The organism is Drancourtella massiliensis, from assembly GCF_016900655.1.
Taxonomy (GTDB): domain Bacteria; phylum Bacillota; class Clostridia; order Lachnospirales; family Lachnospiraceae; genus Sellimonas; species Sellimonas catena.
Genome location: NZ_JACJKH010000007.1, coordinates 1 through 57,671, shown reverse-complemented (window position 1 = coordinate 57,671; position 57,671 = coordinate 1). Strand labels below are relative to the sequence as shown.

The following is a 57,671-nucleotide window of genomic DNA, read 5'->3' as shown; positions in this document are numbered from 1 at the left end:
ATCCTGGAATACGTCACTTCTTTTGTCTTTAACAGGTCGCAGAACTGGTCAAAATTCTGAAAGTCATTCAGATGTTTCATGATCCGGTTGGCAAGCTCTTCGGAAATATCGGCATAGCGGGTCAGGGTTCCGCGGCTTTCCTGCATCAGCTGGTATTTGACGAGCAATGAAAAATCATTGCTGTATACCGGATAGCGGATCAGGTGGGTCCGCTCAAGCAGGGAGACACATTCCGGCGGCACATGGTCTTCCAGTCTTGTCAGAACAGAGGAAAGCTTTGGCTCATCGTAAGGAGTATCCATGTCTGTCCGAAGGGAACTGCCGGAGAACAAAAGAAGTTTCCGAATAGCGGTAGCGGAGCTGAAACCGCCGTCCGTCTCCAGTGTGTCCGCATGATACCGGGAATCTTTCCGAAGAATCGTATAGGGCCGTATGGAACTTTTTAGACGGATCAAAGCCTTGATGTACTCCACCCCAAGCGTATTATTCGGACTGGAAAGAATCCGGGAAAGGGATCTGTCCTTCAGATAATCCGACAGAGCCCTTTCTCTGGCCCTGGGAAAGGCAATCCCTTCTTTTAAGTAGGAACGCAGAATCATGCGGTAATCTTCGGGTTCATCCGCAAGCACTTGCGCAATCCGGGTTAAAGAATCAATCTCTCCGCATTCGCTTCCAAAACAAAGGGAATCAACACAGCCCAGACTGTCCAGAAGCGCAACGGCACCCTGTGCAAAATACTCGGCGCTCCCGGTGGAAAAGCAGACCGGAAGCTCCAGAACAAGGGATGCCCCGGATTTCAGAGCCACTTTAGCCCTGAGATGTTTGGGCATGATGGCAGGAGCTCCTCTTTGTACAAAATTTCCGCTCATGACGACGATCACAGCGTCTGCTCCGGTCACTTCTTTTGACTTCTGTATATGATATTCGTGCCCATTGTGAAATGGATTGTATTCTGTAATTAAACCAACTATTTTCATAATTTTCTTGTAATATCCTCCTTGTTGTGATTATACTATAAAAGGAATCCGCTTGCAAAATAATATGGCGGCAGGAAAGGAGGATACACATGAACGAAACAAATCTGCTGGAGCTTTTGGATGAACGAAAATTTAAAGAACTGAAAGAAGAACTTGGGAATATGTATCCTGTCGATATTGCCGCACTGCTGGAGGAGGTAGATGAAAGGCAGATTGTTCTGATTTTCCGTCTCCTCGGCAAGGAAGAAGCGGCAGAGACCTTTACCTATATGAGCAGCGAGACAAGAGAATTCCTGATTAATGCGCTGACGGATTCCGAGCTGGAAGAAGTCATGGATGAGATGTACCTTGATGATACAGTCGACGTCCTGGAAGAAATGCCTGCCAATGTGGTAGACAGGCTTCTGATGGCGACTGATGAAGAGACGAGAAAGCAGATCAACGCGCTTTTGCAGTATCCGGAGGACAGTGCCGGAAGTGTCATGAATATCGACTACGTCAGTTTCCGGAAAGAAATGACGGTAGAAGAGGCGATTTTGAAGATCCGCCAGGTCGGTATTAACCGGGAGACGATTTATACCTGTTACGTGACAGAAAAGAAGAAGCTGATCGGATGGGTGGATATCAAAGATCTTCTGACATCCAGTGAAAGTAAGACGATTGAAGAGATTATGGATACGAACGTCCTTTACGCGCATACCCATGATGATCAGGAAGACGTAGCCAGTATGATCCGGAAGTACGGTCTTGTGGCAATCCCGATTGTGGATAACGAGATGTGCATGGTCGGTATCGTTACCGTTGACGACGCGATGATTGTCCTGCAGGAAGAAGCAACGGAAGATATCAGTATGATGGCCGGTGTCAGTCCGAACGATGACTCGTACTTCGGAACGAGCGTCTGGCGCCACGCCCTTTCCCGTATCCCGTGGCTGCTGTTTTTAATGCTTTCTGCGACGGCAAGCGGACTTTTGCTTGCCTACTATGAAAATGCCATGTCAGCCATGCCGATTCTGATTACGCTGATTCCGATGCTGATGGGAACGGGCGGAAACTGCGGCTCTCAGAGCTCCACATTGATGATCCGCGGACTTGCGGTCGGGGAAATCCGTTTTAAAGATATTTTCCGGGTGATTTTCAAAGAACTCCGGATTGCATTGATTGTCGGCGCGGTCCTTTCTGTCGCGAATGGAATCAGGATTTATATTATGTATAATGATATCAAGCTTGGTATCGTGATCGGTGTGACGATCATAGCCATTGTCTGTATGGCAAAAGTGGTGGGATGTACCCTGCCGCTGATCGCAAAGAGAATCGGACTGGATCCGGCTCTCATGGCGACACCTTTGATCTCCACGCTTCTTGACACAGGGACAATCCTTGTTTATTTTGCGATTGTCACAATGATGTTTGAATTATAAACGCTTAAAAAGGGAAATTGTACTAAAAAAGAGACAGATTATCTCTTGTATACAATTTCCCTTTACGTTATAATAGTGATATCTGAGAATATATGGAAAGGAGTCATTAAATCATGGGATTTATTGATGAAATCAAGGCAAAGGCCAAAGCAGATCTCAAGACAATTGTACTTCCGGAGACAGAAGATGCCCGGACCTATGAGGCTGCCGAGGCAATTTTAAAAGAGGGGACAGCCAGACTGGTTCTGATCGGAAGTGAAGAAGAAATCGCGAAGAATAAGGGAAGCTTCGATATCAGCGGTGCACAGATTGTAGATCCGGCAAAGAGTGAAAAGACAGAGAGCTATATTGCAAAGCTGGTGGAATTAAGACAGAAAAAAGGTATGACTGAGGAACAGGCAAGAGAGCTTCTTCTGACCAACTATCCATATTACGGAGTAATGATGGTAAAGATGGGCGACGCAGACGGAATGGTTTCCGGAGCATGCCATTCTACAGCTGACACACTTCGTCCGTGTCTGCAGATTCTCAAGACGAAACCTGGAACAAAGCTTGTATCCGCATTCTTTATCATGGTAGTACCGGACTGTGATATGGGAGAAAACGGAACATTTGTATTCGGTGACTGCGGTCTGAATCAGAATCCGACACCGGAAGAGCTTGCAGCAATCGCAATTTCCTCCGCAGAGAGCTTCAAACAGCTTGTAGGAGCAGAGCCGAGAGTGGCAATGCTTTCTCATTCCTCAAAGGGAAGTGCAAAGCATGATGATGTCACAAAAGTAGTAGAGGCGGTTAAGATCGCGAAAGAACAGGCTCCGGATCTGATGCTGGATGGAGAACTTCAGTTAGACGCGGCGATCGTTCCTTCCGTAGGAGCTTCAAAAGCTCCGGACAGCCCGGTTGCAGGAAAGGCAAATGTCCTGATCTTCCCTGACCTGGATGCAGGAAATATCGGTTATAAGTTAGTGCAGAGACTGGCAAAGGCAGAAGCATACGGACCAATGACTCAGGGAATCGCGGCTCCTGTAAATGACCTTTCCAGAGGATGCAGCGCCAAAGATATCGAAGGTGTTGTTGCAATTACAGCAGTGCAGTGCCAGTCAAAATAGAAAGGAAGAAAAGAAAAATGAAAATTTTAGTTATTAACTGCGGAAGCTCTTCATTAAAATACCAGCTCATCGATATGGAAAATGAGAGTGTTCTTGCAAAAGGACTTTGCGAGAGAATCGGGATCGACGGATCCAAACTGACACACAAACCGACAGGAAAAGAAAACTACAGTGTAGAGACTCCGATGGAAGACCACAAAGTGGCTGTACAGCTTGTGCTGGACGCTCTGATGGACAAAGAACACGGTGTTATCGAAAGCACAGATGATATCACAGCAATCGGACACCGCGTACTGCATGCCGGAACGATCTACAGCGACGCAACTTTGATCAACGATGATGTTAAGAAAGTTATCCGTGACTGCTTTGACCTTGGACCGCTCCACAATCCGGCAAACCTGATCGGAATCGAAGCATGTGAAGCAGCAATGCCGGGCAAACCGAACGTTGCAGTATTCGATACCGCTTTCGGTATGAAGATCCCGGAAAAAGCGGCAATGTACGCAATTCCATATGAATATTATGAGAAATACAGCATCAGAAGATACGGTTTCCATGGTACAAGCCATATGTTCGTATCCGGCGAGACACTGAAATGCCTCGGAAAAGACGATGCAAAAGTAATCGTATGCCACCTTGGAAACGGAGCCAGCATCTCAGCTTCCATCGGCGGAAAATGCGTTGATACAAGTATGGGTCTGACACCCCTTGAAGGACTGATCATGGGAACAAGAAGCGGTGACCTTGATCCGGCTGTCCTGCAGTTTATCTGCAACCATGAGAATATCGATATCAACGAAATGCTCAACATCCTGAACAAGAAATCCGGTGTTCTCGGAATGAGCGGTGTATCTTCCGATTTCCGTGATGTAAGAGCAGCAGCAGACGAAGGAAATGAACGTGCGATCATGGCACTTGACGCTTACAGATACCGTGTGGCAAAATATATCGGTTCCTACACAGCTGCAATGAACGGTGTAGATGCAATCACATTTACTGCAGGTGTAGGCGAAAACGATACTCAGATGAGAGAAGAAATCTGTGAATACCTTGGATACCTTGGTGTGAAGATTGATAAAGAAAAGAACGCTCAGGCGCGCGGAGTGGCATCCGAGATTTCTACGGAAGACTCCAAAGTCAAAGTATATGTCATCCCGACAAACGAAGAGCTTGCGATTGCACGTGAGACAAAAGCACTGGTTTAATCTCCTCAGACAGTAAAAAAACTGTTGACAAAATGAAATGACATGATATAATAGTCAAGGTATGAATAGGAGCAATGAATATGCTGTTAAACCTATCCGATGTACTGTCCGAACAGCACAAACCGATTGATGCCGTCCTTCCGCTTGAGATGGAGGCGATGAAACTGCCAGGCGGTCCTTTCCCTCTTGTGGAGAAGAGCAGCGTGCAGATTCATATTGAGCATGTAAAAGGAAAAGAGATTTCTGTCTCCGGTTCCTGCAGTCTGACTGCAGTGATTCCGTGCGACCGTTGTCTCAGTCCGGTGAAAGTTCCGATGGAGATTTCTTTTGAGAGACATGCCGTTGTCGGTGGAGAGACTGCAGAGACAGACGAAGAATCAGATTATATTGACGGATATCATCTTGACGTCGACAAATTACTCTATTATGAGATTTTGATAGGATGGCCGACAAAAACCCTGTGCAGGGAAGACTGCAAAGGACTTTGCAGTGTATGTGGTCAGAACCTAAACGAGGGTACCTGCGATTGTGAAGATCCGGGTCTTGATCCAAGAATGTCAGTTATCCGCGATCTGTTTAAGAATTTTAAGGAGGTGTAACCGATGTCAATTTGTCCAAAGAATAAAACTTCTAAAGCAAGACGCGACAAGAGAAGAGCAAACTGGAAAATGAGCGCTCCGAATCTTGTAAAATGCAGCAAATGCGGCGCACTTATGATGCCTCACAGAGTTTGCAAAGCTTGCGGAAGCTATAACAAGAAAGAAATCATTTCCGTAGAAGACTAATGGAAATACCGAAAAACGGGGATTTGCAAATATGCAGATCCCTTTTTTCATGCCGGTTTACCACATAATTACCACAAATTTGCCGTAATTTATGGTGAAAAAAGAGCAACTATGTTAAGATAAAAAGAAACCAACCGGAAAAGAGGCTGATATACGATGTGGAATATGGAAAAAGTAACTTTGGTGACAAACAACGATAGAGTGTACCGAAAATATAAAGATGACATGGAAGTCATTCTTCTGGACTCTTACAGAGACGTACTGATCAAGGTAAGAGACCTTGTGTATGACCGGCATATCCTTCTGACCCACCCTCAGGCGTCCAGCCTGAAGCCGAACCAGACGCCGTTCCGTTCGGTTATGGTATACCCGAAAGGGGAGGAAGATAATACGAAAGATATCATGCTGATTGAAAAATGCATTGAAACATACGAACAGTGGCAGGAAATTGCCCCGACACCGGACCACTATCAGAAAAACGTAGAAGAAGACTTTAAGACCATCGACCTTTCGGTAATTGAAAATATCGTTCCGAGACTGATGTAAGGGAATTGGTATATGAAGAGGAATGAAAAGTACTTTAAAGGACTGACAAGACGGGATTATATTGCGAAAGCGAATGAGATTATTCATCAGGAGGGGATCGGCGCGGTGACGATCCGGCGGATTGCAAAGGAGATGGACTGTTCTACGGCAAGTCTGTACCGCTATTTTGACAGCAGGGATGAACTGTTATACTATGCAGAGCTTGGGGAGCTGAACTATTATATCCAGCGTCTGAACGCGGCGGAGAAGCACTGGAAAAATGTGTGGGATATCTATGTTGGGGTATGGTACTGCTATTCCATGGAGGCATTCCGGAAGCCTGAGGCATATAATCTTCTCTTTTTCGAAAATAACAATAACAAGCTGCGTGTTTCCATCAGAGAGTATTATAAGATGTTTCCGGAAAACCTGATGCTCTCCAACAGGGTCTTCCACGAGATGCTTCAGACAGGGGACTTCATGGGGCGTGATTTTGAAATGTGCAGAAAGTGTATCCGTTCCAATGCGATTGGATACGATAATGCGGTATCGTTGAACCGGATGGTCTGCCTTCTGTTCAAAGGATATTTCAAGACGGTCTGTGACGATGGAATTGAGGAAAAGGATGTAAACGGAAGGGTAAGACTCTTTATTCGTGATATTGAAAAGCTGGTTCGAATGTTTGCGAAAGACTTGAAAGGATATAAGGAATATCAAATTCAATAAGGGGCGTCTTCAGACGGGAAAACTGTCTGAAGGCGTCTTTTTTTGGTGGAAATGCTGAACTTATAGAACTTATCGAAAAAATGTATAGAAAGATTGAATAAAAAACTTGATAATTGTAAGACAAAATCATATAATAGGGATAAAGAACAAGAAAAAAGATAACAAAGTTTTTTTTTGACTTAAAGTTATCGCGATTACAAAGAAGGAGGGATTTACCTATGAAATTGGAATTAGGGAAGATTAAGATCGACGATATCCAATTTGCAGAAAAGACATATGTGAAAGACCATGTGCTCTATGTCAATAAGGAAGAAGTGGAAGCGCTTGTTCTGGAAGATGACAAATTGATCGGCTGCAGCCTTGACATCGCCCGTCCGGGTGACAGCACACGTATTACACCGGTGAAGGATGTAATCGAACCTAGAGTAAAAGTATCAGGCGGAGAGATTTTCCCTGGAGTTGTAGGGAAAGTAACACCGACAGTAGGCGAAGGAAGAACACATGCGCTGGACGGATGCTGCGTAGTTACCGTTGGACGGATTGTTGGTTTCCAGGAAGGTGTTATCGACATGAGCGGACCGGCAGCAGATTACTGTCCGTTTTCCAAGACTGTAAATCTCTGTGTTGTAATCGAACCTCAGGAAGGGCTTGAGACCCACGTATATGAAAAAGCGGGAAGAATGGCAGGACTGAAAGTTGCAGCTTACCTTGGAGAAGCAGGAAGAAACATTGAACCGGATACACTGGAAACATATGAGACGAAGCCGATTTTTGAGCAGGCCGCAATGTATCCTGATCTTCCGAAAGTAGGATATATCCACATGCTTCAGTCACAGGGACTCCTCCACGATACATATTACTATGGAGTTGACGCAAAACAGTTCGTACCGACATTCATGTATCCGACAGAAATCATGGACGGCGCGATCGTATCCGGAAACTGTGTAGCTCCGTGTGACAAGGTTACGACCTATCACCACTTCCACAACCCGGTTATCGAGGACTGCTATAAGCATCACGGAAAAGACATCAACTTTATGGGTGTCATCCTTACGAATGAAAACGTATTCCTTGCTGATAAAGAGAGACATTCTGACATGGTTGCAAAATTGGCAGAATGGATGGGACTTGATGGCGTACTGATCACAGAGGAAGGATACGGAAATCCGGATACCGACCTGATGATGAACTGCCGTAAAGTAGAACGCAAAGGCGTGAAAGTAGTTCTGATCACAGACGAATTCCCGGGAAAAGACGGAAAATCCCAGTCTCTGGCAGATACATGCGATGAGGCGGATGCACTTTCCTCCTGTGGACAGGGAAATGCGACATTACAGTTCCCGGCTATGGACAAAGTGATCGGTACTATGGATTACATCGAAAGCCAGATCGGCGGATGGGCAGGATGTGTCAATGAAGACGGTTCCTTTGAGGCAGAGCTTCAGATCATCATTGCATCTACGATCGCAAACGGCTTTAACCACCTTGCAGCAAGGGGATATTAAGATTTGGAAGGAGGATCCAAAATGGCAAAATATAAAATTGTTCATTATATTAACCAGTTCTTTGCCGGTATCGGCGGTGAGGAAAAGGCAGATTACAAACCGGAAGTAAGAGAAGAGGCTCTTGGACCAGGAGCAGCTCTTGCACAGGCTCTTGGTGAAGATTATGAAATCGTAGCTACAGTAATCTGCGGTGACAACTATTTCGGAGAAAATCTGGATGAAGCAACCGATACGATTATCGACATGGTAAAGAAATATGAACCGGACGTCTTCTTTGCAGGACCGGCATTCAACGCAGGACGTTACGGCGTTGCATGTGGAACGATCTGTAAAGCAGTGGAAGAAAGACTCGGTATTCCGGTGCTGACAGCAGCCTATGAGGAGAACCCTGGTGTTGATATGTTCCGCAAGGACGTGATCACAGTAAAGACAGGAAACTCCGCAGCTACAATGAGAAAAGTACTTCCGTCCATCGTAAATCTGATCAAGAAGATGGCAACAGGCGAAGAGATTCTTGGACCGAATGAAGAAAATTATCACGAAAGAGGAATCCGTGTCAACTACTTCGCGGAAGAAAGAGGATCCGAACGTGCCATCAAGATGCTTGTAAAGAAGATGAAAGGCGAGCCGTTTGAGACAGACCTTCCGATGCCGAAATTTGACAGGGTACCGCCTGCACCGGCAATCAAGGATATCAAACATGCGAAGATCGCGGTTGTTACTTCCGGTGGTGTTGTTCCGGTTGGAAACCCGGATCATATCGAATCTTCCAATGCAACGAAGTTCGGAATCTACTCCATCGAAGGAAAAGATTCTATGAGCCCGGAAGAGTTTACAACAATCCATGGTGGATATGACCGTCAGTTCGTTATGGCAAATCCGAACCTGGTAGTTCCGCTTGATGTACTTCGTGAAATGGAAAGAGACGGAGAGTTCGGTGAACTCGTAAACTTCTTCTGTACAACAACAGGTACAGGAACTGCGACAGGATCTGCAGCAAAATTTGGTGATGAGATCGGTAAGATCCTCACAGAACAGGAGCATGTTGACGGGGTTATCCTCGTCAGCACATGAGGTACCTGTACTCGTTGCGGTGCAACGATGGTTAAAGGAATCGAAAAATATGGGGTTCCGGTAGTACATATGGCAACGGTAGTTCCGATTTCCCTTACAATCGGCGCCAACAGAATTATCCCAGGTGTTGGTATTCCGTATCCGCTTGGTGATCCAACCCAGGGCGAAGTGGATTCCAAGAAGATCCGTAAGAGAATGGTACGCCGGGCGCTCAAAGCACTTCAAACTGAAGTAACCGAGCAGACCGTATTTGAAAAAGACAATTTCTAAAGAAAGATAACTAAAAAATAATAACAGAATCCGGGTACAGTACAGATCTGTACTGTACCCGTTTTTTAATTTTTGATGGATAGGAGGGGACTCTATGGGCAAAGAGAACGGCGCAGTGAACTGGAAGAGAGTTCTGATTCTGGCAGGAGCGGTAATCGCGTTTACCATCGGATCCGGATTTGCGACAGGCCAGGAGATCATTCAATACTATACAGCATATGGCTGGCAGTCAATTCTGGTTATTCTTGGCTTTGCGGTCATGTTTCTGTATTACAATTTTAACTTTGCGAAAGCAGGCGCTGAACAGAAGTTTGAACACGGAAATGATGTTTACAAATATTTTTGCGGAAAATATGTAGGAACATTTTGTGACTATTATTCTACGATTTTCTGCTATATGTCATTTTGGGTTATGATCGGCGGTGCGGCATCTACATTGAATCAGGAGTACGGACTTCCGAACTGGGCAGGTGCAGTCATCCTTACAATCCTTACGACAATTACAGTAGTCGGCGGACTGAATTCTCTCGTTGATGCCATTGGTGTCGTAGGGCCGATTATCGTTGTACTTTGTATTTTTATCGGTCTTGTTACGGTGATTCAGGATGCAGGCAATATTCCGGCAGGACTGGAAGTTATCCGGACAGGTGCCTATGCAGGAGCAGCAGAGGGAGAAACGATCAAAAATGCAGGTGCGAACTGGTTTATTTCAGCAGCTTCCTATGCAGGATTTGTTCTTCTGTGGTTTGCAAGTTTTACGGCAGCGCTGGGATCCAAGAACAAGAAAAAAGATCTTAACTATGGTATCGTAGGTGGCACGGTTGCTGTGTGTGTTGCAATTGCTTTGATCTCTTTCGGCCAGATTGCCAATATCAATACTCCGCTTGAGGACGGAAGCGCTTATGTATGGAATGCAGATATTCCGAACCTGATTCTTGCCATGAAGATCTGGAAACCGTTTTCTGCTATTTTTGCAATTGTTGTATTTGCAGGTATTTATACGACAGCTGTTCCGCTGCTCTATAATCCGGCATCCCGTTTCGCAAAAGAAGGAACTTCCCGTTTTAAAATTTTGACAGTTGTTCTTGCGGTTGTAGGGCTGATCGTCGGGCTGTTCCTTCCATTCAGAACACTCGTTAATGTTATTTATGTTCTGAATGGTTATGTCGGAGCAGTGTTAATTCTGTTTATGATTAAGAAAAATATTACAGATTTCCTTGCTAAAAGGAAAAAAGCATAGCTATTTGCAGAAAATATCTGTCTGTAAAAAACAGCAATCGAAACGGTTGCTGTTTTTTGTGTGGAGTGCGGGCAGGCTCAACCACAATTGTAAGAAATTTGTAAAAGAAGAGGAATTCTTTTAGAAAAGGGATGAAAAATCGATTATTATTTGCTAGAATAGGAAAGTGCTTAAGAAAGAAAAAAGAAAGTGGAGTGAGGTAGAAGGATGGACTACAACAGAATTATTGAAGGCATCCTGGATATCGGAGAAGAGATGCTGAAAAGCGGAGCGGAAAATTTCCGGTTGGAGGATGCCCTTTACAGAATGCTGAAAAGTTATGGATTTGTCAGATATGATGTATTTGTTATTCCAAGCAACATTCAGGTGACAGCGAAGACGCCGGAAGGAGAGTTTATCACTCAGGTAAGGCATATCGAGACATCGGAGAATGATTTTGACCGGCTGGACTATCTGAACAATCTTTCCAGATATGTCTGTGCCCATAAGCCGGATGCGGATCAGCTGAAGATCAAGTTTGAGGAAGTGATGAACCGGCCGGAACAGCCGGAAATTCTCCGGTATGTGGCGGGAGTCATGGGAGGTGCCGGATTTGCCGTATTCTTCGGGTGCGGATTTATGGATGCGATTGTTGCTGTGGTTGTTTCACTGATGATTGTATTTGTTGGAAAATGGCTGAGCACAAGGGAAGGAAATCTGATGATTTATAATCTGATCCTTGCCTTTTTATCTGAGATCATTATTATCCTGGCGACCAGAAATGGAATCGGAACACATCCCGACAGAATCATGATCGGGATTGTCATGCTGCTGATCAGTGGACTTGGTACGACCAATGGATTCCGCGAGTTACTGCAGCGGGACTTTATATCCGGGTCCATTAATATTTTAAATTCCATTCTCGGGGCAACAGGAATTGCTCTTGGGATCGCGCTTGCCATGATGGTCTTTCATGCAAGATCCATGGAAGGATTTATGCTGACACCAAGTGTTCCGATGCAGCTTGTTTCCTGTACGATTGCCTGTATCGGTTTTGCCATATGGTTTAAAGTCCGGGGACGTCAGGTATTCTACTCGGGAGTTGGTGCGTTTATTACATGGGGAATTTATGCTCTCGTATTTGCCATTGAACCGAGCAACTTTCTTGCTACATTGATTGCAGCGGTATTTGTCGGATTTTATGCATTTATCATGTCCAGAGTCAATAAGGCACCATCGACGATTTTCCTGACAGCATCTGTATTTCCTTTGATTCCGGGACCAAATCTGTACTATATGATGTACGGTTTTGTAAGCAATGATTCCGCGCTCATTTCCAGTGAAGGAATCCTTCTAGCCACCACATGTCTTGCGATTGCCTTTGGATTCAATATCGTGGATGTAGCATCCAGAGTCATTATGAGTGCGCTGAAACGGGAATACCGCGTTGGCAAGAGTTCTTAAAAAGATAGAAAAGCATTGATTTTTATAACAATGTCTAGTAGAATTACTGATAGAATGCAGGAGGTAGAAGCATGGCAGAATACACGAAAGTGGCGCTCGACGCCATGGGAGGGGATAATGCCCCGGTGGAAATCATTAAAGGCGCTGTTGACGCAGTAAATAAGCGCAGGGATATTCAGGTATTGATTGTCGGGAAAGAAGACATCATAAAAGAAGAGCTTGCCAAATATACTTACGACAAAGAGCAGATTGAGATCAAGGGCGCCAGTGAAGTGATTGAGACCGCGGAGCCGCCGGTAATGGCAATCCGCAGAAAAAAGGATTCTTCGATTGTCGTAGCGATGAATATGGTTAAAAAAGGAGAGGCCGACGCGTTTGTATCGGCAGGAAGCTCCGGAGCCATTCTCGTTGGAGGACAGGTCATTGTAGGGAGAATCAAAGGAGTGGAGAGGCCGCCCCTTGCACCGCTTTTACCGACCAAAAAGGGATTTTCGCTTTTGATCGACTGCGGAGCAAACGTAGATGCCAGACCGTCCCATCTGGTGCAGTTTGCAAAAATGGGCTCGATCTATATGGAGCATGTTATGGGCGTGAAGAATCCGAAAGTGGCGATTGTCAATATCGGTGCTGAGGAGGAGAAGGGCAACGCCCTTGTGAAAGAGACGTTCCCGATGCTGAAGGCATGCCCGGATATTAATTTTACCGGGAGCATCGAGGCGCGCAATATTCCGTATGGTGACGCGGATGTCATTGTCTGCGAGGCTTTCGCGGGCAATATTATCCTGAAACTTTATGAGGGCGTCGGAGGGGTGCTGGTTGATAAGATCAAGGAAGGCATGATGAAGAGCCTCAGGACAAAAATCGGAGCACTGCTTGTAAAACCGGCGCTGAAGGAGACGATGAAGGGATTTGACGCAAGCGAGTACGGCGGAGCACCGCTGCTTGGTCTCAATGGCCTGGTTGTAAAGACACACGGCAACTCAAAGGCACGTGAGGTCTGCAACTCCATTATTCAGTGCGTGACCTTCAAAGAGCAGAAGATTAATGAGAAAATCAGAGAATGCATTCAGAAAGAGAAAGAATAAACTTTTAAGGAAGGAATGTAACTATGGAATTTGAAAAATTACAGGGGATTATCGCAGATGTATTAAATGTGGATGCCTCAGACATCACAATGGAGACTACATTTGTAGACGATTTGGGAGCAGATTCTTTGGACATTTTCCAGATTATCATGGGAATCGAGGAAGAATTCGATATCGAGATTGATAATGATGATGCGGAAAAAATCGTGACAGTGGGAGACGCAGTAGAGCAGATCAGAACGGCAACAAATAATTAAAACATAAATGCGGAAAAGCCCGTCAGGGCTTTTTCGTGCTAATTGGGGGTTTTATGAGAAAGATCAAAGAACTAGAAAGAACAATTGATTATCAGTTCCGGAATCCGGAACTTCTGCGTCATGCTTTGAGACACAGCTCCTATGTGAACGAAAAGCACATGAAGAAATATGAATGTAATGAGCGGCTGGAGTTTCTGGGCGATGCAGTACTTGAAGTTGTATCCAGCGAATTTCTTTTTTTTGAGTATGAGACAATGCCGGAAGGTGAACTGACCAAAAAGAGGGCAAGTATGGTATGTGAACCGGCGCTTGCTTTTTGTGCCAGAGATATCAAACTGGGGGAATATCTGATGCTCGGAAAAGGTGAAGAGGCAACGGGCGGAAGAAAACGGGATTCGGTTACATCTGACGCGATGGAAGCGCTGATTGGAGCGATTTATCTGGACGGTGGGTTTGCTAGCGCAAAAGAGTTCATTCACCGGTTTATCCTCAATGACCTGGAAAACAAGAAGCTCTTTTTTGATAGCAAGACTATCCTGCAGGAAATTGTACAGGGAAATTCTGATGATCAGGTTTCCTATGAACTGATCCGGGAGGAAGGACCGGACCACAATAAAAGTTTCTGTACGGCAGTCAGGATCGGAGAACAGATCTACGGGGAAGGCGAAGGAAGGACCAAAAAAGCATCTGAACAGCAGGCTGCATATCAGGCGATTTTGAAATTACAGGAGAAACGATAGGAGAGCTATGTATTTAAAAAGCATTGAAGTACAGGGATTTAAATCTTTTGCAAATAAAATCGTCTTTCAGTTTCATAATGGAATCACCGGCATTGTAGGGCCGAATGGAAGTGGAAAGAGCAACGTCGCGGACGCGGTCCGGTGGGTATTAGGAGAGCAGAGGGCGAAGCAGCTTCGCGGAGGCAACATGCAGGATGTCATTTTTTCGGGAACTGAGAACCGAAAGCCTCTAAGCTACGCCTCGGTCGGGATCACGCTGGACAACTCCGACCACAAGCTGCCGATTGATTTTGAGGAAGTCACTGTGACAAGAAAGCTTTATCGCTCCGGTGAGTCAGAGTACCTGATTAATGGAAGCAGCTGCAGATTGAAAGATATCAACGAGCTGTTTTATGATACCGGAATCGGGAAAGAGGGATATTCAATCATCGGACAGGGTCAGATCGATAAGATCTTAAGCGGAAAACCGGAAGACCGGAGGGAGTTGTTCGATGAGGCTGCGGGAATTGTCAAATTCAAGCGGAGAAAAAATACATCCTTGAAGAAGCTGGAAGAAGAGCAGCAGAATCTGGTACGTGTAACAGACATCCTTTCGGAGCTGGAAAAGCAGTACGGACCGCTTAAAAAGCAGTCTGAGACGGCGAGAGAGTATCTGAAGAAACGGGAAGAAATGAAAAAGCTGGACGTCAATCTGTTCCTCGTTCAGACAGAAAAGATAAAAGCGGAAGAAAAGGAAACAGAAGAGGCTCTGGCACGTGCGCAGGAAGAGCTTGATGAATCGAGAAAGCGGTATGACGCCATGAAAGAGGAGTATGCCGAAGTAGAAAACCGGATCGGGGAGATTGACCTTCAGACGGAGACCGCGAGAAAGCAGCTGAATGATACAAGACTGATCCGGCAGCAGTATGAGAACAGCATTGACCTTCTCAAAGAGCAGATCAACAGCGTGCGGATGAACGACGCCCATTATCTGGAGCGGAAAAAGACTGTTGAGGAAGAGATCCGGAAACGGGAGACCGAGCTTGAAGAACTGAAAAGCCGGCGCGCAGATCTGGAAGCCCAGATGAGGGAGAAGGAAGCGCAGAGCGAGAAAGAAAAAGAGAATCTGACGAGCCTTCAGGAGGAGATGGCCAGGATCAGTCTTTCCAGCGAGGAAAAGAAAAACGAGATTATGAAGATTCTTTCCGTGCGGGCTTCGACAAAGGCCGAACTACAGCGTTTTCATACGATGAAAGAGCAGATCAGGGTTCAGAAGACAGGACTTGCGCAGCAGCTCTTAACGATTACCCAGGAAACGGAAGTATACCGGACAGAATATGAAAAGTATGAAAGTGAATGGAAAGAGCTTTCCGCCCAGATCCGTACCTGTTCGGAAACGATTGCGCAGTATGAAAGTGAAATTATAAGACTTCAGGAAGAAATTACAAAAGAAAATGGACTGATTCAGACTGGACAGAGTGCGTATCACAGAGAGCAGTCCAGACTGGAATCTTTGAAAAATATGACCGAGCGCTACGAAGGATACGGTAACAGTATCCGGAGAGTCATGGAGCAGAAAAACCGGGAGCAGGGCATCCTTGGAGTTGTGGCGGATCTGATCCGTGTAGAGAAAAAGTACGAGACTGCGGTGGAGACTGCACTCGGCGGAAGCATCCAGAATATCGTAACGAGGGATGAAGAGACCGCGAAAAGAATGATTACTTATCTGAAACAGCATAAATTCGGGCGGGCAACGTTCCTTCCTCTGACCAGCGTGAAGGGTTCCGAGTTCCCAAAGCCGGAAGTGCTCAGAGAAGACGGTGTCATCGGACTTGCCCATACGCTTGTGGAGACAGATGAAGAATTCAAAAGTCTTATGAAGAACCTTCTTGGCCGTACCGTGGTAGTGGAAAATATTGACGTGGGTATCCGTCTTGCAAGGAAATACCGCCAAACTGTCCGGATGGTGACACCGGAGGGAGAGCTTCTCAATCCGGGTGGATCCATGACAGGAGGGGCTTTTAAAAATTCCAGCAGTTTGTTAAGCAGACGGCGTGAGATTGAGGAATTTGAAAAGACCGTACAGATGCTCAAAAAGGACCTGGAGCAGACGAGGGAGTCTTTGGAGCGTCATAAAGAAGAGCGTGCCGGATATTATGCGAAAATGGACAGCCTCAAAGATGAGATGCAGAAGATATACGTCCGGCAGAATACCGCAAAGATGAATCTTTCTCAGGTACAAAGCAGGCAGAAGTCGATCCTTGACCGAAAGGCGGAGCTTTTAAAAGAAAACGAAAGCTATGAAAACCAGCTCCGGGAACTTCAGGAGAATCAGGAATCCATTGAAATCGAACTGGGAACTTCCGAAGAACTGGAAGAAAGGCTGAAAAAGGAGACGGAAGAAGAGCAGAAGGAGCTGGAGAAAAAGAAGGAAGAGGAACAGATTTTACAGAAACGTGCCGAGGACGCACATCTTGTTTTTGCGGAACTTGGACAAAAAGAAATCTTCCTGAATGAAAATCAGGAACGTATCTGGCAGGAGTATACGAAGTATACACAGGAAAAGAAACTGCTGGAGGAAAACCAGGGAGACAATAAGAAAGCGATTGCTGAAAAAGAGCAGGAGATGGAACGGGCCGGACAAAAGATCCGGGAAGCCGGAGAACTGATCGAAGAGATCGAACAGGAGATCGGGCAGTATGCCGGGGAAAAGGAAACACTTTCCCGCAGACATAAGGAATTCCTTGGAAAGCGCGATGCCATCTCGGAACAGATTTCCGATCTTGATAAAGAAACCTTCCGGCTTGGCGGAAAGAAGGACGGGCTGGAGGAGACGATGGAAAAGCAGATGAATTATATGTGGGAAGAATACGAGATCACCTATAATCATGCGCAGCAGTACCGGGATGAAAGTATTGGAGATCTGGGCTTCATGAAGAAAGAGATTCAGCGGCTTCGCTCAGAGATCCGCAGCCTTGGCAATGTCAATGTCAATGCCATTGAAGATTTTAAAAATCTGGAAGAACGGTATCTCTTTTTGAAAAACCAGCATGAAGACCTGATCGAAGCGGAGGCAACCTTAAAACAGATTATTGAAGAACTGGATACCGCCATGAGAAGGCAGTTTGAGGAACAGTTCGCAAGGATAAAAGAAGAGTTCCATAATGTTTTCCGCCAGCTCTTTGGAGGCGGAAAAGGGACACTCGAGCTTCTGGAGGACGAGGATATTCTGGAAGCGGGAATCCGGATCATTGCACAGCCGCCGGGAAAGAAGCTTCAGAATATGATGCAGCTCTCCGGTGGAGAAAAAGCGCTGACGGCGATCGCGCTTCTCTTTGCGATTCAGAATCTGAAACCGTCGCCGTTTTGTCTGCTGGACGAGATCGAAGCAGCCCTGGACGATTCCAATGTTACAAGGTTTGCGCAGTATCTTCACAGACTGACGAAAAATACGCAGTTTATTGTTATTACCCACCGGAGAGGAACAATGACAGCAGCGGACAGACTGTATGGAATTACGATGCAGGAGAAGGGAGTTTCTACGCTGGTTTCAGTAGATCTGCTTGAAAACCAGCTCAGCAAATAAAAAATAAAGGAGTAGAAGAGACTATGGCAGAGGAAAAAAAGGGATTTTTCCGGCGGCTTGTGTCAGGCCTGACAAAAACAAGGCAGAATATCGTTTCCGGCCTTGACAGCCTGTTCAGCGGGTTTTCCAAAATTGATGAAGACTTTTATGAAGAGCTGGAAGAGATCCTGATTATGGGAGATCTCGGCGTCAAGGCGACCTATTCGATCCTTGATGACCTTAGAGAAAAGGTGAAAGAACAGCATATCAAGGATCCGGCTGACTGCAAACAGCTTCTGATTGACAGTATCAAGGAGCAGATGCAGATCGGGGAGACAGCATATGAGTTTGAAAATCAGAAATCCGTAGTACTGGTGATTGGAGTTAACGGGGTAGGAAAAACGACGACCATCGGTAAGCTTGCAGGGAAGCTTCGCGGTGAAGGGAAAAAAGTTGTGATCGCAGCGGCGGACACATTCCGTGCCGCGGCGGGAGAACAGCTGAAAGAATGGGCAGACCGGGCAAATGCAGAGTTTATCGGGGGACAGGAAGGCTCTGATCCGGCAGCTGTCGTGTACGATGCGGTTGCGGCCGCAAAGGCAAGGAAGGCGGATGTTCTGCTGTGTGATACGGCGGGGCGTCTTCATAATAAAAAGAATCTGATGGAAGAGCTGAAAAAGATCAATCGTGTCATTGAGAGAGAGTACGCTGACGCGTACAGAGAAACCCTGGTGGTTTTGGATGGAACAACAGGGCAGAACGCACTTTCGCAGGCAAAACAGTTTGCGGAGGCGGCAGACATTACGGGAATCGTTCTGACAAAAATGGATGGAACCGCAAAAGGGGGAATTGTGGTAGCAATTCAGTCGGAACTTGGCATTCCGGTCAAATATATCGGAGTCGGAGAAAGTATCGATGATCTGCAGAAATTTGATTCCGATGATTTTGTCAATGCCCTGTTTACGACAGAGGAGCATCCGGAGGAAGAAACAGAATAAACATGACACAGAGGAAAGAAGGTTACAGCCATGATGACATTGGAAAAATTTGAAGAAGCAAGTGAGCTTGTAAAAAAAGTCACAAATCCGACAAAACTGGTCTACAGTGAATACCTGAGCGAGGAAACAGGTGGAAAGATTTATCTGAAGCCGGAAAACATGCAGCATACGGGCGCGTACAAAATCCGCGGCGCCTACTATAAGATCAGTACGCTGTCCGAGGAGGAAAAGCAGAAAGGACTGATCACGGCTTCAGCAGGAAATCATGCCCAGGGCGTTGCCTATGCGGCAAAGATGTTCGGATGCAAGGCAACGATCGTTATGCCGACCGTTACGCCGCTGATCAAGGTAAACCGAACAAAGAATCTGGGAGCGGATGTCGTTCTTTACGGAGATGTTTATGATGATGCCTGTGACAAGGCCTACGAGCTTGCCGAAGAGCATGGATACACATTCGTCCATCCGTTCGACGACCTGGATGTAGCGACGGGCCAGGGAAGTATCGCCATGGAGATCGTTCAGGAGCTTCCGACTGTTGATTATATCTTTGTCCCGGTAGGAGGAGGCGGACTGATTGCAGGTGTAGCAACCCTTGCAAAGATGCTTAATCCGAAGATCAAAGTCATCGGTGTGGAGCCTTCAGAAGCAGCCAGTATGAAAGCAGCTCTGAAAGCAGGAGAACCGGTAACCCTTCCAAGCGCCAATACGATTGCGGACGGTACTGCGGTAAAACGCGTGGGAAGCCAGACCTTTGAGTATGTACAGAAAAATGTGGATCAGATACTGACAGTCGATGATGATGACCTGATCGGCGTTTTTCTGGATATGGTAGAGAATCACAAGATGGTTGTGGAAAATTCCGGCCTGCTTTCTGTAGCAGCGCTCAGACAGATGAATCTGGAAGGGAAAAAGGCAGTCTGCATCCTGAGCGGAGGAAACATGGATGTGATCACCATGGCTTCCATCGTACAGCACGGACTGATCCAGAGAGACCGGATCTTTTCTGTTTCTGTTCTGCTTCCGGATAAGCCGGGCGAACTGGTACGCGTGGCAAAGACTATCGCGGACGCACAGGGCAATGTCATCAAGCTGGAACACAACCAGTTTGTAAGCACAAACAGAAATGCGGCTGTAGAGCTGAGAGTAACCATGGAAGCATTTGGAACAGAGCACAAGCATGAGATTCTGCAGGCTCTGGAAAACAACGGATTCCGTCCGAAGCTGGTTACAACAAAACTGTATTAAAGAAAAGGAGGGAGCAGATTGCCGGGAAAACTGCCTGAAACAGGTTTCTTATACACCGATCAGCAGGGCACGATCTACCGTTTCATCGGCACGTCCAGACACTGGCAGACGATGGAAGAGCTTTTGATTTTTCAAGAGGAGGAAGAGAAGACCCTCTATGCTGTTCCGGTTCCTGATTTTACAAAAGAATTCCAAAAAGCAGAAAACGGGCATACATCGGATCTGCTTCTCCGATTTCTGGAGGCAGATTCCAATGAAGAAAAGCTCTCGATTCTTCAGAAAAACCGTCCGGAAGTAACAGAAGACCTGCTGGAGGCTGCCGCCCAGAGCATGGACTACGCCCTGAGCGGAGAAAGCGAAGAAATGCAGTTTCTGGATTTTGAGAACTATCTTCGGACAAAAATCAAATATGAACGTAAGAGAAGGTAACTACTTTTGAAATGGAAAGAGATCCTGCATGGCGCAGGATCCTTTTTGTTTATCAGAAAACTTCGCTGGTTATAAAAATATCAAACTTCGGGTTGACATGCTTTGTATAATTGTATACAATTATACAAAGCGAAAAGGAGTGTATAAAATGGATAATAGAAAAGTTTACATGAACCATCACAATAATTTACTGCAGCTCGAAGAACATATGTATCCGCTGGTGGACGTAGATAAGCCGAATATATTCCGGAATCTGTTTCCATATGACGAAGTTCCGAAAATCGCGTTCAACGATCGAATCGTACCGCATTCAATGCCGGACGAGATCTGGATTACGGATACAACATTCCGTGACGGGCAGCAGTCCAGAGCGCCGTATACGACAGAGCAGATTGTGACGATTTATGACTACCTGCACCGTCTGGGCGGTCCAAAGGGAAAGATCCGTCAGAGTGAGTTTTTCCTTTACAGTAAAAAAGACAGGGATGCTGTTTACCAGTGTCTGGAGAAAGGATATGAGTTTCCGGAAGTTACAAGCTGGATCCGGGCAAATAAGAAGGACTTTGAGCTGGTAAAAGAGATCGGACTGAAAGAGACAGGGATTCTTGTAAGCTGTTCCGATTATCACATTTTCTATAAACTCAAGATGACAAGGCGGGAGGCGCTTAACCATTATCTTTCGATTATCCGTCAGTGTCTGGAAATCGGGATCAGCCCGAGATGCCATCTGGAGGATATTACAAGATCAGACATTTACGGTTTCGTGATTCCGTTTTGTCTGGAACTGATGAATCTGATGGAAGAATATCAGATTCCGATTAAAATCCGTGTCTGTGACACGATGGGATACGGAGTCAACTATCCGGGAGCGGTGATTCCGCGGTCTATTCCGGGTATCATCTACGGATTGATGATCCATGCCGGAGTACCGAGTGAACTCATCGAGTTCCACGGGCACAATGACTTTTACAAGGCAGTCAGCAATGCAACGACCGCATGGCTTTATGGAGCAAGCGGCGTAAACTGTTCTCTCTTTGGAATCGGAGAACGTACAGGAAATACACCACTGGAAGCAATGGTATTTGAATATGCGCAGCTTCGGGGAACACTGGACGGCATGGAGACGACTGTCATCACAGAGCTTGCCGAGTACTATGAAAAGGAGATCGGCTACCATATTCCGGAGCACACGCCGTTTGTGGGAAAGAACTTTAATGTGACAAGGGCCGGAATCCATGCGGACGGACTTCTGAAAAACGAAGAGATCTACAATATTTTTGACACCGGAAAGTTTCTGAACCGGCCGGCCGTAGTATCAGTGTCCAACACATCCGGCATCGCAGGAATTGCCCACTGGATCAATACCTACTACAAGCTTCCGGAGGACAGAAAAGTCGGAAAAGACTCCGAGCTGGTTGTGGCAGTGAAGGAATGGGTGGATAAGCAGTATGACGACGGACGTGTAACTGTGATGACGGACGAAGAAATGGTTCAGAAGATCACGGAAATCTGCCGTGAGAAGTCAATCATTCTTTAATAGAAGGAAGTAACAGTCATGGAAGAATATCAAGATTATTCTTTGAGCGGAAAGGTGTTTCGGACACTGAGTGAACAGATCCTTTCCGGGAAATATCAAAAAGGAGACGAACTCCGGGAAGTGACCGTGGGAAAAGAGCTGGGAGTCAGCAGGACTCCGGTCAGAGAAGCCTTCAGGAAGCTGGAACTGGAAGGACTGGTGACCAGTATTCCAAACAAAGGCACGTATGTCAACGGCATTTCCAGGGAGGACGTTCAGGATATCTATATGATCCGGTCCAGGCTGGAAGGGCTTGCGGCCCGGCTTGCGACAAGACGGATTACGAAGGAGCAGATTGACGAGATGGAAGAGATGATTCTTCTCTCCGAATTTTATCTGAAAAAGGGGATGACCGAACAGCTTTCCACTCTGGACGGAAAGTTCCACTTTATCCTTTATGAAGCCTGCGGAAGCAGGATGTTGAAAAATGTACTGACGGATTTCCACCGCTATGTCCAGATGGCGAGGAGGATGTCCGTCAAAGTGGAAAACCGTGCGGAAAAATCCATCAGGGAACATTCGGAGATCCTCTCGGCAATCCGGGACAAGGATGAGGACAGGGCGGAGAAACTGATGGAAGAGCATATCCGCCATGTTGTTCAGAATTTACATCTGGAAGAAATCTAAGAAAGAAAAAGAAAGGGATGGTATGATGGCAAAGATACAGATGCAGACACCAATCGTTGAGATGGATGGAGACGAGATGACAAGAATTCTCTGGAAGATGATCAAGGATCATCTGCTCCTGCCTTTTATTGATCTGAATACGGAGTATTACGATCTTGGGCTGGAACACCGTAATGAGACTGATGACCAGGTGACGATTGACAGTGCGCTTGCAACGAAAAAGTATAAAGTGGCCGTAAAATGTGCGACCATCACACCAAATGCAGCGCGGATGGAAGAATATGATTTGAAAGAGATGTGGAAGAGCCCGAACGGGACGATCCGTGCGATTCTGGATGGAACCGTATTCCGTGCACCGATTGTCGTAAAAGGAATTGAGCCGTGCGTCAGAAACTGGAAAAAACCGATCACCATTGCAAGACATGCCTACGGGGATGTGTATAAAGGAACGGAAATGAAAATCCCTGGAAAAGGAAAGGCAGAGCTTGTCTACACCGCTGAGGACGGAAGCGAGACAAGAGAACTGATCCATGAGTTTGACGGACCCGGCATCATTCAGGGAATGCACAATATCAACAAGTCCATCGAAAGTTTTGCAAGGAGCTGTTTCCACTATGCACTGGACACGAAACAGGATCTCTGGTTTGCAACGAAAGATACGATTTCAAAGAAATACGACCATACATTCAAGGATATCTTTCAGGAGATCTTTGACGCGGAATTTAAAGAGCAGTTTGAACAGGCGGGAATTACGTATTTCTACACACTGATTGACGACGCGGTGGCACGTGTAATGAAATCAGAAGGCGGATATATCTGGGCATGCAAAAACTATGACGGAGATGTTATGAGTGATATGATTTCCTCCGCATTCGGCTCCCTTGCCATGATGACGTCCGTTCTTGTCTCACCGGATGGATACTATGAGTACGAGGCAGCTCATGGAACAGTTCAGAGACATTATTATAAACACCTGAAAGGGGAGGAGACATCCACCAACTCCGTGGCAACGATCTTTGCATGGAGCGGGGCTCTCAGAAAGCGCGGAGAACTGGATGGAAACAAGGAGCTTCAGGAGTTTGCGGACCGGCTTGAAAAAGCGACTATCGATACCATCGAAGCGGGCGAAATGACAAAAGACCTGGCGCTGATAACGACTTTGAAAGATCCGGTTGTATTAAACAGCGAAGACTTTATCAAAGCCATCGCAAAACGGCTTGCATAAAAAGAAGTCAAAATCAAAGAGAGCATAGAAAAAGAGGCAGACCCGTGTTATAAACGGGCTTCGGCCTCTTTTCTGCTGCTCTTATTCCGCGAGAGATTCCCACTGTTCATAGAGAGTCTCAAGCTCTGCTGTGATGTTGTCCTTTTCTTTTGCCAGCTCCTGGCACCGGACGGAATTGGAATATACATCTTCGTGGGTCATCAGTTCATCGATCTCACCGCACCGGGTTTCCAGAGTCTCAATCCGCTCTTCGGTCCGCTTCAGATCGTTCTGGCGTTTCCTCTCCTTCGCCTGCGCTTCCTTCTGAGCCTTCCAGTCCAGCTTTCCGGCCGAAGCCTGAGTGTCTGTGGAAGACGGCGTATCTGCTGCGGCAGGAGCAGCGTAAACAGCGGTAAGTTCTTCTTTCTTTTCAAGATAATAATCATAATTTCCGATGTAGTTGACAAATTTCTGATTGACCAGTTCCAGAATTCTCGTGGCAGTTTCGTTGATAAAATACCGGTCATGGGAAACATAAAGTACCGTGCCGGTGTAATCATTCAATGCGTGCTCCAGGATTTCTTTGGATGCAACATCAAGATGGTTGGTCGGCTCGTCGAGAATGAGGAAATTGGCCTCGGAAAGCATCAATTTTGCAAGAGAGACACGTCCACGTTCCCCGCCGCTCAAGTCTCCGATCAGCTTGTAGACATCATCCCCGGTGAAGAGAAAGGCTGCAAGCATATTCCGGATCTGGGTATTCGTAAGGGACGGATAATCGTCCGAGATCTCATCAAAAACCGTTTTGTCCATGTGAAGGACATGGTGTTCCTGGTCGTAGTAACCGATAGTGACATTGGAGCCAAGGGTGAAAGTTCCGGAATCCGCAGGAATGACTTCATTCAGGATTTTCAGAAGTGTCGTCTTTCCGGTACCATTGTCCCCGATAATCGCAACGTGTTCTCCACGTTTGATTTCAAAGCTGATGTCTTCAAAGAGCGTCTGATTCGGGAAAGCTTTGCTGAGGTGATCAACACGGAGCACATCATTTCCGCTGACAACAGAAGGCTCCAGCTTTAAATGCATATCTGAAGCAAGCTCAACCGGCTTTTCAATCCGCTCAATCTTTGCAAGCATCTTTTCCCGGCTCTCGGCCCGTTTGATGGATTTTTCCCGGTTGAAGGAACGAAGTTTTTCAATGACCGCTTCCTGATGCTTGATTTCCTGCTGCTGGTTAAGGTATTCTTTCAGCCTTGCATCCCGGAGCATCTGTTTTTTCTTCGCAAACTCCTGATAGTTACCAAGATACATAGTGAGCGTGCCGGCTTCGATTTCAATGATCTTTGTAACGACCCTGTTCAAAAAATACCGGTCGTGGGAGACAATCAGGACCGCTCCGGGGTAGTTCAGAAGATAGGTCTCAAGCCATGCAATCGAATGCAGATCAAGATGATTGGTCGGCTCATCCAGAAGCAGAATATCCGGTTTGGTAAGCAGAAGTTTTCCCAGAGAAACACGGGTTCGCTGCCCTCCGGAAAGGGAAGCGACCGGCTTTTCAAAATCTTCTTCTGTAAATCCCAGTCCCTTCAGGACTCCGGTGATTTCACTTTGATAGGCATAGCCGTTTTCCCGTTCAAACCGGGAAGTCAGATTGTGATAAGCGGCAAGCCTGTCCTCCAGATGAGATCCGGATAAAGTCTGAAGCTCCGCCTCAATTTTGCGGATCTGGCTTTCCATATCGATCAGATACTGTTTGGAAGTCTGCATTTCCTCATAGACTGTACGTGTGCTGTCCGTCATGGGATGCTGGGAAAGATACCCGAGCTGTTTCCCTTTTGCGAGAATAATATCCCCGGAATCTGCCGGAATCTCTCCGGTAATCATTTTCAAAATGGTAGATTTTCCGGCACCGTTTAAACCTGTCAGAGCCGCTTTCTCGTGATCCTCTATATGAAAAGAGCCATGTCTTACAATGACCTGGTCCCCAAACGATTTTTCCAGATTGTGACATGCAAGTATCATAGTATCCTCCTCTGATAAAACAAAAGTACCGTATTCATTATAACGGAATTTGTACAAAATACAACATAAAATCCCATAATAAGTTTGACTTTATTTCAAGTATTACATATAATAAAAGTATTGAAAAGAACAGGAAGGTGCTAAAAGTGGAAGGAAGAGGAATTTCTCAGGCAGTTATCAGAAGACTGCCTCGATACTACAGATACTTGGGAGAATTACTGGAAGACGGTGTAGAGCGCATTTCCTCCAACGACTTGAGCAAACGCATGAAAGTCACTGCTTCCCAGATCCGCCAGGATTTGAATAATTTCGGCGGTTTTGGTCAGCAGGGGTATGGATATAATGTGAAATATTTGCACTCGGAGATTGGAAAGATCCTGGGGCTGGACAGAGAACATAATATGATTATTATCGGAGCCGGAAACCTTGGACAGGCGCTGGCAAACTATACCGCTTTTGAGCGCAGCGGATTTATGCTGAAGGGTCTGTTTGATGTCAACCCGACTTTGGCAGGTGTTACGGTCCGCGGAATCGAGATCCGTATGATGGACGAGCTGAAAAGTTTCATCAGGAATAATGACATTGAAATTGCGATTCTGACGATACCGAAGACGAAGGCGGTGGCAGTAGCCAATATGCTCGTGGAAAACGGTATCCGTGCAATCTGGAATTTTGCGCATACGGATCTGAATCTTCCGGATAATGTTGTTGTGGAAAACGTACATCTTTCCGAGAGTCTGATGCGGCTCTCCTACAATGTACTCCGCTATGAGGAAAAACATCAGAAGAAAAAATAAGAGAAAAGAAGGACGTGAGAGATTCGTACAACAGATGCGGGACTCCGCGTCTTTTTTCTGTATCCCGGAATGAAAGCGGGGAAAGGAGCGGTAAAGATGAAATATATCATTGATGGCAGGACAATGAAAGCAGCGGATGCATACACGATCGGGACGATCGGGATTCCGTCTCTTGTCCTGATGGAACGGGCGGCTCTGAAAGTGGTAGAGGCAGCCGAAAGGGAGAGGCTTAACCTGTCGAAAAGCCTGATTGTGTGCGGAAGCGGAAACAACGGGGGCGACGGGTTTGCAGTGGGAAGACTGCTTCTGGAAAAAGGATACGGAGTGACTGCCGTACTGGTTGGGAATCCGGACCATTGTACCGAAGAGACAAAGACACAGATTCAGATTTTTGAGGCAGTCGGAGGAACCGTAAAACGGGAAATCCCGGAGGGAAGGTACACGGCTGTATTTGATGCTGTATTTGGTATCGGACTGAGCAGGCCGGTCGAAGGGCGCTACGCGGGGATTCTGGAGCAGATGAACAGACTGGACGCAGCGAAAATAGCGGTGGATATTCCGTCCGGAATTGATGCGGGGAACGGAGAGATTCTGGGGACGGCATTTCGCGCGGATCTGACGGTGACATTTGCATACCAGAAGGCAGGGATGGTTCTGTATCCGGGAGCTTTCTGCGCCGGAAAGGTCTGTGTGGAAGATATCGGAATTTATCTGCGCGGCGGCGTGGAAGGAACACGGTATCTGACTTATGAAAGAAAGGACGTAGGAAGGCTCTGTCCGCAGCGAAAAGACGATGCACATAAAGGAACTTACGGAAAAGTGCTGATGATTACCGGAAGCCAGGGCATGGCAGGCGCCGCGATTCTTTCCGCGAAGGCGGCATACCGGATGGGAAGCGGACTGGTACGTATACTGACGCCGGAATCCAACCGGGAAGTACTTCAGGCAACCCTGCCGGAAGCAGTCATAACGCCTTACGGAGAGGCTCTGGAAAACCAGCTGGAGGAACTTCTGAACTGGGCGGATGTGATCTGCGCCGGATGTGGACTGGGGACGGATATACAGGCCGGTATGATAATAGAACATCTGCTCGTGTATCTGGGCACACACAGAAAATACTGCGTGATGGATGCGGATGGCCTGAATCTAATTTCCGGAATGGAAGAAGAAAGAAGAAACACATATCTAAAAGCAGCGGGAAGCAGCCTGATCTTTACGCCTCACATCAGGGAATTCGCGCGTCTTCTTGGGAAAACGACGGAAGAAACGAAAAAAAACAGGATTGGACTTGCGCAAGAGTATGCCAAAACCTATAATATAATACTAACAGCAAAAGATGCCAGAACAGTTGTGGCAGGAGAAGGCAGGATTCCATATCTGAATACATCCGGGAACGGTGCGATGGCAAAAGCAGGTTCCGGGGATGTACTTGCAGGTATGATTACAGGCTGCCTGGCCCTTGGAATGGACCGCTTTGACGCTGCGGCGCTTGGTGTATTTATACACGGGCTGTGCGGAGACGAGGCAAGGGAAAAACTCGGGGCGCACAGCGTGCTTGCCGGGGACCTGATCGAGATGGCATCAGCTGTTTTACAGGAAATCGAGCGAAGAAAGGTTCAGTCAAAATGAAAAAGTACAGCAGAGTATGCGCAAAAATCAATTTGAATCATATTACATATAATATAGAACAGATGAGGAAACATATCTCACCGGATACGAAGATGATTCTGGTAGTAAAAGCGGACGGTTACGGCCACGGGGCATCACGGATCGCAAAAGAGACTCAGAATCTGGACTGCGTCTGGGGATACGCGACCGCAACGCTTGACGAGGCGGTGCTTCTGAGAAAGGCAGGAATTGAGAAACCGGTTCTTGTTCTCGGATGTACCTTTCCGGAGCAGTATGAGGAGGCGGTGGAAAACGAGATACGCATGACAGTCTACACTGAAGAGTCTGCGAAAGCGATCTCCGCCCTGGCATCCGCAAAGCAGAAAAAAGCATGGATTCACGTCAAGCTGGACACGGGGATGTCAAGACTCGGATTTCAGACAGGTGAAGATTCTCTGGATGCCATAGAACGGATTTTTCATCTCCCGGATCTTGAGATGGAAGGTATTTTTACTCATTTTGCAAAAGCAGACGAGGCAGATAAGTCCTTTACAAACAAGCAGATGGAACAATATATCTGGATGACAGACCGGTTAAAGGATAGAGGCATCGAGCCGAAATACCGCCACTGCTCCAACAGTGCCGGAATTATCGATCATCCGGAGGCCAATCTGGATCTTGTACGGGCGGGTATTGCTCTTTACGGGCTCTATCCATCTGACGAGGTGAAGAAAGACCGTCTGGATCTGAAGCCGGCACTGTCGCTGGTAAGCAGTATTGTACATATCAAATGGATCGAGCCCGGAGCTGTTGTAAGTTACGGCGGGTGCTTCCGGGCCGGGAAACGGACCCGCGTGGCAACGATCCCTGTCGGATATGCGGACGGATACCCGAGGAGTCTCTCGGACAAGGGCTATGTCCTGATCCGGGGAAAGAGGGCTCCGATTCTTGGCAGAGTCTGCATGGATCAGATGATGGCAGATGTGACAGAGATCGAAGATGCAGATTTCCTGGATGAAGTCGTACTGGTAGGGAAAAGCGGCGGGGAACAGATTGCAGTGGAAGATTTAAGTGCACTGTCCGGAAGGTTTAACTATGAGTTTCTCTGCGATCTCGACAAGAGGATACCAAGAGAATATATCAAAGACGGAAAAGTCATTGAGCAGATTGACTATTTTGCATAAAAAAGACGGCCGGCTTTTGGAATACTTCAAAGTAAAGGTGGAAATACTCACTATATCTTAGAAAATGGAGTGTGAAGAAAGTGCAGCAGGTTCATCGTGGAGATATTTTTTATGCGGATTTAAGTCCGGTGGTTGGTTCCGAACAGGGAGGCATCCGCCCGGTTCTTGTTATACAGAACGAGATGGGAAACAAACACAGCCCGACGGTAATCTGCGCGGCGATCACGTCACGGATGCATAAGTCAAAGCTCCCGACCCACGTGGAGATCGACGCAAGAAGATATGGTGTAGTAAAAAATTCGGTTGTTCTACTGGAGCAGATCCGTACAATCGATAAACAAAGATTAAAGGAAAGTGTGTGCCACCTGGATCAGGAAATCATGAAAAAAGTGGATGAGGCACTGAAGATCAGTATTGCACTTTCTACATAGAAGGAGAAAATATGGACCAACGGGATACAATTAGAAAAGAGGTTCTGGAAAATCTCAAAGAAGGGGAAAAGGACGGCAGTATTCAGGAGATGGAGTACCGGATGATCCGTAATGTCTTTTCGTTCCTGGATAAAGATGCAAAGGAAGTCATGACTCACAGGAAAAATATTGTCGCATTAAACTGCAATGATATTTTGGAAGAGGTGGCAGCTTTTGCATCCAGGGCAAAATATTCCAGATTTCCTGTCTATGAAGAGGAAATCGACAATATACTTGGCATTATTCATATCCGGGATATTATGAAGCTCTATCTGAATCCCGAAATGAGGGGCAAGAAACTTGGAGAAATCCGGGACGCGTTCATGCCGGTATGTTTTATTCCGGAAACGAGGAAGATCAGCCGCCTTTTCATGCAGATGAAGGCAAAACAGATCCATTTGTGCGTTGTGATTGACGAGTACGGTCAGACAGCAGGACTCGTCGCCATGGAAGATATTATTGAAGAAATTATGGGAAATATCCGGGACGAATACGATGAGGAAGAAGAGATGATCCGCAAAAACGAGGACGGTTCCTACGAGGTGAACGGTCTGTGCGGGCTTACCGAACTCTCGGACGTACTTGGCATTGTTTTTCAGGATGAAGACGAGGACAATGAGTATGAGACATTAAATGGATTTCTGATTGTAAAGCTTGAGAGGATTCCTGCAGAAGACGAGCTGTGCAGTGTTTCCTACGAGGGCTATCTGTTTGAGATCAAGGAAGTGGACAACAATATTATCCAAAAGGTGAAGATTACAAAAACGGAACTTGTCACGGAATCGAAAGAATGATAAAATTAAGAACATGAGTTTTCCTGAAGAAGGAAGAGAGATTACATACGAAGAGAGGTAGAGAACATGTCAGGACATTCCAAATTCGCAAATATTAAGCATAAAAAGGAAAAAAATGATGCTGCAAAGGGAAAGATTTTCACAAAGATCGGGCGTGAGATCGCTGTAGCAGTTAAAGAAGGAGGCGGAGCGGATCCTGCGAACAACAGCAGACTCCGCGATGTGATTGCGAAGGCAAAAGCAAACAACATGCCAAATGACAATATTGAGCGAAGCATTAAAAAGGCAGCCGGAGACGCGGATGCCAACAATTACGAAAGAGTCGTATATGAAGGATATGGGCCGAACGGAACAGCTATTATTGTAGAGGCGCTGACCGACAATAAAAACCGTACAGCTTCCAATGTCAGAAGTGCATTTACAAAAGGAAACGGAAATATCGGGACACCAGGATGCGTATCCTTTATGTTTGACAAGAAGGGACAGATTCTGATCGACAGGGAGGAGTTTGAGATGGACGCGGATGAGCTGATGATGCTGGCGCTTGACGCGGGAGCCGAGGATTTCGCGGAAGAGGAGGACAGCTTTGAGATTATCACAGATCCGGACAGCTTTTCCGAGGTACGTGAGAAGCTGGAAGCAGCAGGCATCCCTATGATGGAAGCCTCTGTGACCATGATTCCTCAGACCTATGTAGAGCTGACAGACGAGACGGATATCAAAAACATTCAGAAAACACTGGATCTTCTCGATGACGATGATGATGTGCAGGAAGTATACCATAACTGGGAAGAGTAAAGCGTTTTGGAATATACTGTAAGGGAGGGGTCCTATGCAGGCAGGACCAGAAAAACGGATGATTTCCATGTTCAACGAGGCCATGGAACTGTCGGGGCGCTTTCGAAAGAATACATATGAACCGGCCTTCCGTGAGTTTTTCAGGAGACGCAGTACAGATCTTGAAGAACTCCTCAGCGAGATCCGGGGGACGGAAGAAAAAAATCAGGAAGAGCTGATTGCCCGGGCCGGAAAAAGCGTTCCGGATTATGTGGATGAAAAGCTTGAAGAGATCGCAGGAAAACGGAAAAGGGAGAATCAGGTTATGGATTATAATCTTGCACTTGTAACCTTTTTCATTCCGCTTCTGTTACACAGCAGGGAACCGGAACTGGAAGCTGTGGCAGACCAGACAATTAAGAACTGGAATCAGCTTGAGAATGTGACCATGAAGATCGGAAAGTCTACTTTTGAAGAGATCAACGGCGGATTCCGAAACCGGCTTTGTTATGTGACAACAGCCGTCTGCCGTTCACTGGATAAACCGGACGGGTGTTATGAGCTGAAAACTCTTCGGGACTACCGGGATAGATATCTGGCATCTTCTCCGGGAGGCAGGGAGACAATCCGCGAGTATTACAATATTGCACCGACGATTGTAAAAAGAATCGAACGGCAGAAAAATGCGGATGAGATTTACCGAAAGATCTGGAAAGAATATCTGGAGCGGTGCATCGGACTGATCGAAACCGGTAAGATGGAAGAATGCAGAGAAGTATATACAAAGATGGTACACGAACTGGAACGGGAATATTTGTTTTCCTGATCCGGTAAAGAAAATATAGGAGGAGCAAGGGTATGAGTGAACAGTTTAATATCGAAACAAAATGTATCCAGTCAGGCTGGAAACCAAAAAAGGGAGAACCGAGAATCCTTCCGATTTATCAGAGTACGACATTTAAGTACGATACAAGTGAACAGATGGGACGTCTGTTTGACCTGGAAGACAGCGGATATTTCTACACAAGACTGCAGAATCCGACAAATGATGCAGTAGCGGAAAAGATCTGCGAACTGGAAGGCGGTTATGCCGCCATGCTGACATCGTCCGGACAGGCAGCAAATTTTTATGCTGTTATGAACATTGCAGAGGAAGGAGACCATATCGTATGTTCGTCTGCTCTCTATGGAGGCACCTATAATCTGTATGCACACACCATCCGTAAAATGGGTGTGGAAGCTACTTTTGTGGATCCGGACTGTTCGGAAGAAGAGTTAAACGCAGCATTCCGTGAAAATACGAAAGCTGTAGTCGGTGAGACGATCGCCAATCCTGCACTGACAGTACTGGACATTGAGAAATTTGCAAAGGCGGCACATGCACACGGTGTTCCGCTGATTGTGGATAATACATTTGCGACTCCGATCAACTGCCGCCCGTTTGAGTGGGGAGCAGACATTGTCACCCATTCTACAACAAAATACATGGATGGACATGCCATGACAGTCGGCGGGGCAATCGTAGACAGCGGAAACTTCGACTGGAGTGCCCATGCGGATAAATTCCCGGGACTGACACAGCCGGACGAAACATACCATGGAATTGTCTATACGGAAAAATTCGGAAAAGGAGCATACATCACCAAGGCGACAGCACAGCTGATGCGTGACCTGGGATCGATTCAGTCTCCTCAGAATGCATTCCTTTTAAATATCGGTCTGGAGACTCTGCACCTGAGAATGCCGCGCCACTGCGAGAATGCAAAGAAAGTCGCTTCTTATCTGAAAGGACATGATAAAGTTGCCTGGGTAAACTGCGCGATGCTGGAAGGGGATAAATACCATGATCTGGCAGCGAAATACATGCCAAACGGTACCTGCGGTGTGATTACGTTCGGTTTAAAAGGCGGAAGAGATGCGTCTGTAAAAATGATGGACAATCTGAAGCTTGCGGCCATCGTTACCCATGTGGCAGATGCCAGAACATGCGTACTTCACCCGGCAAGTCATACACACCGGCAGATGAATGATCAGGAACTACTGGAAGCAGGAGTACAGCCGGATCTGATCCGTTTCAGCGTTGGCATTGAAAATGCTGACGATATTATTGCGGATCTGGAACAGGCACTTGCGCTCGTTTAATGCATATTTCAAAAAACACCTCCGCATACTAAGCAGAAAATGTGGAGGTGTTTTTTATGGAAAATCAGGAAAAACAGGAAAAAGAAACCGAACAGATCAAAGAAACCGGAAGCTTGGAACTGGAAGGCAGACACGGAAACTACAAGGTCTATCTGCTTACTATTATCGGTGAGATTGAAGGGCATGAAGCGGTATCCGGAAATACGAAAGCAACCAAATATGAGCATCTTCTTCCGAAACTTGCGGAGATTGAGTCAAATGACGAGATTGAAGGAGTACTGATCCTGCTCAATACTCTGGGAGGGGACGTGGAGGCCGGACTTGCCATTGCGGAGATGATTTCATCTTTGAGCAAACCGACCGTATCCCTTGTTCTTGGAGGAAGTCACTCGATCGGAGGACCGCTTGCCGTATCGGCAGACTATTCCTTTATTGTGCCGAGCGGAACGATGATCGTGCATCCTGTCCGGTCCAACGGTATGTTTATCGGAGTGATTCAGAGTTACCGCAATATGGAACGAACCCAGGACAGGATTACCAGATTTATTTCCGGACATTCCAGAATCACACAGGAAAGGCTTGAGGAACTGATGCTGGATTCTTCACAGCTTGTCAAAGATGTAGGAACACTCCTCGAGGGAGAAGATGCCGTCAGAGAGGGCATTATTGATGAAGTCGGGGGAATACGGGAAGCATTTGCAAAAATCTATGAACTGATCGAGAAGCGTTCGGATGAAAAGAAAACAGAAAAACACAGCGGGAATGCCGTTGAAAATAGATAATGACATCATATTTTAAAAATGCTATAATGAAACATAAGCGAAAAACCCGCAAAAAGCGGGAAAGCAGCAAGGGGGATCTTTCATGGCCCAGAAGACGCCACAGAAAAAGAAGAAAAAAACAACAACAAAGAGAACAGGGGCAAAATCCACCCGGACAAGGGCAAAATCCAGCCGTTCCGGCCGTCCTACAAAGGCCGAACTGGAAAGAGAGGCGATTGTCAGAGAAGAGATCGTTATACTGGTGGCACTGGCACTTTCGATTCTTCTGCTGATCAGTAACTTTGGACTTGGAGGGGCTGTAGGCAGAGTTATTGCGGATTTTATGGAAGGAATTTTTGGACAGCTCTCCTATATTTTCCCGTTCCTTTTCTTCGCGGGCATCGCATTTGTTATTTCCAACAGAGGGAACACAAAGGCATATACGAAACTGGGAGCAGCAGTGGTGCTTGTCATATTGATCTGCTCATTTCTGGAACTTGTCAACCGGGCAGGAGGAAGCATCGGCGAGGTGATTGCGGGGCTGATGGTACCGGCGCTTGGAATTGTAGGTTCCTATGTAGTAATTGTAATTCTGATGCTGATCTGTCTGATTCTGATTACACAGCGTTCTCTTCTGAAGAGTATGCAGAGAGCCGGACAGAACATTCAGACAAAGGCAAAATCCGGAAGGGAGCACCGAAAGGCACAGCGTGAGGAGAAGAAAAAGGAAAAGGCGGTAAAACGCCAGGAACACAAAGTGGAAGGTGTTTCTTTTGACACAACACTGGAAGGACGCAATCCGGAGATCCAGGAACTTGTGATCAAAGAGGATAAAAAAGAAAAGAAAAGAGCAGCGAAAGCTGAGAAAAATAAAAAAGCAGAAGCAGAATCTGTCAGGGCACCGGAAGAGGAGCTTACCATTACAAGAGAAGAAACGTATGGGACAGAAGACGGCGTTTCGGCAGAGGCTTATGAGGCAGTTCCTGATCTTTCCGAACTTCCGGAGGAGGGAATTACCTTTATGAAAGAACCGGCTGCATCATCCAGGGCTGCTTCTGCACAGGCTGCGGCACCGGATGCATCGGTATTTCAGGCGGAGGAACAGAAGAACAGAGCTGCCGAGAAGGCACTGGAGGCAGAGGCCCGTAAGAACGTAACAGCAGAGATTGAGAAGTCGATTGCAAAACCGGCTCCGGTCTACCATGCTCCGCCGATGAGTCTGTTAAAGCACGGCACAAAGGGAGCCGGAGATTCGGATGCCCATCTTCGTGAGACCGCGGCAAAGCTTCAGCAGACATTAAAGACATTTGGCGTCAATGTGACGGTGACGAACGTCAGCTGCGGACCGTCAGTGACCCGTTATGAGGTACAGCCGGAAATGGGCGTCAAGGTCAGCAAGATTGTAGGACTTGCAGACGACCTGAAACTGAATCTGGCGGCGGCGGACATCCGGATCGAAGCGCCGATACCGGGGAAAGCAGCGGTCGGTATCGAAGTGCCAAATAAAGGAAATTCAACAGTACAGCTCAGGGATCTTCTTGAAACCGAGGAATTCCGGACCGCAAAGTCTAAAATCAGTTTTGCGGTCGGAAAAGATATCAGCGGACGGACGGTGGTGTCGGATATCGCAAAAATGCCGCATCTTCTCGTGGCGGGCGCGACCGGATCCGGAAAGTCCGTCTGCATCAACACACTGATTATGAGTATTTTGTTCAAGGCTTCTCCGCAGGAAGTCAAGTTAATCATGATCGACCCGAAGGTTGTGGAGCTCAGTGTTTATAATGGGATTCCGCATCTTCTGATTCCGGTCGTGACAGATCCGAAAAAGGCGGCCGGAGCACTGAACTGGGCCGTGGCGGAGATGATGAAGCGTTATCAGCTCTTTGAACAGTATAAAGTGCGGGATATGGAAGGATTCAACGCAAAGGTAGAGAGTGTCCGGCATATTGAAACAAATGAGGAAAAACCGGAAAAGATGCCACAGATCGTTATTATCGTAGACGAGCTTGCGGATCTGATGATGGTTGCACCCGGTGATGTGGAAGAGTCGATCTGCCGTCTTGCGCAGCTTGCGAGAGCGGCAGGAATTCATCTGGTGCTTGCAACTCAGAGGCCGTCTGTAAACGTCATTACAGGGCTGATTAAGGCAAACATGCCGTCCAGAATTGCCTTTTCCGTGTCATCCGGTGTCGACTCCAGGACGATCATCGATATGAACGGCGCGGAAAAGCTCCTTGGAAAGGGAGATATGCTGTTCTACCCGGCAGGCTATCAGAAGCCGGTCCGGGTGCAGGGAGCATTTGTATCCGACAAGGAAGTTCAGGCGGTTGTAGATTATCTCGTAAAAAATAATGGAAATGCTTCTTATGATGAAGCGGTCCAGACGCACATGACCAATGCGGCAAGTGGCACTTCTGCTTCCGGACCGGGAGGATCCGGCGAGGAAAGAGATGTCTATTTTAAAGACGCCGGATACTTTATTATTGAAAAGGATAAAGCGTCGATCGGCATGCTGCAGAGGGTATTCAAAATCGGATTCAACCGGGCGGCAAGGATCATGGACCAGCTTTATGAAGCAGGTGTCGTCGGGGAAGAAGAAGGCACCAAACCAAGAAAGGTTCTGATGTCAAAGGAACAGTTTGACCAGTACATAGAGGAACATGTTTAGGGGAAGAAATGGAGGAAGGAAAATGAAAACAGACATTCAGATTGCACAGGAAGCAACAATGGAGCCAATCAAAAATGTGGCCGCTTCAATCGGGATTGAAGAAGAGGATCTGGAGTTCTACGGTAAATACAAAGCAAAATTATCCGCAGAACTGTGGGATAAGGTGAAAGACCGTCCAAATGGAAAACTTGTCCTTGTAACGGCGATCAATCCGACACCGGCCGGAGAAGGTAAGACCACCGTGACGGTAGGACTCGGAGAAGCCATGGCAAAAATCGGAAAGAAAGCATTGATTGCCCTTCGTGAACCATCCCTGGGTCCATGTTTCGGAATCAAAGGAGGAGCAGCTGGCGGCGGATATGCCCAGGTTGTTCCAATGGAAGATCTGAATCTTCATTTTACCGGTGATTTTCACGCAATCACATCTGCAAACAACCTGCTGGCGGCTCTGCTTGACAATCATATTCAGCAGGGAAACCAGCTGGGAATTGATCCAAGACAGGTCGTATGGAAACGCTGCGAGGATATGAATGACCGTGTTCTCAGAAATATCGTTGTGGGCCTTGGAAACAAGATGGACGGTATGGTAAGGGAAGATCATTTCGTTATCACTGTGGCATCCGAGATTATGGCGATTCTCTGTCTTGCTGACAACCTTGCAGACCTCAAAAGACGTCTTGGAAAGATTATCGTTGCCTATACCTTTGACGGAAAACCGGTGACAGCAGATGATCTGCAGGCGACAGGTGCCATGGCAGCGCTTTTGAAGGATGCGATCAAGCCGAATATGATCCAGACTCTGGAGCATACACCGGCTCTTGTACACGGCGGACCATTTGCAAATATTGCGCATGGATGCAACAGTGTACAGGCAACAAAAATGGCGTTGAAGATGAGCGATATCACCATCACCGAGGCCGGATTCGGTGCGGATCTGGGTGCTGAAAAATTTATGGACATCAAATGCCGGATGAGCGGACTGAAACCGGATGCAGTTGTTCTGGTTGCAACGATCCGTGCACTGAAATATAACGGCGGCGTACCGAAAAATGAATTAAATGAGGAAAATCTGGATGCCCTGAAAAAGGGAATTGTCAACCTGGAAAAACACATTGAAAATCTGCAGAAGTTCGGTGTGCCGGTTGTCGTTACACTGAATGCTTTTTCAGCAGATACAGACGCGGAAAAAGAATTTGTCAAAACATTCTGCGAAGAGAGAGACTGTGAATTTGCAATCGCGGATGTATGGGCAAAAGGCGGAGAAGGCGGTGTTGAGCTTGCAAATAAAGTTTTGAAGACACTGGAGACAAAAGAAAGTCATTTTCACCCGCTTTATCCGGATGAGATGCCGCTGAAAGATAAGATTGAGACAGTAGCAAAGGAAATTTACGGGGCAGACGGCGTTGATTACGATAAGGCCGCATTGAAACAGCTGGCCAAGATCGAAGAGCTCGGATTCGCCAATGTTCCGGTCTGCATGGCAAAGACCCAGTATTCCCTTTCCGATGATCAGACACTTCTTGGCCGTCCGGAAGGATTCCGCATTCATGTAAGAGAAGTTTACGTAAGTGCGGGAGCGGGATTTGTAGTCGTGCTTACAGGAGCAGTAATGACGATGCCGGGACTTCCGAAAGTGCCTGCGGCAAATAATATTGATGTGACAGACGATGGAAAGATTACGGGATTGTTCTAAAAAAGGAGACGAAAAATGGCAGTATTGATAGACGGAAAAGCAATTTCCTCGGAAATCAAAGAGGAACTGAAACAGGAAGTGGCAGAATTGAAGGCACAGGGGATTACCCCGTGCCTGGCTGTCATACTGGTGGGAGACGACAGCGCATCTGCCATCTACGTAAGAAACAAAAAGAGAGCATGTGAATATATCGGAATTGAATCTCGTTCTTATGAACTCCCAAAGGAGACTACCGAACAGGAGCTGGAAAAACTGGTAAGAGAGCTTAATGAAGATGAAACCGTGGACGGCATCCTTGTTCAGCTGCCTCTTCCGGAGCAGATTGACGAAGAAAAAATTACCGGAATGATTTCTCCGAAAAAAGATGTGGACGGATTCCTTCCGGAAAGCATTGGCGCGCTTTGTATTGGATCGGAAGGATTCCGGTCCTGTACTCCTGCCGGAGTGCTCGAGTTAATTAAACGGTCCGGCTATACAATCGAGGGAAAAGAGTGTGTAGTAGTTGGACGGAGCAACCACGTCGGGAAACCGATGGCGCTTCTCCTGCTTGAGCAGAATGGAACGGTAACAATCGCACACTCAAGAACAAAAAACCTCAGTGAGATTACCAGGCGGGCTGATATTCTTGTAGTTGCAGTCGGAAATCCGAAGCTGATTCAGGCGGACGATGTCAAAGAGGGAGCCGTTGTCATTGATGTCGGGATGAACCGGGATGAAAACGGAAAGCTGTGCGGAGATGTGGATTTTGAACATGTGAAAGAAAAGGCAGAAGCAATCACACCGGTACCCGGGGGAGTAGGACCGATGACAATTGCAATGTTGATGAATAACTGTGTGGAGGCGGCACGGAAAAAGAGGAGAGAATAAGGGTACCATGCAAAGAATGACAAATCCAGGAGACAGACTGTCAGAGGAAGAGATCAGAAGGCGGAGGAGAAGAGCAAAAGCGGAGCGGATGCGCCGCAAGAGAAGGCTGAGACGGATTCTGATTCTGGGAATGATCCTGTTTCTTGCAGCGATCATCGGAATCGGAGTTTTGATCTATCGGAATACATATACCGGTGTGGTAAATCAGGGGAAAAGAGCCGAAGCAGACGGCAATACTACAAAAGCGGAAGACCTCTATCTGAGGGCAATTGAAAAAAACGGCGAAAAAGAGGATGCCTACGTGAGTCTTGCAAAGCTTTATCACGGCCGGGATCAGGATGATAAGGCAGATACTCTTCTGCAGGAAGCGGTGAATACCTATCCGGACAGCACAGGCGTATACCGCGCTGCGGTAGAGTTTTATGAAGACACAGAGCAGACGGAAAAAATCGCCTATATCATGAGCACCTGTACCAATGAGCAGATACTCACAGAACTCAAGGATTATGTGGCCAAAATTCCGGAATTCAGTCTGGACGACGACAAGGTCTACGATAATGTGCAGGAGTTGACACTGAGCAGTGAAGATGAAGGGACTATCTATTATACTCTTGACGGCAGCGAGGCGACAACAGACAGTACAGAATACAAAGAACCGATCCAGCTGAATCAGGAAGGAGAGACGACAGTCCGGGCCATTTTTGTCAATAAAAAAGGAATTGCAAGTGTTGAGGTACAAAAAACATATACGATCCAGTTTCCGGTAGCGGACGCGCCTGCAGTATCACCGACAACGGGACAGTATTCCGAGGCGGTCAGCGTTGAAATACAGGTGCCGGACGGTTACACTGCATACTATACACTGGACGGAACCGAACCGTCGGATCAGTCTATTCAGTATACCGGCGCATTCGCGGTTTACGAAGATACGGAACTGAATGTTGTACTGATTGATGGAAACGGAAAGAAAAGTGAAGTTACAACGAGAAAATACAGATTCAGTTCCTGATGGCCGTAGATTTTATGAATATGACCTGAAAACAGAAAATGATCTGCCGGGAAAACAGGAGAAAGAGAGGAAGAATTCAGAGGGTTCTTCCTCTCTTTTCTTTTTTCAGGGTACTCCTTGGATAAGATAATTGTTCCAAATCAGAGAAATATTCAATCAATTAAAAATCCGGACATAAAAATTGTTAAAAACAAGTGAAAGAACTTGAAAAATTTTAAAAGTAGGAGTATACTAACGATAGTTAAAAAATTATCAATGGAAGAAAAGGAGAGACAAGCAATGAGCAGATTTTGTTTACCAAGAGATATTTACCATGGTAAGGGCTGTTTAGAAGAGCTGAAAAACCTGAAAGGAAAGAAAGCCATTCTGGTAGTCGGAGGAGGCTCCATGAAACGCCAGGGATTCCTCGACAGAGCAGTGAATTATCTGAAAGAGGCAGGCATGGAAGTACAGCTCTTTGAAGGAGTTGAGCCGGACCCGTCTGTTGAAACAGTTATGAAAGGTGCAGAAGCCATGAGAGCATTCGAGCCTGACTGGATCGTTGCTATGGGCGGCGGATCACCGATCGATGCTGCAAAAGCAATGTGGGCATTCTATGAATATCCGGATACAACATTCGAAGATCTGTGCACACCGTTTAACTTCCCGGAATTAAGACAGAAAGCGAAATTTGCAGCAATTCCGTCTACATCCGGTACAGCTACAGAGGTGACTGCATTCTCCGTTATCACAAACTATCAGACAGGAGTAAAATATCCGCTTGCTGACTTCAACATCACACCGGATATCGCCATTGTAGACCCGGATCTTGTTGCAGGACTTCCGGTAAAACAGGTTGCCTACACAGGAATGGACGCTCTTACTCATGCGATTGAGGCTTATGTTTCCACACTGAATGGACCATTTACAGATCCGCTTGCACTGCAGGCAATCGAGATGGTACTGGATTATCTGCCGGCATCCTACCATTGTGATATGGACGCAAGAGAGCAGATGCACTACGCACAGTGCCTGGCCGGAATGGCATTCTCCAATGCACTGCTTGGTATTGTACACTCTATGGCTCATAAGACAGGAGCTGCATTCTCCACAGGACATATTCCGCACGGATGCGCGAATGCAATTTATCTTCCATATGTTATCAAATACAATGCAAAAGATCCTGTAGCAGCAAAACGTTACGCAGAGATCGCACGCAGGATGGGACTTCCGGGAACATCTGAAAAAGCATTAATCAACAGCCTCGTTGCAAAGATTGATGCATTCAATGTAGAACTCGGAATCCCGAAAACATTAAAAGAATTCGGAATCAACGAAGAAGAATTTAAAGAAAAACTTTCCAGTATCGCAGAACTTGCAGTCGGCGATGCATGTACAGGATCCAACCCGAGAAGCATCACACCTGCAGAGATGGAAAAACTTCTCACATGTACATATTACGGAACAGAGGTAGACTTCTAAATACCGTATGACCGCCGCTTTTTCGGAAGCGGCGGTTTCCTTTTGGCGAAATTGTGAATTCCTTATCGAAAAAAACAGTTTCCCTGTAAGAATTTACTTGATATTTTATGAACAATATCTTATGATAATTAAAGTATAACAATTAGGAGGCATGGGAGATGTACAAAATTTTAAAAGCAAAAGACCTTGCAGAAAATATTTTTCTCATGGATGTGGAAGCTCCTCGTGTTGCGCGCCATTGCGAGCCGGGGCAGTTTGTCATTGTAAAAATGGATGAAAAAGGTGAGAGAATCCCGCTTACAATTTGTGACTACGATAGAGAAAAGGGAACGATCACAATTGTAGTACAGGTGGTTGGAGCATCCACTAAGAAAATGGCAGAGTATAAAGAAGGAGAATATTTCCGTGATTTCACAGGACCGCTTGGACGTCCGTCCGAGTTCATTTCCGAAGATCCGGAAACATTAAAGAATAAAAAAATCCTGTTCGTGGCAGGCGGTCTTGGAACTGCGCCTGTATACCCGCAGGTAAAATGGCTGCATGAGCACGGCGTTGATGCAGATGTCATCATCGGTGCAAAGACAAAAGATCTTGTAATCATGGAAGAAGAGATGAAGGCAGTAGCAGGTAACGTTTATGTCTGCACAGACGATGGAAGCTACGGACATGCCGGCATGGTTACTTCCATGGTGGAGAAGCTTGTAAAAGAGGAAGGAAAGCATTATGATGTCTGTGTTGCAATCGGACCGATGATCATGATGAAATTCACATGCCTCATGACAAAGGATCTGGGAATTCCGACGATCGTCAGCATGAACCCGATCATGGTTGACGGTACCGGAATGTGCGGTGCATGCCGTCTGCACGTAGGCGACGAAGTGAAGTTCGCATGCGTAGACGGTCCGGAATTTGATGGTCATCTTGTAGACTTTGACGAAGCGATGAAGAGACAGCAGATGTACAGAACAGAAGAAGGAAGAGCAATGCTGAGACTGCAGGAAGGCAATACACATCACGGCGGATGTGGAAATTGTGGAGGTGACAATTAAAATGGGAGACGTATTAAAGAAAGTACCGGTCCGTGAACAGGATCCAAAGGTGAGAGCTACAAACTTTGAAGAAGTATGTTTAGGATATAATGCAGAAGAAGCCATGGAAGAAGCTTCCCGCTGCATCAACTGCAAAAATGCGAAATGTATTCAGGGATGCCCGGTAGCAATCAATATCCCGGCATTCATCAAAGAAGTAAAAGAAGGCGATTTTGAGGGCGCATATAAGACAATCGGTCTTTCATCGGCACTTCCGGCTATCTGCGGACGTGTATGTCCTCAGGAGACACAGTGCGAAGGAAAATGTATCCGCGGTATTAAAGGCGAGCCGGTTTCCATCGGTAAACTGGAGAGATTTGTTGCGGACTACGCTCTGGAACATGACATCAAACCGGTTGGAGCAGAAGTGAAAAACGGACACAAAGTTGCCGTAATCGGTTCCGGACCGGCCGGCCTGACATGCGCAGGCGACCTTGCTAAGATGGGATACGATGTGACTGTATTCGAAGCACTCCATGAACTGGGCGGTGTACTTGTATACGGTATTCCGGAATTCCGTCTTCCAAAACAGAAAGTTGTTGCAAAAGAGATCGAGAAAGTAAAAGAACTCGGTGTTAAATTTGAAACAAACGTTGTAATCGGTAAATCCACAACGATTGATATGCTGATCGAAGAAGAAGGATTTGAGGCCGTATTTATCGGGTCCGGTGCAGGACTTCCGAAATTTATGGGTATTCCGGGTGAGACAGCAAACGGTGTCTTCTCCGCAAATGAGTACCTGACAAGAAGCAACCTGATGAAAGCTTTCGATGACAGCTACGATACTCCGATTGTTGCAGGAAAGAAAGTAGCCGTAATCGGTGGTGGAAACGTTGCAATGGATGCAGCGAGAACAGCACTTCGTCTTGGAGCAGAAGTACACATTGTGTACAGAAGAAGTGAAGAAGAGCTTCCAGCCCGTGTGGAAGAAGTTCATCATGCAAAAGAAGAAGGAGTTATCTTTGACCTTCTGACAAACCCGACTGAAATCGTGACAGAAGACGGATGGGTAAAAGGTATGAAGTGTGTAAGAATGGAACTCGGTGAGCCGGACGCATCCGGAAGAAGACGCCCGGTTGTCATTGAAGGATCTGAGTTTGAGATGGATGTTGATACTGTCATCATGTCTCTTGGAACTTCCCCGAACCCGCTGATTTCTTCTACAACAGAAGGCCTGGAAGTCAACAAGTGGCAGTGCATCGTTGCAGACGAAGAGTTCGGTAAGACATCTAAAGAAGGTGTTTATGCCGGTGGAGATGCTGTAACAGGTGCGGCAACGGTTATCCTTGCCATGGGTGCAGGAAAAGCCGGAGCAAAAGGTATCCACGAATACTTAAAAGACAAATAAAACCGACAGAAATAGAGAAGCGAAGATAGCAATGGGGCTGTAGATATGAATCTGCGGTCCCATTTTATCTTCTGCGCGGAAAACAGGAGGAAACGAGATGCTGACACAATTTAACCATTATCTTCCGGTCAATCTGATTTTTGGTGCCGGAAAGACAGAAGAGCTGGGAAAGGAGACTGCAAAATACGGGCGCAAGGCAATGATTGTTACAGGACAGAACAGTACAAAGCGAACCGGGCTTCTGGACCGGGCAAAGGCGCTTCTGGAAAAAGAGGGCCTGGAAGTCGTGATCTTTGACAAGGCGGAGCCAAATCCCCTTGCCTCTACAGCCATGAAGGGTGCAGCTGTTGCGAAAGAAGAAGGTTGTGATGTGATTGTCGGCCTGGGAGGCGGAAGCATTATGGACTGCAGTAAGGCAGTGGCATTTGCCGCCTGCAATGAAGGAAATATTTTTGACTATATTTACGGGATAAAAAAAGGAGACAAAGCCCTTCCGCTGATTCTTGTTCCGACGACATGCGGAACCGGAAGCGAAGGAAACTGCTTTGCGGTTCTGACAGAGGATGAGACAAAAGACAAGAAGTCTCTTCGGGATAACGCGGTTATTGCAAAGGCATCCATCATTGATCCGGAACTGATGACGACAATGCCGGCTTCTGTTCTGGCATCCGTTGGATTTGATGCACTCTGCCATTGTATGGAAGCTTATCTGAGCAAGATCTGTGACCCGATCACGGAAATTACTGCACTGGAAGGTATCCGACTGATCGGGAATAACCTGCTGACAATTTACGAGGAGAAAAAGCAGGGGATGACAGAACCGTCCAAAATGAATATGGATGCATGGAGCGCGGTTTCTCTTGCAAGTACCTATGGAGGCATGGTGATTCATCAGGCAGGAGTAACAGCACCGCATGGTCTGGAACATCCGGCAAGCGGTATGCGCAATATCACCCATGGAAGAGGACTTGCTGCTCTGACTCCTGTCATTTACCGCAGGACAATCGATGCGGCGCCGGAGAAATTTGCAGTGATTTCCAAATGCCTGGGAGGAACAAACGAGAATGACTGTGTGAGTGTGATTGAACATCTTCTGGATTGCCTCGATCTTCGCACGACCCTTTCCAGAGAAGGAGTGCTTGCGGAAGACGTGGAATGGATGACTAAAAATGCATTTAAAGTTTCCGCAGCCGGCATTCAGAATCATCCGAAAGTATTTACCGAGGAAGAGGTACGCCGGATTTATCTGGAGGCACTGTAGCAGGAAAAACAGAATGAGATGTAAAAGGAGACACGGAAGCTTTGAGAACAGCTGCAAACTTCCGTGTCTTTCTTGTTATTCTGCAAAGGACCGGAAGTTTCGGCCTTTTTTCTTGGAAAGAGAAAGAAAATAGGGTATAATAATAAGATACATATAATACAAGAGGTGGCTTGAATGATGGAAGAAAAAAAGATGATGATCGTCGGTATTGGAGGCGTAGGCGGATACCTCGCCGGGATGACCGGACAGAAATATAGTAACCTGACACTGATTGCAAGAGGAAAACGTGGAGAGGCTCTCAGAGAGCATGGAGTAGTGCTTCACAGTGATTATAACGGGGAAATGGTAACCAGAGCCGCAGCCGTCCTGGAGAGCGCGTCAGAAGCAGGAGCGGTACAGGATCTGATTTTTCTCTGTGTCAAGACCTATGCGCTGGAGGAAGTATGCAGCACTCTTGCTTCCTGTGTGGATGAACATACGATCATTGTGCCTGTGATGAACGGCGCGGACACTGCACAGAGGGTGCGGGAGTATCTGGGAAAAGGACTGGTCGTAGATTCCGTAATCTACACGACTGCCGCCGCAAATAAAGATTATTCCATCACACAGCTTGGACAATATACAAAAATTATCCTTGGAGCGTCTGATCCGAAGGAGAAGGAAGCAGCGCAGGAGGCTTTCAGAGTTCTCCAGACGGCGGGAATCGACTGCGAAGTATACGAGGATGTCAGACAGGCGGTGTGGGAGAAGTATATTTTTAATTGTGCTTACAACGTCATTACGGCGTATTATCTGGAAACTGTGGAGAATATCCGTGACCACGAAGACAGAAGAAGAGAATTTCATACATTACTTGAGGAGGCACTGGCTGTGGCAGAAGCAGCCGGAGTTCACATCAGGGAACATTATATTGATGAAGAATATACGAGATTTCTGGGGCTGAATGAAGGATCTACCAGTTCCCTGAAGCGGGATGTGGAAGCGGGACGCCCATCCGAATTTGAGACATTCGGAGGATACCTGATTAAGACGGCAAAAGAGCTTGGAGTGCCGGTTCCGCTTTCAGAACAGTTTTATGATGGATTAAAAGAAAAAATAAAAGGGAAGGCAGACTAGAGACTGAAATTAGAAAATGAGGTAGGAAACGTGACAGCAAAGAAGGAAACAACATTGGAAGGTATGAACTTTTTAGATGAAATCAAAGAAAAACTGACAAAGAAAATTGCACAGATGAACGAGGAGATTACAGCCGGGCAGAAAGACATCGAGAGTATGCATGAATATTACTGGGAAAATTATACAGAGATGGACCAGTATGGCTACGAAGATTATGATAATCAGCAGGCTCTTCTTCAGCGTGTCAATGCGAATCAGGATTCTCTGCGTCTGAAGGCGAGATACGAAAAAATGTTGGATTCTCCTTTTTTCGGCAGAGTGGATTTCTGCTATGACGGAGACGATGAGCCGGAAGTATTTTACATTGGAATCGGGAATTTTGCAGAAGAAGCAGGAAAAATTCCGTTGATTTATGACTGGAGAGCTCCGGTAAGCGGCCTGTTTTATGATTATGATAAAGGACCGGCCTTTTACGAAGCACCGGCAGGAAAGCTGGAGGGAGAAATCACATCCAAGTGGCAGTATAAGATCCGAAGAGGAAAACTGGTCTATGGATTTGAAAGCGATGTCAAAATCGATGATGAGATTCTAAAGCAGGAGCTTGGAACAAACAGCGATGTACAGCTGAAAAATATTGTCCGGACGATTCAGAAAGAGCAGAATGCGATTATCCGGAATACCAACGACAAGATCCTTATGATTCAGGGAGCAGCCGGCAGCGGGAAAACGTCGGTGGCTCTCCACCGGATCGCCTATCTTTTATACCATGACCGGAAGCACCTGAAATCGTCAAGTATACTGGTGCTTTCACCGAACAGTGTATTTTCCGATTACATTTCCCATATCCTTCCGGAACTCGGAGAAGAGAATATCCGGGAAATGAGTCTGGATCTGTTTGCGTACCGGGAGCTGAAAAAGATTGTTCCGGATTGTGAAGACCGGTATCATCAAATCGAGCACCGGCTTGCAGGAATGGACGAAGCAGAATGGAAACGCTGTCAGTGGAAGCAGTCCAGAGACTGTATTGGAGCGATGGAAGGATTTCTGGCACAGCTCGAAGAATGGCTTGTCAATCTGAAGGGTGTTCATTTCCGTGGCCTGGAAAAGACAGAGGAAGAGATGATCCGCCTCTTTTATTTCAAATTCCAGGAAGTTCCTGTCCTTGCGAGGATGGGAGCAATCATGGAATATTTTGTAGATGAATACGAAACCAGATACAGTACGGAACTGTCGGAAGAAGAGGTGGAGAAGCTGCGGACGAAGTTTAATGCCATGTATACGACAGTGGATGTCTATAAGATCTATAACTGGTTTCTGGAAGAACAGGGACTTCCTCTGCTTCCGGATGTCCCGTATGACAGAAGATATCTTTCTTATGAGGATGTCTATCCGATGCTGTATTTAAAATACCGACTTGAAGGGGCCGGAAGACAGGACCAGATCCGGCATCTGGTAGTGGATGAAATGCAGGACTATTCCTACCTGCAGTATACGATTCTCTCCCTTCTATTTTCCTGTCCGATGACGATTCTGGGAGACCGGGCGCAGACGATGGAGGAAGAGCAAAATGATGTGACACAATTTCTTCCGCAGATCCTGGGAAAACACCTCAGAAAGATCGAGATGAACAAAAGCTACCGCAATACCGTGGAGATTGCCAGATATGCAGAAACACTCGGCGGCATCAAAGAGACAGAGCTTCTGGACCGGCATGGAAAGGCGGTGGAAGAAGCAGAGTTCTCATCCGGGGAAGAACGTACCTCTCAGATTCTGAAACAGGTAAAAACCGGACCGGACGGCTATGAGACAGCGGCGGTGCTTACCATGACAGAACAGGAAGCAAAAGAGATTTATGAGAACATCCGGGAAAAGACAGATCAGGTTCATTATATTGACCGGGACAGCTCCAGATTCGGACGCGGTCTGACGGTTACAACGTTTTACATGGCCAAAGGTCTGGAATTTGATCAGGTATTTACTGCGGCTTGTAAGGAGCAGACGGGCCTGACCAGACAGGCAGAGTACATCTGCGCTACGAGAGCACTGCATGAGCTTTACGTGTACAGAGTCTGATTCCGGACGGAGGAAAAAGGAATGGGGAAAACACAACAGAAAAAACGATTATTGTATATTGATATTTTAAATATACTTGCATGTCTGTGCGTGATTTTTATGCATTGCAACGGGATTGCGCACCAGTATTCCGATACAGCCGCATGGAGACAGAGCATGGTGATCGAAACGATTGCATACTGGGCGGTTCCGGTCTATTTTATGATATCCGGAGCGACGCTTCTGGACTACCGGGATAAATATCTGACCAGAGTCTTCTTCAAAAAGAGGTTTTTGAAGACAGGGATTCCATTTGCCGCATGGACGCTGATCAGTCTGGCATACAAAATCCAGTTTCAACAGATGGAATTCGAGCCGGGTTTGTCCAGTATCGTCAGCCTGTTTACCAATACAACAGCCGAGAATGTGTACTGGTTTTTCATTCCGCTGTTTATGGTTTACCTTTCCATGCCGGTACTGTCGCTTTTGAAAGATTACAAGCATATTCTGCTTTATATGGCGGGGCTGGCGTTTTTGGTTTATTCTGTTTACCCGGTCTGCTGTATTGTGTTTCAGATCCCGATGAACGGATCAATACAGATCCCTGTGGCAGGCGGATATATTCTATATGTCATTCTCGGGTATCTGCTTGCAACGACTGACATGACACGAAAGACAAGAATTCTTTTCTATATCCTTGGCCTTGCAGGGGCAGGAATCCGGTTTGGAAGTACGATTCTTGGATCATCAGAAAGCGCCGGACTGGATCAGACTTTCTGGGGATACATGAAATTTCCGGCGGTCTTTCTGGCTGTCGGAGTCTTTGTAGCGGCGAAATACGGACCATGGGACAAGCTGGAAAATACTCCGAAGATCCGCCGGATTGTCACTACTCTTGCCGGAACCGGATTTGGTGTCTATCTGATGCATATGATCGTTTTCCGTATCCTCCAGGATGCGACGGGCCTCAGTATGGAGTCCGGGTGGTGGCGGCTTGTTATGCCGTTTGTGATCTATGGAATCTGTGTGGTACTGGTATTGATTTTGAAAAAGATTCCGGTATTGAAATACATCGTTCCGTAAATGGAGCATTGGAGTAAAAGAGAAAAAGGAGAACAACGTGAAAATAACACTGATTACTGTAGGAAAAATCAAAGAGAAATATCTGAAAGATGCCATCGCAGAATACAGCAAGCGGCTTTCGCGATACTGCAAGCTGGAGATCATTGAAGTGGCTGACGAGAAGACACCGGATCAGGCTAGTGAAGCGGTGGAAGAAAGCATCCGTGATAAAGAAGGGGAGCGGATTTTAAAGTACATTCGGGACGATATGTATGTGATTACGTTGGAAATTGCAGGGAAAATGCTGACATCGGAAGAATTTGCAAAAAAGATCGAACAGCTCGGTGTACAGGGAACCAGCAGCATCGCCTTTGTGATCGGAGGCTCTATCGGACTGGGAAAAGAAGTTCTGAAGCGTTCAGACTTTGCATTAAGTTTCTCGAAGATGACATTCCCGCATCAGCTCATGCGGGTAGTACTGCTGGAACAGATTTACAGAGGATATCGGATTATCAATGGAGAACCATATCACAAATAAGTGCGGTTTTCGCACTTGGGTGTGATATGGTGGGAAGTAATAAGGCATGTAAAGTATTTGGAAAAGGAGTGGATTATACGCAACTTTTGGTTGACAAATATTGAGTTACAAAAATTAAAATCGGAAGTCACGGAAGATGAGTACAAATATACAATCAATGAAGCTGAAAAGAAGCATTTTTCGTATTGGCTGATAATTATTGTTCCTTTTATAATGGCACTGGTTGTATTAATGTTTTACTATTACTTTTACCAAGGATAAATATAGGTGATACAGAGTAAAGAATAGTGTCTGTTAAGAACTAAGATTTTTGTGCGAGAGTTAGTTTGCTAATTGAAAGGTGATGGAAATGAAGAATTATACAACAATATCGAAGGCGGCATTAGCAATATGTATAGGTTTAATTATTTTATCTGTGGTAAATGGGATTACGGGATTTATAAATTCTGCTATTTCATTTAGCGGAACAGCAATCTGCATTCTTGGATTTTCCATAGCGATATTTGCGATTACAATATTAGAGAAAGAAAGAGCAAAAAGGAAACACGGATAACAGATGGCAAAAAGAAATCTTGAATATAGAGGTGGCTGTAATTTGAAGGAGTGGATCTTAAGACGCAGTTTAGAAGAGAGTGGACAGGTAATGTTCTGCTCTTTTTTGTATGCGCAGAGGATGGTATCTTTTATATTTCTTTGAAAAAATACAGAATAAGGTCTTCTCAAAAATGGTCAACTATATATAATAAAAATTAACCAAGTTGGTCAAAAGGAGGATTCATGAACGAAAAGTTTTATAGTCTGCCAAAGGAAAAGCAACAGGCAATTATCAATGCCGGCTATCGGGTATTCTCACAGAACAGTTATAAAAAGAGTCCGATGCAGGAGGTCGCTGATGCAGCAGGAATCAGTAAGTCGCTTCTTTTTCACTATTTTCAAAATAAGAAAAAATTTTATATGTTTCTCTGGACGACCTGCGGCAGAATTTCTATTTCTACAATGACGGCTTATGGATGTTATGACCGCAGAGATCTGTTTGAAATGATGGAACGGGGATTAAGGGCAAAAATGCATATTATGAAAAAATATCCCTTAATGGGGAACTATGTGATCCGTGCCTTTTATGAAACCGATCCTTCTATTCAAACGGAAATCGAGAAGAGCTATGCCAGATTGATTTCTATGAAAGCTGCCCCGTCGTGGGCTAATCTGGAGCCGGATCAGTTTGTTGAGGGCGTGGAGCCTGAGAGAATTCTCAGGGAAATGTATCTTGTCTCAGAGGGATATCTGTGGGAACTACAGAAGAAGGGTTCTCTGCAGACAGAAGAGGACATCGAAAAAATAGAAGTGGACTTCCGGGAAATGATTGCATTCTGGAAAAAGATATATCTGAGAAAGAAGGGTTAAATGATGAACGCAATACGAACAGAGGGGCTTACGAAATATTATGGAAGGTCCCGGGGAATTGTCGATCTTGATCTGGAGGTATGTGAGGGTGAATTCTTTGGATTTATTGGTCCAAATGGAGCCGGAAAAAGTACGACGATCCGTATTCTGATGGGACTGATACAGAAAACTCATGGCAGCGCATGGGTACTGGAAAAGGATATTTCCAAAGAAAAAGAACAGATTCTGTCTGAGATCGGTTATCTTCCCTCAGAAGCGGTTTTCTATCCAGATATGCGAGGCCGGGATCTGATCCGCCTTTCGGCGGAGCTGCACCGGAAAGACTGCCGGAAAGTATCCGCTGATCTGTGCGAGCGTCTGCAGCTGGATCCTTCTCGACGGATCGGCGAGCTTTCGTTTGGAAACAGGAAGAAACTGGCTGTTATCTGTGCCCTGCAGCATGATCCAAGACTCTGCATTCTGGATGAACCAACCGGAGGGCTGGATCCTCTGATGCAGCGGGAATTCTTTGAAATACTGAAGGAAAGAAACAAGAAGGGCATGACAGTATTCCTTTCCTCACATATCCTCTCCGAAGTCCAGCGCTTTTGCGGCCGGGCTGCGATTATACGGGAGGGCAGAATTATAGCTTCCGGAAGTGTGGAGGAACTGGCACGTACAAACGCAAAACGGATTTCTGTCCGGGGAAATTTTGACCCTTCCGGTCTGCCGGATGTACGGGATCTGCAGAAGGCTGATGACTCCACCAGTTTTCTGTACAGTGATGATATCAATCTGCTTCTGGACAGACTTAGCCGGCAGCGAATTATGGATCTTAGCATATCTGAACCGGATCTGGAAGAGATTTTTCTTCATTATTATACGGAAGGAGAGGAACAGGTATGACAATCTTCAGACATGAACTGCGTCAGGGCCGGACAGCTCTGATTATATGGACTGTATCCATCGCATTTCTTTTTGCGGTATGTGTTTTTTTATTTCCAGAGATGAAGGGAGAAATGGATCAGGTCAGTGACGTTTTTTCGACCATGGGAAATTTCAGTGCTGCCTTTGGCATGGATCAGGTAAGCTTTGGTACCTTGACCGGTTTCTACGCTATTGAATGTGGAAATATCCTTGGACTTGGAGGAGCTTTGTATGCCGCCATGTGCGGGATCTCAATGCTGTCTAAAGAAGAAAAAGGGCATACGGCAGAATTCCTTCTGACCCACCCGGTCAGCCGGACACGAATCATGAGCGGAAAACTTGCGGCGTTATTTTTTCAGATTATGGTCCTCAATGCCTTTGTACTGCTCATCTCAATAATCTCCATTTATGCGGTGGGGGAAGATATTCCCTGGAAAGAGATTCTCCTGCTTCATCTGGCCTATGTTCTATTGCAGATAGAGATTGCGTCCATATGTTTCGGTATTTCAGCCTTTCTGCGGAAAGGAAGTCTGGGAGTCGGTCTTGGACTTGCGATTATACTCTATTTTCTTAATATTATTGCAAATATATCTGAATCCGCTGAATTTCTGAAGTATATTTCTCCGTACGGTTACGCAGAAGGTACAGAAATTGTAACAAATATAAGCCTGGACGGAGTAATGGTAGTGCTGGGAATGCTCTATGGAGCATGCGGGATTGCTGCAGGCTATATGAAATACAATAGGAAAGATATTCTATAGAAAACGGATTTGAGACATCCAGACAAGCGTGTCGGGTTGAAAATACGGCATTTTCTCACTTTGTGTCGTGTAAATAATCGGACTTTTGACATACTCTGTTACTCAAGGAGGTATGGTGAATGGATCAGAAAAAGACAGGTCAGTTTTTGAAAACGCTGCGTAAAGAAAAAAATATCACGCAAGAAGTGCTGGCAGAAGCATTAAATGTATCCAGCAGAACAGTATCCAGATGGGAAACAGGGGTATCACTTAGATAAAGATACCACACCAATCCCACGCGGACTTTTGCTCAACCGATACAGCCGGAGGGCTGGATAACAAGAAAAGGCGGTATGCGCCCCGTGGAGGGGTAGCGTACCGCCTTTTCTTGTGGGGGTTTCCAAAGGGGGCAACGCCCCCATTTGGCACACGACTTTGCGAAGCAAAGTGTAGTGTGTTATACGCTCTGTCGGCGTTGCCGTGAAAATGCCGTTGCCGCTGGGGAGGGCAAGGGCATTTGAAGCGGCAGGAAAACAGGGCTGTGCTTGTGTGGCGTGGAGCCGCAAGCGCAGGTCTGTTTTCGACAGCAGACAGGGCGTATATGAACACCCCCGTTCTTCGTCCTACGCTCTGACTTGTGGACAAAGTGTCCCGAAGTTGTGGCCACACTCCCGGAAAAATAGCAGGACAGCGGGCAACCGTCAAGACTGAAATGAACGGGTTTGCACCCGGTCTTGACCGCCGTCCGCCGCCCCGCTGGATGGGTGGACAAGGCGGCCAATCCCTCAAAGTGCTTGGCCGCTCTCTTTCTGATTTTGAGGTATTCAGTTTTTCAAAATTGAATAATCAAAATAAATTTTTTCGATTGAAAAAATTTTATTTGTTATCATCTTCAATGCCATATTTTTTCTTTTGCCGAATCACATAATTACTGATTTTTTCATCATATAGTGGATACTGGTAATCCAACTGGCATGCCACTTCTGACGAAACCTCCCGGAACAATGCCATACATTGTTCAAAGGATTCCCACATATGGGGATAGGAATCCATATTATAAGTGGACATAAGTCGTTCCCACAATTCCTCTGGGACATATTGCTTCATAAATTTATAGTTTTTTCCCAAACTGAAATGAAATCCCTGTTTGATACCAATCAGCCAGGAAATCATGCGAAGCAATTCTTTTCGTACTATATCATTCATATGGTCAATAGCAAAAAGAATTTCTTTGCGGCATAAGCCCTTTACTACATATGTTGTAGTATTCCAAAATTCATTACAGCAATCGTCAAACATTCTTTGAGTAGGCTTCTGCAAGTGGTAGTCTATATCCGTTGGTATTGGCGGCTTTACGATACGGTTGTCTTTATCCAACAGTAACTTTACCAGTTTATCCCATGTAAAATACTCGTCTATCAGTTCCAGCGGCAGCAAAGTTAAATCTATCTTAACATCATCAGTAAACAGCATTAAATATGAAAATCCCTTTTCTACAGCTGGAAATAATTCCATATCTTCCGGCTTTTGCAGAATCAACCTTTCACCAAATATATCTAGCCATTTATCATCACTTGTGAAGCTGTCCATATCCGTAACAAAAAAAGTAATATCAAAATCCTGAAAATCATCAGGCGGAATATTTGTATTTGTTCTAGATCCTTCCAAAGTAACCATGCGAATGCGTTTGTCTGTTTTTGCAAAATTCAAAACAATATCATAAACTTCCTTTTCTGATCTCATTTTTATCTCCTCCAATTATTGAAATAGGTGTGAAGCCATTTTAGGGCTTTCCCGCCTTGATTACCCTTTAGCAAAGACGGGCGGGACTGTCAACGGCGGCGCATGAAATGCGCCGTTCATCTTGACCGTTGACTGGCTCGGCTGGCTTTGCTATCTTCCTGACAAATGGGAATGTCTAAGATAGTAAAGACGTCCCACATGCAACTCTTTCTTTTATTGCGGAAACCGTATCTTTAATTGTGAATGTAGTTGTGTCTATGACATTTGATTCATATACTCCCAAACCGGAAAATTGCTCCCACATTGTTTCCACTAATTCAATATTTGTTTTTCTATCTAATTTTGAGCGTTCCACAGCTCGCTTCATAGTTTCTTTTTTACTCGCTCTTAATACAATATAGTGTACCTCGTAATCTTCTTGGGCAAGAGCTTTCCATGGCTCCAAAAACCATGGCCCGACAATCCCATCTACAATTACATCATATCCGCCACGAGCATATCGCTTTGCAGCTTCTAAAAAGGCTTCAATGACAACCAGATTTTGCTCGTTGGATTCTGGCAAATGTGGTGGTATTGCGCCTTTGCTTAAGTAATGAAAAAAGTCATCGGTGTGCATATGCACTGATTTATCCATATCTGATTCCTTTGCGACAATTGACGCAGTTGTTGTTTTTCCTGTCCCCGGTGAGCCTGTAATCACAATAATTCTTCCTTGATTCATCTGTATTTTCCCTCACAATTCAAATTTATCACTTTGTTCCTGCCTGCTCAATCATCTTCTTCGCAAACTGCTGGAACATTTCAACAGTTTCTTTATCCATCGGTGTAAGCTGTCCGATCTGTCCAGCTATCATCGCCGTTACATCGTCAATGGAAAGTGGTTTTTGTTTCTGTTCCGCCAGTGCGTCCCGCATGGCTTGGAACATAGCGGCGGTCACAGCTTCTCCCGGCTGTTCCCCGTTGTCAATGTCTTTCTTAATGTCCCGCAGGATAGCCAGGAACACATTTTTGATTTTTTCAATCTCCGCTTCATGTTCCCCTATCTTTTGGGCGTTCAAAAGCTGTAAATCCTGCTTCGCTTCTGCCCGGTGTTCCGGGTGTTCTTTCATCAGGTCGGACAGGGAAGCCGTTGCCATCTCGATAAGCTGGTTTCTTGCTGTTATGCCCTTTGCCGCCGTATCCTGAAAATAAATCCGTATCAAATCTATCAGCTTAGGAAAATTCCTGTGTTCCAACAGGCGGTTGAGGATTTGCACATCAACAGCACCCGTCACAAGCCCCCTCACGGCTCCCTCGGACAAGCCTAATTCAGAAATATCGTAGCTTTTACGAACGCTCACGGTAGACAAGCCCAGTATGTAGTCTGTCGATACCTTAAATTCCTTTGCCACACCTATGAGAATATCACTGCTGACCGTTCTTGTTTCGCCGCTGACAATGCGGCTCAACTGGGAAGCGGAAACGCCTATCTTCTCCGCAAGTTCCTTTTGTGTGATGTGGTTCCCGTTGCATAAATCGGAAATCCGCTGTCCGGGCGTTCCGGGTAAAGCCATAGATACGCACCTCCTCCGCATACTTCCATTATACAGAATGATTGCAAAAATGCAATTTCCAAAGTGTAAACTTCATCAAAATGCAATTCTCGCAATATTCCGGGAATTGCATTTTTTTCGTGTAGACTTAGGGTAGTTCATCGATGGACGGCACCTTGAAAACAGAATGACCGTCCGAAAAGGAATACCCCGGCTGGGGAAGCACCGCAAGGAGTCGGACTTCGGGACAAAATGTCCCGAAGTTGCGAGGAGCGTGCCAACGCCGGAACACGCCGCAGGAATGGGGCAGGAAACCTTTTCGGGGAGAACGGCAACGGAAAGCAAAATGGAGGGAACGCATGAGAGATAATGCTCATGTTGAGAATTGACCTGTATTTTTTTGCACAAAAGGAGAAATATTATGCTTGAAAAATATTGGATAAAATGTCCAATTTGTAACGGAAAGACGAGGGTTCAAGTATTTTATAATACGGTATTAAGAAATTTTCCTCTTTTCTGCCCTAAATGTAAATGGTGTGGTATAAAAAAAGTTGACAGCTTATTCTCAAGGATTTCATAATAAAACCAAGAGAATAAGGAGGCATTCAAAGTGGCACGTAAATATGACCATGAATACAAAGTA

Annotated in this window: 53 protein-coding genes (1 of these 53 running past the window's edge); 48 read left to right on the top strand and 5 right to left on the bottom strand. The window is 46.1% G+C overall.

Annotated elements, in window-relative coordinates; genetic code table 11:
- Positions 1–977, bottom strand: partial view of a nucleotidyltransferase gene (locus H6A32_RS05405; RefSeq protein WP_087252048.1) — the 5' portion only. The gene continues 313 nt to the left of window position 1, outside the view; the window shows 977 of its 1,290 coding nt (coding positions 1–977); it begins with the start codon at positions 975–977; its stop codon lies beyond the left edge, outside the window.
- 89 nt (positions 978–1,066) lie between these two features.
- On the opposite strand from H6A32_RS05405, the gene mgtE reads away from it, so the two are divergent.
- The 21 genes from mgtE to H6A32_RS05300 all read left to right on the top strand — a co-directional run bounded on the left by mgtE (position 1,067) and on the right by H6A32_RS05300 (position 24,006).
- Complete coding sequence (gene mgtE, locus H6A32_RS05400) at positions 1,067–2,398, top strand: magnesium transporter (RefSeq protein ID WP_087168037.1); 1,332 nt, start codon at positions 1,067–1,069, stop codon at positions 2,396–2,398.
- A 113-nt stretch (positions 2,399–2,511) separates the two neighbouring features.
- Positions 2,512–3,507, top strand: coding sequence for a phosphate acetyltransferase (pta, locus tag H6A32_RS05395; RefSeq protein ID WP_087168036.1), 996 nt, complete (start codon positions 2,512–2,514; stop codon positions 3,505–3,507).
- A 17-nt stretch (positions 3,508–3,524) separates the two neighbouring features.
- Positions 3,525–4,712: an acetate kinase gene (locus tag H6A32_RS05390; RefSeq protein ID WP_087168035.1), complete on the top strand. Its 1,188-nt coding sequence runs from the start codon at positions 3,525–3,527 to the stop codon at positions 4,710–4,712.
- Positions 4,713–4,792: 80 nt separating this feature from the next.
- Positions 4,793–5,311: a YceD family protein gene (locus H6A32_RS05385; RefSeq protein ID WP_087168034.1), complete on the top strand. Its 519-nt coding sequence runs from the start codon at positions 4,793–4,795 to the stop codon at positions 5,309–5,311.
- Between the two features lie 3 nt (positions 5,312–5,314).
- Positions 5,315–5,497 (top strand): 50S ribosomal protein L32, encoded by a 183-nt coding sequence (gene rpmF, locus H6A32_RS05380; RefSeq protein ID WP_087168033.1) that lies wholly within the window; start codon positions 5,315–5,317, stop codon positions 5,495–5,497.
- 165 nt (positions 5,498–5,662) lie between these two features.
- Positions 5,663–6,043 carry a GrdX family protein gene (locus H6A32_RS05375; protein ID WP_346342248.1) on the top strand — a complete coding sequence of 127 codons (381 nt, stop codon included), beginning with the start codon at positions 5,663–5,665 and terminating at the stop codon, positions 6,041–6,043.
- A 12-nt stretch (positions 6,044–6,055) separates the two neighbouring features.
- A complete protein-coding gene (locus tag H6A32_RS05370; protein ID WP_204863892.1) occupies positions 6,056–6,748 on the top strand; it encodes a TetR/AcrR family transcriptional regulator in 693 nt (230 codons plus the stop codon).
- Between the two features lie 218 nt (positions 6,749–6,966).
- Positions 6,967–8,253 (top strand): sarcosine reductase complex component B subunit alpha, encoded by a 1,287-nt coding sequence (gene grdG / locus H6A32_RS05365; protein WP_087168030.1) that lies wholly within the window; start codon positions 6,967–6,969, stop codon positions 8,251–8,253.
- Between the two features lie 21 nt (positions 8,254–8,274).
- Positions 8,275–9,597, top strand: a complete 1,323-nt coding sequence (grdF, locus tag H6A32_RS05360; RefSeq protein WP_087168029.1) for a sarcosine reductase complex component B subunit beta — start codon at positions 8,275–8,277, stop codon at positions 9,595–9,597.
- A 94-nt stretch (positions 9,598–9,691) separates the two neighbouring features.
- Positions 9,692–10,837 carry a YkvI family membrane protein gene (locus H6A32_RS05355; RefSeq protein ID WP_087168028.1) on the top strand — a complete coding sequence of 382 codons (1,146 nt, stop codon included), beginning with the start codon at positions 9,692–9,694 and terminating at the stop codon, positions 10,835–10,837.
- 207 nt (positions 10,838–11,044) lie between these two features.
- Positions 11,045–12,280 (top strand): threonine/serine ThrE exporter family protein, encoded by a 1,236-nt coding sequence (locus H6A32_RS05350; RefSeq protein ID WP_087168027.1) that lies wholly within the window; start codon positions 11,045–11,047, stop codon positions 12,278–12,280.
- 71 nt (positions 12,281–12,351) lie between these two features.
- Positions 12,352–13,365 (top strand): phosphate acyltransferase PlsX, encoded by a 1,014-nt coding sequence (gene plsX / locus H6A32_RS05345; RefSeq protein WP_138373557.1) that lies wholly within the window; start codon positions 12,352–12,354, stop codon positions 13,363–13,365.
- Positions 13,366–13,388: 23 nt separating this feature from the next.
- Positions 13,389–13,622 carry an acyl carrier protein gene (gene acpP, locus H6A32_RS05340; protein WP_087168025.1) on the top strand — a complete coding sequence of 78 codons (234 nt, stop codon included), beginning with the start codon at positions 13,389–13,391 and terminating at the stop codon, positions 13,620–13,622.
- Between the two features lie 53 nt (positions 13,623–13,675).
- Positions 13,676–14,362 carry a ribonuclease III gene (rnc, locus tag H6A32_RS05335; RefSeq protein ID WP_087168024.1) on the top strand — a complete coding sequence of 229 codons (687 nt, stop codon included), beginning with the start codon at positions 13,676–13,678 and terminating at the stop codon, positions 14,360–14,362.
- Positions 14,363–14,369: 7 nt separating this feature from the next.
- Positions 14,370–17,927: a chromosome segregation protein SMC gene (gene smc, locus H6A32_RS05330; RefSeq protein WP_204863891.1), complete on the top strand. Its 3,558-nt coding sequence runs from the start codon at positions 14,370–14,372 to the stop codon at positions 17,925–17,927.
- A 23-nt stretch (positions 17,928–17,950) separates the two neighbouring features.
- Positions 17,951–18,904, top strand: coding sequence for a signal recognition particle-docking protein FtsY (gene ftsY, locus H6A32_RS05325; RefSeq protein WP_087168022.1), 954 nt, complete (start codon positions 17,951–17,953; stop codon positions 18,902–18,904).
- Positions 18,905–18,934: 30 nt separating this feature from the next.
- On the top strand, positions 18,935–20,149 hold the full coding sequence (ilvA, locus tag H6A32_RS05320; RefSeq protein ID WP_087168021.1) for a threonine ammonia-lyase: 1,215 nt from the start codon (positions 18,935–18,937) through the stop codon (positions 20,147–20,149).
- Between the two features lie 18 nt (positions 20,150–20,167).
- On the top strand, positions 20,168–20,578 hold the full coding sequence (locus H6A32_RS05315; RefSeq protein ID WP_087252042.1) for a hypothetical protein: 411 nt from the start codon (positions 20,168–20,170) through the stop codon (positions 20,576–20,578).
- Positions 20,579–20,747: 169 nt separating this feature from the next.
- The gene (locus H6A32_RS05310; RefSeq protein WP_430749574.1) at positions 20,748–22,115 is read left to right on the top strand and encodes a 2-isopropylmalate synthase; all 1,368 of its coding nucleotides are present in this window, start codon (positions 20,748–20,750) and stop codon (positions 22,113–22,115) included.
- Between the two features lie 18 nt (positions 22,116–22,133).
- A complete protein-coding gene (locus tag H6A32_RS05305) occupies positions 22,134–22,781 on the top strand; it encodes a GntR family transcriptional regulator (RefSeq protein WP_087252041.1) in 648 nt (215 codons plus the stop codon).
- Positions 22,782–22,806: 25 nt separating this feature from the next.
- A complete protein-coding gene (locus H6A32_RS05300; protein ID WP_087252096.1) occupies positions 22,807–24,006 on the top strand; it encodes an NADP-dependent isocitrate dehydrogenase in 1,200 nt (399 codons plus the stop codon).
- An 81-nt stretch (positions 24,007–24,087) separates the two neighbouring features.
- Here H6A32_RS05300 and abc-f read toward each other — a convergent pair whose 3' ends face one another.
- Entirely contained in the window at positions 24,088–26,007 is a 1,920-nt protein-coding gene (gene abc-f / locus H6A32_RS05295) for a ribosomal protection-like ABC-F family protein (protein WP_087252040.1), read from the bottom strand.
- A 146-nt stretch (positions 26,008–26,153) separates the two neighbouring features.
- Here abc-f and H6A32_RS05290 point away from each other — a divergent pair, with 146 nt between their 5' ends.
- The 26 genes from H6A32_RS05290 (at position 26,154) to H6A32_RS05165 (ending at position 54,031) form a co-directional block, all read left to right on the top strand.
- Positions 26,154–26,804: a redox-sensing transcriptional repressor Rex gene (locus H6A32_RS05290; protein ID WP_087168016.1), complete on the top strand. Its 651-nt coding sequence runs from the start codon at positions 26,154–26,156 to the stop codon at positions 26,802–26,804.
- 96 nt (positions 26,805–26,900) lie between these two features.
- Positions 26,901–28,433, top strand: coding sequence for an NAD(P)H-hydrate dehydratase (locus H6A32_RS05285; RefSeq protein ID WP_204863890.1), 1,533 nt, complete (start codon positions 26,901–26,903; stop codon positions 28,431–28,433).
- Positions 28,430–29,596, top strand: a complete 1,167-nt coding sequence (gene alr / locus H6A32_RS05280) for an alanine racemase (protein ID WP_087168014.1) — start codon at positions 28,430–28,432, stop codon at positions 29,594–29,596. Before H6A32_RS05285 ends, alr begins: the two co-directional genes overlap by 4 nt.
- Before the next feature lie 80 nt (positions 29,597–29,676).
- Entirely contained in the window at positions 29,677–30,027 is a 351-nt protein-coding gene (locus H6A32_RS05275; RefSeq protein WP_087168067.1) for a type II toxin-antitoxin system PemK/MazF family toxin, read from the top strand.
- 11 nt (positions 30,028–30,038) lie between these two features.
- Positions 30,039–30,860, top strand: coding sequence for a hemolysin family protein (locus H6A32_RS05270; protein ID WP_087168013.1), 822 nt, complete (start codon positions 30,039–30,041; stop codon positions 30,858–30,860).
- Positions 30,861–30,926: 66 nt separating this feature from the next.
- Complete coding sequence (locus H6A32_RS05265; RefSeq protein ID WP_087168012.1) at positions 30,927–31,658, top strand: YebC/PmpR family DNA-binding transcriptional regulator; 732 nt, start codon at positions 30,927–30,929, stop codon at positions 31,656–31,658.
- A 34-nt stretch (positions 31,659–31,692) separates the two neighbouring features.
- Complete coding sequence (locus H6A32_RS05260) at positions 31,693–32,463, top strand: CFI-box-CTERM domain-containing protein (protein WP_204863889.1); 771 nt, start codon at positions 31,693–31,695, stop codon at positions 32,461–32,463.
- Positions 32,464–32,495: 32 nt separating this feature from the next.
- Positions 32,496–33,779, top strand: a complete 1,284-nt coding sequence (locus H6A32_RS05255; RefSeq protein WP_087252037.1) for an O-acetylhomoserine aminocarboxypropyltransferase/cysteine synthase family protein — start codon at positions 32,496–32,498, stop codon at positions 33,777–33,779.
- Between the two features lie 56 nt (positions 33,780–33,835).
- Positions 33,836–34,561 carry a ClpP family protease gene (locus tag H6A32_RS05250; RefSeq protein ID WP_087168009.1) on the top strand — a complete coding sequence of 242 codons (726 nt, stop codon included), beginning with the start codon at positions 33,836–33,838 and terminating at the stop codon, positions 34,559–34,561.
- Between the two features lie 82 nt (positions 34,562–34,643).
- On the top strand, positions 34,644–37,208 hold the full coding sequence (locus H6A32_RS05245) for an FtsK/SpoIIIE family DNA translocase (protein ID WP_204863888.1): 2,565 nt from the start codon (positions 34,644–34,646) through the stop codon (positions 37,206–37,208).
- A gap of 22 nt (positions 37,209–37,230) precedes the next feature.
- On the top strand, positions 37,231–38,901 hold the full coding sequence (locus H6A32_RS05240) for a formate--tetrahydrofolate ligase (RefSeq protein ID WP_087168007.1): 1,671 nt from the start codon (positions 37,231–37,233) through the stop codon (positions 38,899–38,901).
- Positions 38,902–38,916: 15 nt separating this feature from the next.
- Positions 38,917–39,768, top strand: coding sequence for a bifunctional methylenetetrahydrofolate dehydrogenase/methenyltetrahydrofolate cyclohydrolase FolD (folD, locus tag H6A32_RS05235; protein ID WP_087252035.1), 852 nt, complete (start codon positions 38,917–38,919; stop codon positions 39,766–39,768).
- Positions 39,769–39,784: 16 nt separating this feature from the next.
- Positions 39,785–40,777, top strand: coding sequence for a chitobiase/beta-hexosaminidase C-terminal domain-containing protein (locus H6A32_RS05230; protein ID WP_204863887.1), 993 nt, complete (start codon positions 39,785–39,787; stop codon positions 40,775–40,777).
- Positions 40,778–41,056: 279 nt separating this feature from the next.
- Positions 41,057–42,238, top strand: coding sequence for an iron-containing alcohol dehydrogenase (locus tag H6A32_RS05225; RefSeq protein ID WP_087168004.1), 1,182 nt, complete (start codon positions 41,057–41,059; stop codon positions 42,236–42,238).
- Positions 42,239–42,396: 158 nt separating this feature from the next.
- Positions 42,397–43,287: a sulfide/dihydroorotate dehydrogenase-like FAD/NAD-binding protein gene (locus H6A32_RS05220; protein ID WP_087168003.1), complete on the top strand. Its 891-nt coding sequence runs from the start codon at positions 42,397–42,399 to the stop codon at positions 43,285–43,287.
- A 1-nt stretch (position 43,288) separates the two neighbouring features.
- A complete protein-coding gene (gene gltA, locus H6A32_RS05215; protein ID WP_087252034.1) occupies positions 43,289–44,674 on the top strand; it encodes an NADPH-dependent glutamate synthase in 1,386 nt (461 codons plus the stop codon).
- Positions 44,675–44,771: 97 nt separating this feature from the next.
- Positions 44,772–45,935 (top strand): iron-containing alcohol dehydrogenase, encoded by a 1,164-nt coding sequence (locus H6A32_RS05210; protein WP_191426795.1) that lies wholly within the window; start codon positions 44,772–44,774, stop codon positions 45,933–45,935.
- Positions 45,936–46,109: 174 nt separating this feature from the next.
- Positions 46,110–47,051 (top strand): ketopantoate reductase family protein, encoded by a 942-nt coding sequence (locus H6A32_RS05205; protein ID WP_204863886.1) that lies wholly within the window; start codon positions 46,110–46,112, stop codon positions 47,049–47,051.
- 30 nt (positions 47,052–47,081) lie between these two features.
- Positions 47,082–49,124, top strand: a complete 2,043-nt coding sequence (locus H6A32_RS05200) for a HelD family protein (protein ID WP_346342247.1) — start codon at positions 47,082–47,084, stop codon at positions 49,122–49,124.
- A 21-nt stretch (positions 49,125–49,145) separates the two neighbouring features.
- Positions 49,146–50,186 (top strand): acyltransferase, encoded by a 1,041-nt coding sequence (locus H6A32_RS05195; protein WP_118635579.1) that lies wholly within the window; start codon positions 49,146–49,148, stop codon positions 50,184–50,186.
- A gap of 37 nt (positions 50,187–50,223) precedes the next feature.
- The gene (gene rlmH / locus H6A32_RS05190; RefSeq protein ID WP_087167998.1) at positions 50,224–50,703 is read left to right on the top strand and encodes a 23S rRNA (pseudouridine(1915)-N(3))-methyltransferase RlmH; all 480 of its coding nucleotides are present in this window, start codon (positions 50,224–50,226) and stop codon (positions 50,701–50,703) included.
- Between the two features lie 349 nt (positions 50,704–51,052).
- The gene (locus tag H6A32_RS05185; protein ID WP_140398848.1) at positions 51,053–51,256 is read left to right on the top strand and encodes a hypothetical protein; all 204 of its coding nucleotides are present in this window, start codon (positions 51,053–51,055) and stop codon (positions 51,254–51,256) included.
- Positions 51,257–51,480: 224 nt separating this feature from the next.
- Positions 51,481–52,107, top strand: a complete 627-nt coding sequence (locus tag H6A32_RS05180) for a TetR/AcrR family transcriptional regulator (RefSeq protein WP_204863885.1) — start codon at positions 51,481–51,483, stop codon at positions 52,105–52,107.
- 3 nt (positions 52,108–52,110) lie between these two features.
- Positions 52,111–52,992, top strand: coding sequence for an ABC transporter ATP-binding protein (locus H6A32_RS05175; protein WP_204863884.1), 882 nt, complete (start codon positions 52,111–52,113; stop codon positions 52,990–52,992).
- On the top strand, positions 52,989–53,774 hold the full coding sequence (locus H6A32_RS05170; RefSeq protein ID WP_204863883.1) for an ABC transporter permease subunit: 786 nt from the start codon (positions 52,989–52,991) through the stop codon (positions 53,772–53,774). The genes H6A32_RS05175 and H6A32_RS05170 overlap by 4 nt, the downstream gene beginning before the upstream one ends.
- Before the next feature lie 119 nt (positions 53,775–53,893).
- A complete protein-coding gene (locus tag H6A32_RS05165; protein WP_204863882.1) occupies positions 53,894–54,031 on the top strand; it encodes a helix-turn-helix domain-containing protein in 138 nt (45 codons plus the stop codon).
- A gap of 598 nt (positions 54,032–54,629) precedes the next feature.
- On the opposite strand, the gene H6A32_RS05160 is transcribed toward H6A32_RS05165, so the two are convergent.
- The 3 genes from H6A32_RS05160 to H6A32_RS05150 all read right to left on the bottom strand — a co-directional run bounded on the left by H6A32_RS05160 (position 54,630) and on the right by H6A32_RS05150 (position 57,049).
- Positions 54,630–55,496, bottom strand: a complete 867-nt coding sequence (locus tag H6A32_RS05160) for an aminoglycoside 6-adenylyltransferase AadE (protein ID WP_001255868.1) — start codon at positions 55,494–55,496, stop codon at positions 54,630–54,632.
- A 175-nt stretch (positions 55,497–55,671) separates the two neighbouring features.
- Entirely contained in the window at positions 55,672–56,217 is a 546-nt protein-coding gene (locus H6A32_RS05155; RefSeq protein WP_001071501.1) for an AAA family ATPase, read from the bottom strand.
- Positions 56,218–56,245: 28 nt separating this feature from the next.
- A complete protein-coding gene (locus tag H6A32_RS05150; RefSeq protein ID WP_002334816.1) occupies positions 56,246–57,049 on the bottom strand; it encodes a helix-turn-helix domain-containing protein in 804 nt (267 codons plus the stop codon).
- A 400-nt stretch (positions 57,050–57,449) separates the two neighbouring features.
- On the opposite strand from H6A32_RS05150, the gene H6A32_RS05145 reads away from it, so the two are divergent.
- The gene (locus H6A32_RS05145; RefSeq protein WP_204863881.1) at positions 57,450–57,608 is read left to right on the top strand and encodes a cysteine-rich KTR domain-containing protein; all 159 of its coding nucleotides are present in this window, start codon (positions 57,450–57,452) and stop codon (positions 57,606–57,608) included.
- Positions 57,609–57,671: the final 63 nt, after the last annotated feature.

Excerpts from the sequence above, each read along its gene's own strand:
- mgtE (WP_087168037.1), top strand. The coding sequence starts at position 1,067 with ATGAACGAAACAAATCTGCTGGAGCTTTTGGATGAACGAAAATTTAAA.
- pta (WP_087168036.1), top strand. The coding sequence starts at position 2,512 with ATGGGATTTATTGATGAAATCAAGGCAAAGGCCAAAGCAGATCTCAAG.
- H6A32_RS05390 (WP_087168035.1), top strand. The coding sequence starts at position 3,525 with ATGAAAATTTTAGTTATTAACTGCGGAAGCTCTTCATTAAAATACCAG.
- H6A32_RS05385 (WP_087168034.1), top strand. The coding sequence starts at position 4,793 with ATGCTGTTAAACCTATCCGATGTACTGTCCGAACAGCACAAACCGATT.
- rpmF (WP_087168033.1), top strand. The coding sequence starts at position 5,315 with ATGTCAATTTGTCCAAAGAATAAAACTTCTAAAGCAAGACGCGACAAG.
- H6A32_RS05375 (WP_346342248.1), top strand. The coding sequence starts at position 5,663 with ATGGAAAAAGTAACTTTGGTGACAAACAACGATAGAGTGTACCGAAAA.
- H6A32_RS05370 (WP_204863892.1), top strand. The coding sequence starts at position 6,056 with ATGAAGAGGAATGAAAAGTACTTTAAAGGACTGACAAGACGGGATTAT.
- grdG (WP_087168030.1), top strand. The coding sequence starts at position 6,967 with ATGAAATTGGAATTAGGGAAGATTAAGATCGACGATATCCAATTTGCA.
- H6A32_RS05355 (WP_087168028.1), top strand. The coding sequence starts at position 9,692 with ATGGGCAAAGAGAACGGCGCAGTGAACTGGAAGAGAGTTCTGATTCTG.
- H6A32_RS05350 (WP_087168027.1), top strand. The coding sequence starts at position 11,045 with ATGGACTACAACAGAATTATTGAAGGCATCCTGGATATCGGAGAAGAG.
- plsX (WP_138373557.1), top strand. The coding sequence starts at position 12,352 with ATGGCAGAATACACGAAAGTGGCGCTCGACGCCATGGGAGGGGATAAT.
- acpP (WP_087168025.1), top strand. The coding sequence starts at position 13,389 with ATGGAATTTGAAAAATTACAGGGGATTATCGCAGATGTATTAAATGTG.
- rnc (WP_087168024.1), top strand. The coding sequence starts at position 13,676 with ATGAGAAAGATCAAAGAACTAGAAAGAACAATTGATTATCAGTTCCGG.
- smc (WP_204863891.1), top strand. The coding sequence starts at position 14,370 with ATGTATTTAAAAAGCATTGAAGTACAGGGATTTAAATCTTTTGCAAAT.
- ftsY (WP_087168022.1), top strand. The coding sequence starts at position 17,951 with ATGGCAGAGGAAAAAAAGGGATTTTTCCGGCGGCTTGTGTCAGGCCTG.
- ilvA (WP_087168021.1), top strand. The coding sequence starts at position 18,935 with ATGATGACATTGGAAAAATTTGAAGAAGCAAGTGAGCTTGTAAAAAAA.
- H6A32_RS05310 (WP_430749574.1), top strand. The coding sequence starts at position 20,748 with ATGAACCATCACAATAATTTACTGCAGCTCGAAGAACATATGTATCCG.
- H6A32_RS05305 (WP_087252041.1), top strand. The coding sequence starts at position 22,134 with ATGGAAGAATATCAAGATTATTCTTTGAGCGGAAAGGTGTTTCGGACA.
- H6A32_RS05300 (WP_087252096.1), top strand. The coding sequence starts at position 22,807 with ATGGCAAAGATACAGATGCAGACACCAATCGTTGAGATGGATGGAGAC.
- abc-f (WP_087252040.1), bottom strand. The coding sequence starts at position 26,007 with ATGATACTTGCATGTCACAATCTGGAAAAATCGTTTGGGGACCAGGTC.
- H6A32_RS05285 (WP_204863890.1), top strand. The coding sequence starts at position 26,901 with ATGAAATATATCATTGATGGCAGGACAATGAAAGCAGCGGATGCATAC.
- alr (WP_087168014.1), top strand. The coding sequence starts at position 28,430 with ATGAAAAAGTACAGCAGAGTATGCGCAAAAATCAATTTGAATCATATT.
- H6A32_RS05270 (WP_087168013.1), top strand. The coding sequence starts at position 30,039 with ATGGACCAACGGGATACAATTAGAAAAGAGGTTCTGGAAAATCTCAAA.
- H6A32_RS05265 (WP_087168012.1), top strand. The coding sequence starts at position 30,927 with ATGTCAGGACATTCCAAATTCGCAAATATTAAGCATAAAAAGGAAAAA.
- H6A32_RS05260 (WP_204863889.1), top strand. The coding sequence starts at position 31,693 with ATGCAGGCAGGACCAGAAAAACGGATGATTTCCATGTTCAACGAGGCC.
- H6A32_RS05255 (WP_087252037.1), top strand. The coding sequence starts at position 32,496 with ATGAGTGAACAGTTTAATATCGAAACAAAATGTATCCAGTCAGGCTGG.
- H6A32_RS05250 (WP_087168009.1), top strand. The coding sequence starts at position 33,836 with ATGGAAAATCAGGAAAAACAGGAAAAAGAAACCGAACAGATCAAAGAA.
- H6A32_RS05245 (WP_204863888.1), top strand. The coding sequence starts at position 34,644 with ATGGCCCAGAAGACGCCACAGAAAAAGAAGAAAAAAACAACAACAAAG.
- H6A32_RS05240 (WP_087168007.1), top strand. The coding sequence starts at position 37,231 with ATGAAAACAGACATTCAGATTGCACAGGAAGCAACAATGGAGCCAATC.
- folD (WP_087252035.1), top strand. The coding sequence starts at position 38,917 with ATGGCAGTATTGATAGACGGAAAAGCAATTTCCTCGGAAATCAAAGAG.
- H6A32_RS05230 (WP_204863887.1), top strand. The coding sequence starts at position 39,785 with ATGACAAATCCAGGAGACAGACTGTCAGAGGAAGAGATCAGAAGGCGG.
- H6A32_RS05225 (WP_087168004.1), top strand. The coding sequence starts at position 41,057 with ATGAGCAGATTTTGTTTACCAAGAGATATTTACCATGGTAAGGGCTGT.
- H6A32_RS05220 (WP_087168003.1), top strand. The coding sequence starts at position 42,397 with ATGTACAAAATTTTAAAAGCAAAAGACCTTGCAGAAAATATTTTTCTC.
- gltA (WP_087252034.1), top strand. The coding sequence starts at position 43,289 with ATGGGAGACGTATTAAAGAAAGTACCGGTCCGTGAACAGGATCCAAAG.
- H6A32_RS05210 (WP_191426795.1), top strand. The coding sequence starts at position 44,772 with ATGCTGACACAATTTAACCATTATCTTCCGGTCAATCTGATTTTTGGT.
- H6A32_RS05205 (WP_204863886.1), top strand. The coding sequence starts at position 46,110 with ATGATGGAAGAAAAAAAGATGATGATCGTCGGTATTGGAGGCGTAGGC.
- H6A32_RS05195 (WP_118635579.1), top strand. The coding sequence starts at position 49,146 with ATGGGGAAAACACAACAGAAAAAACGATTATTGTATATTGATATTTTA.
- H6A32_RS05185 (WP_140398848.1), top strand. The coding sequence starts at position 51,053 with ATGAAGAATTATACAACAATATCGAAGGCGGCATTAGCAATATGTATA.
- H6A32_RS05180 (WP_204863885.1), top strand. The coding sequence starts at position 51,481 with ATGAACGAAAAGTTTTATAGTCTGCCAAAGGAAAAGCAACAGGCAATT.
- H6A32_RS05175 (WP_204863884.1), top strand. The coding sequence starts at position 52,111 with ATGAACGCAATACGAACAGAGGGGCTTACGAAATATTATGGAAGGTCC.
- H6A32_RS05170 (WP_204863883.1), top strand. The coding sequence starts at position 52,989 with ATGACAATCTTCAGACATGAACTGCGTCAGGGCCGGACAGCTCTGATT.
- H6A32_RS05165 (WP_204863882.1), top strand. The coding sequence starts at position 53,894 with ATGGATCAGAAAAAGACAGGTCAGTTTTTGAAAACGCTGCGTAAAGAA.
- H6A32_RS05160 (WP_001255868.1), bottom strand. The coding sequence starts at position 55,496 with ATGAGATCAGAAAAGGAAGTTTATGATATTGTTTTGAATTTTGCAAAA.
- H6A32_RS05155 (WP_001071501.1), bottom strand. The coding sequence starts at position 56,217 with ATGAATCAAGGAAGAATTATTGTGATTACAGGCTCACCGGGGACAGGA.
- H6A32_RS05150 (WP_002334816.1), bottom strand. The coding sequence starts at position 57,049 with ATGGCTTTACCCGGAACGCCCGGACAGCGGATTTCCGATTTATGCAAC.
- H6A32_RS05145 (WP_204863881.1), top strand. The coding sequence starts at position 57,450 with ATGCTTGAAAAATATTGGATAAAATGTCCAATTTGTAACGGAAAGACG.